This is a genomic window from Acetobacter oeni, from assembly GCF_011516825.1.
Taxonomy (GTDB): Bacteria; Pseudomonadota; Alphaproteobacteria; order Acetobacterales; family Acetobacteraceae; genus Acetobacter; species Acetobacter oeni.
Map to the genome: position 1 here is coordinate 1 of NZ_WOTA01000015.1, position 57671 is coordinate 57671.

The following is a 57671-nucleotide window of genomic DNA, read 5'->3' on the forward strand; positions in this document are numbered from 1 at the left end:
GGTCTCGGAGCGAAGCTCGTCCGCGACCTGCTTCAGCTGGTCGGTCGACAGATTCCGTAAATCAGACGGGTAGTCTACCCGGTCCAGTAACGGAAAACGTCCCCGAGAGGGGCACGAGCCTGACGCTTCGCCCATGAATTCTAGCTCCTGCGCTCGACGACATAACGCGCAAGATCACGCAGCCGTTCAGCCTTATCCCCAAAAATCCGCAACGAATCAGCCGCACGGCGCACCAGTGCTTCGGCTTCACGTTGCGCTCCCTCGATACCAAGCAGAGCGACAAAGGTCGATTTCGCCGCAGCCAGATCTTTGCCGGCTGTCTTACCCAGTTCCTCAGCACTTGCGGTTGCATCCAGTACATCATCAGCAATCTGGAAAGCCGCCCCGATATCCCGCCCGTAGCTTACAATCAGTTCACGCTGCTCAGCGTTTGCTTTCCCCAGAATAGCGCCTGCTTCAGCGGAATAACGGATAAGACAACCAGTCTTAAGCGCATGCAGATGACGCACTTCATCCAACGAAAGAGCGCGCCCCTCACCTTCCATATCGATCATCTGACCACCCACCATGCCCGCTGCGCCGGACGCCTTAGCGAGAGTGAGGACAAGATCCAGTCGCACGGCAGTTTCAGGGTGCGTTCCGACCTCAGCGAGAACTTCAAAAGCTTTCGTCTGTAACGCGTCGCCTACGAGAATGGCTGTGGCCTCATCAAATTTACGATGGGTCGACGGCTGGCCGCGACGCAGATCGTCGTCGTCCATTGCTGGCAGATCATCATGCACGAGCGAATATGCATGTAGCATTTCCACCGATGCAGCCGCCCGGTATGCACCATCGTCACCGGCCCTGTCGTCGAAAAGCGCAGCTACCTCTGCCACCAGATAACCGCGCAAACGTTTTCCACCACCCAGCGCGGCGTAACGCATGGCCTCCACCAGTCTGGCATCCGGCCCGCTCACCTGAGGAATCAACCGATCGAGCATAGCTTCGATCACGCCGGCACGCTTTTTCAGAGAATTTCGGAGCGCTTCGGAATCGTAATCAGACGACACGGAACGATGGCTTGCGCCGGAGTTAGTCATGACTAAATTCAATCCAAATTTTTTGCATCCAGCGAACCATCAGCCTTCTGAACGATCGCCTGGACACGAGCCTCTGCTTCACGCAGCTTATTCTCACAATGCGCACGCAGGGCCGCCCCGCGTTCATAGGACGTAATGGCTTCTTCAAGCCGGAACTGGCCGCCCTCAAGGCTCTTCACGATACGCTCAAGCTCGGTAAGAGCGTCCTCGAAAGACAGAGAAGCGATGTCATCCGTCATATTAAATGGCGTCCTCATCGTTCATAAGCGGAAGGCCTTAGCCTGCACGACCGTCATTTGCCAAGTCCGAACGCATACCAAACGCGAGATGCGACTTAAAAAATGACAGAATTTTTAACCTGGATCTTTATAGACAGAAATCGTCAGTAGTATCTTTGGATCTGCTGTCAGATTTCTTTCGGATAACGAATGACAGCACTCCGGCTTCTTCACCAAATGCCAGGAGGTCATGCCCTGTTTCCTGGCAGAATGACCGGAAATCAGATGCTGCAGCCCGATCTGTTGCCAGCACCCGAAGATGTTCACCCCCAGTCAGACCACGCAACGCTCTGTTGGCTTTAAGCACGGGAAGAGGGCAACTGAGCCCCCTCACATCCAGAACAGTCTCACTCACCTGTTTCAATCCACCTTAAAAAGCTAAGCTCATTATAGACATATTCTTCCACATAGGTGATTCGTTCAGTCACACAAACCTTCAATCCCGGTCCGGGCCACGTCCGGAAGCCGACACGCAGGGGCTAGAGCGAGCACGATGAATAAATTGCGTCTGGGAATCGATGTCGGTGGTACCAAGGTCGAACTGGCCGCCATTGACCCTTCAGGAAAAATTTTGTTCAGGCGCAGGGTTCCTAACCCAGGCGAGTACAATGGCCTGCTGGCCACCATCCGTGATCTCGCCGATCTCGCCGTTGCGGAAGTCGGAATCGAAGAAAACGGGCGTAAAATTCCTCTCGGCGTTGGCATTCCGGGTTCGACAAACAAAAAAGATGGTCTGGTTAAAAATGCGAATGCCACATGGCTGAATGGCAAACCCTTCGAACATGACCTGCCGGAGGTTACCGGCAGACCTGTCCGTGTTGAAAACGACGCCAACTGTTTTGCGCTCTCCGAAGCAATAGATGGCGCTGCTGCGGGAAAGAGCATCGTCTTCGGTGTCATTATTGGCTCCGGCATGGGCGGCGGACTGGTCATTAACGGGCACCTCGTAACCGGACTGCACCATGTGGCGGGCGAATGGGGACATACTCCCCTGCCGTGGCCACGTATCGACGAGTTTCCTATGCCAAAATGCTTCTGCGGCAATGAAGGCTGCCTGGAGCGTTTCCTCTGCGGGCCGGCTCTGGCGGCGGACTGGAAAGGTGCCGGAAATCGCAGCGCTGAAGGAATTGAAAATGCGGCAGCCGATGGAGACAAGGCTGCCCAGGCCGCTCTCGACCGCTATGTTGACCGGCTGGCCCGTGCATGCTCGCTAATTATCAATCTGCTTGATCCGGATGCCATTGTACTCGGGGGAGGCGTTTCCAATCTTCGCAAAACATTGGCACGTATCCCTTCCCTCCTGCCGAGGCACGTGATCACTCCCGAATGTGAAACACTGATTCTCCCCAATCTGCATGGTGACAGTTCCGGCGTGCGTGGTGCCGCATGGTTGTGGGATGCAGCGGAGAGCATCAGCTAAACAAAGAAACATCTGCATTTCTGTGCCGGACTTGACCCCGATTTTTTGACTTTTCCGGCAAGCAGACTTTAAACGCGGTCCCGTTTATTGCGGTCATGCCCGGCAACTTCCCCGCGATTTTGCCTGAGGTGGTGATCGTTCCAGGGATATGGGACAAATAAATTCGCGAGACTTGAGGCGCCGGGCACTTTCAGACGGTCGGCATAATTGTATATTACGCAGTCATGAAGATTGGGAGGCATTGTCTCGTCTGATCATTGAGTGACATAATGAAAACGGCTGGTAGCCGCGTCTCCTGCATGATCGTGATAATTCGCTACACCGCAGTTTTTATCCTGTGGGAACGTCGAATGCTGCTGAAAACGCACTAAGGTAATACGTAAAGCCTGAGATTTATCATACATATGATCCGGCTTACAGCCATGCTGTAATACTCCCGGATACATACCCACTGGATGAACTGCCCCTTAATCAAACAATACTGAAGTTTCTGCCATCAGACATGGAAACTCATTCCACATCCACAGCGGCCTTTTTCATTTGGATTGCTGAATACAAAACCCGATTCAAGTTCGCTACTCTGATAATCCATCTCAGAACCGATGAGAAACAGGACTGCCTTTCTGTCGATCAGCACCGTCACGCCCTTATCAGTGACACGCTCATCTCCCGGCTCTCCGGCTTCAGCGACAAAATTCATGTCATAAGCCTTTCCCGAACAACCTTTTGTCGTCACGGAAATCCGCAATAACTGACCTACATGCGCATTTGCATACAGCCCCTGTAATCTGGCCGCGGCTGCTTCCGATAATGTTATTACAGGCGGCAGTGCACGTGACGCACGGACATTTACCTGTATTGCGGCCGACGTTTTATTTTCAGAATCGGGCGTCACCTGCGTGTTCATTGTCGTCTTCTCCTGCGTCAGAACATGTTGAGTGCGAGGCGCGCTTCATCGCTCATCCGCGACATATCCCACGGTGGATCCCAAACAACATTAACCTCGGCCGAGGTAACATCATTTACTTTTTCAATCGCTTCACGAACCTGAATCGGCAGTTCCTGGGCACTTGGACAGTTGGGAGCTGTCAGTGTCATTTCAACCTTCACCCGCCCGTCATCATGAAGATCGATCGCATAAATCAGTCCAAGCTCGTAAATATTCACCGGAATTTCAGGATCGTGGACCGTAGCAATTGCCTCGATCACAGCCTCTTCAGATGGGACACCCGAATGTGGCATCACTTCTCCATCGGGAGTCCAGTGCGCAACTGATGATTTATGCGGATCAGAAGCCGCGTCAGTCTGCCCCTGAGGTGCTGCCGTCGACGTCTCTGCCGGCACAGAATCCGGTTTATTTTCATTGATCGTCACAGGATCAGTCATGATCAAGCGCCTCCTCAAGCGCGGTCCAGGGTAATGTTGCACAACGGAGACGTGAACGGTGTGTTCTCAGCGGCAGGAACGCTCGCAAAGCATCTGGCATAGCAGCATCAGCGGTTTCGACCATTGATGACCCGTTCTCCAGCATATCGGTAAACTGCCGGGCCAGATCAAGGGCATCGGCAACTGTTCGCCCGGTTACCGCTTCTGCCATCAGGTCTGTCGAGGCAATACAGATCGCACAGCCTCGTGTCTCATGAAGGAGGTTTTCAATTTCCTCCTTCTCCGTGCGCACAGAGAGGCGAACTCTGTCACCGCAAAGCGGGTTCGTCCCCTGCCCAAGCCTCGTCGCCCTCTCAACAACACCCGCATGCAGCGGCGCGCGAGAACGATTAACAATTATCGTATTATAGAGAGAGTTTTCGTCCATCTCCCTGCCCTACACAAAAAACTGGCGAATACGCCGAAGGGTTGAAGCGAGAACGTCAATTTCGTGTTCTGTCGTATAAACTGCGAAACTTGCGCGGGCCGTCGCCGTAAGACCAAGCCTTCTCATAAGTGGTTCCGCGCAATGATGACCAGCCCGTACCGCGATGCCGTTACGGTCCAGAAGAGTGGCGATATCATGCGGATGGACATCATCCATTGTAAACGAAATCACTCCGCCTCGATGGCGAGGTTGACCGACGACAGAAAGTCCAGGCACTTCCGAAAGAACATTCAATGCATGTTTCGTGAGCGCCGCCTCATGAGCCGCAATGGCATCAAAGCCAATTGCCTCCACCCAGTCTATGGCTATTCCAAGTCCGACAGCTTCAACAATAGCCGGCGTGCCTGCCTCGAACTTTGCCGGTATTGGCGCCCAGGTCGATTTTTCAAATGTCACCGACGAGATCATATCGCCGCCACCCATGAACGGTGGCATGGCATCAAGCAGCTCCCTGCGTGCCCACAGAATGCCGATTCCGGTGGGGCCATAAAGTTTATGGCCTGTGAAAGTATAAAAATCCGCGTCAAGCTCGCGAACATTTACGCGGCGGTGAACAACGGCCTGACTTCCGTCGAGCAGAATTTTCGCACCAACGGCATGTGCCATTTCAATCAGGCGATGTGCAGGGGTGATTGTCCCCAGAACATTCGACATATGGGTAATTGCAACGAGGGCGACCTTCCCGTCTGCGAGCAATTCACCGTACGCATCAAGATCAAGATCGCCGCTGTCCGTAATGGGTGCAACGCGCAACTCAATGCCAGCCCGGTCACGCAGCATCTGCCAGGGCACGAGATTGGCATGATGTTCCATTTCCGAAATCAGAACGGCCTGACCCGGGTTAATCAGCGAACCGTAAGAGTAGGCAACGAGATTGATAGCTTCGGTGCTGTTATGCGTGAACACAATTTCTTCGCGAAATTCCGCACCAAGAAATTCTGCGATACGCGTACGGGCGGCCTCGTAAGCCTCAGTGCTGCGTTCGCTCATCCAGTGCAGCCCACGATGAATATTCGCGTATTGTGAACGCATCATCCGGGCCATTCCGTCGATCACAACGTCCGGCTTCTGGGCCGATGCCGCGCTGTCGAGAAAAACCAGCGGTTTTCCGTGCACTTTTTGCGACAGGATCGGAAACTGAGCACGCAGACCCGACAGGTCGGCGCTGATGATCTCACTCCCGGAAACGCTCATGACGCATTCTCCCAGGCTGCAATCCGGCTCACCAGAGCCTCTGTCAATGCAGTGCCGAGTGCTGCATGGGCAACTTCATCCTGAACAAGATCAGCAGCTTCCGTCAGGAATGCCTCGACCAGCATTTGCCGCGCGCCCGCATCCGGAATGCCGCGGCTGCGGAGATAAAATAACTGTTCTTCGTCCAGAGCACCGACTGTCGCGCCATGGCTGCACTTTACGTCGTCAGCGTAAATCTCCAGTTCCGGCTTTGCGTCAATTCCAGCAGTCGGCGACAATAACAGCGCCTGGTTCATCTGATAGCCATCTGTCTTCTGGGCGACGCGTTCCACAAGGACCTTTCCCTGAAACACAGCCCGCGCACGATCAGTCAGAACATTCCTTACAGTCTGGCGAGAAATGCAGTCTGGTGCACCATGGGTGATAACACTGGTAATATCACCGACCTGCCCGCTTCCAAGCAGTTGTGCCCCATTCACATGCACGCCGGCATGTGAGCCGCGCAGCGTTGCATGAACTTCATGCCGAGCCAGCACAGCTCCTAAACCGAGCGTGAAGCTCTCATAAGTCGCATGGCTGGCAATATCAGCGTAAACCGTCGCCAGATGGATAGCGTCAGCCGCTTCGCGCTGAAGTTTAATATGTTCAAGGTGCGCCCCTTCGGCGACCGAACACGACAGAACCGGGTTATGAAAATACGCGCCCGGTCCTTCGCTGCCGGCCGCAATTTCGATAAGCGTCAGAGAGGCGCCCTCACCCAACGTAACACTGTGACGCGGATGAAAGGATATGGCTCCGGAGGAAGACATCGCCAGCGATATCAGCAAAATCCGGCCCGCTTTCACACGCGGTTCGACAACTAACTTTATACCATCAACAGCCAGCGCCGTATTTAGCGCCACCAGCGGATCCCGTTGCGGAGATGCCTGCATTCCGAAATCAGGAGATCCAGAAAAGGCAGAAAACGTAACGCCCTCTGGCAATGACGCCGCCGGAGAGGACAAGGCCGGAACCACGCGACCGTTTACCAGCACCAGACGTGGCAAAGGCTCCAGGCAACCGCTCTGCGGGATAAGCGACCGAAGAATAACCTGGACAGCACTTTCGTTAAAGCACGTGTCCGGTTCATTAAAGATGTAGGAATTCAGAGCCCGCAGACTGGTGTAATGCCAGGCCTCGACACGAGGACCGGGCAGTCCCGTCAGCGCGAGATCACCGGCAGCGGCTTTTCGTGTAGCATCCTGAAAACTGCTGAGCCTGGCCTCAAATGGAGCGAGACCACGATCTGATGGTGTAATGGCGTTCATGCCGCCTCCGCGAGGAAAGAGGCATAACCTTCCGCATCAATCTGCTTCGCCAGTTCCGGGCCGCCGCTCCGGACGATCCGGCCTCGTGCCATGACATGAATGCGGTCCGGTCCGAGATAATCCAGAAGCCGCTGATGGTGAGTAATGACAAGCGCGGAAAATTTCGGAGAACGAAGATTTTTTACACCTTCAGCCACGATACGAAGTGCGTCGACATCAAGGCCACTATCCGTCTCATCAAGGATAGCCAGGGTCGGCTGCAGCATGGTCATCTGCAGCACTTCATTGCGTTTTTTTTCACCACCCGAAAAGCCAACATTCACGCTACGTTTCAGCATATCATCGGACATAGACAGATTTTTCGTCGCTGCACGCACGGCCTTCAAAAAGCCAACAGCATCAAGTTCTGCTTCGCCGCGTGCCCGACGCACCGCGTTGACTGCCGTCCGCAGGAAATTTGCATTATTGACGCCAGGCAGTTCGACCGGAGACTGAAACGCCAGAAACAGACCGGCGGCAGCACGCTCTTCCGGTTCCATATCCAGAAGATCTCTGCCCATGAATGTGACCGATCCTGACGTCACATCATATTCTTCACGTCCGGCCAGAACATAGGACAGCGTCGACTTACCGCATCCGTTCGGCCCCATGATGGCATGCACTTCGCCCGGGGGAATGACCAGGTCTACGCCGCGAAGAATTTCTTTAGGCTTACCGTCGGCATCAATACTGGCATGGAGACCGGAAATTTTCAGTAAATCTGTCATGTTTTTACTCCCGGCTCCCTGCCCGCATCACGGCAACGGCCATTCCTGTTCGTAAATCCCTGTTACGCACGCGCAAACGCCAGATCAGTTAACCAACGCTGCCTTCAAGGCTGATCTGAAGAAGCTTTTGCGCCTCAACAGCAAACTCCATGGGAAGTTCTTTCAGCACATCCTTGCAGAAACCGTTGACAATAAGTCCAACGGCGTCTTCTTGCGACAATCCGCGCTGACGACAGTAGAACATCTGGTCTTCAGAGATCTTCGACGTTGTCGCTTCGTGCTCGATACGTGCCGACATATTGCGATTCTCAATATAGGGGACCGTATGAGCGCCGCACTGGTCACCGATCAGCAGACTGTCGCACTGAGTGAAGTTTCTGGCGTTGGATGCCTTTGGCAGCATCCTTACAAGCCCGCGATATGTGCTGTCGGATTTGCCGGCGCTGATTGTCTTGGCAATAATCGTCGACCGCGTATTCCTGCCAATGTGAATCATCTTTGTGCCTGTATCGGCCTGCTGATGATTATTTGTCACGGCGACAGAATAAAATTCTCCGACTGATCCTTCACCCTGAAGAATGCAGGACGGATATTTCCATGTGATTGCCGACCCCGTCTCAACCTGCGTCCATGAGATTTTGGATCGCGCCCCGCGACAGGCTCCCCGTTTCGTAACGAAGTTATAGATGCCGCCAAGGCCGTTCTCGTCGCCAGGATACCAGTTCTGCACAGTGCTGTATTTAATGGTGGCATCTTCCATGGCCACCAGTTCGACGACAGCCGCATGAAGCTGATTCTCGTCACGCATCGGCGCGGTACAGCCTTCAAGATATGAGACGGAAGCACCATCCTCGACAATGATCAGTGTTCGCTCAAACTGGCCGGTATTACGTGCATTGATGCGAAAATACGTCGACAGTTCCATCGGGCAACGCACACCCTTCGGGACAAATACGAATGATCCGTCGGTAAATACAGCAGAGTTCAGAGCCGCGTAAAAATTATCACCAGCCGGAACAACACTGCCAAGATATTTTCTGACCAGATCAGGATGATCCCTTACGGCCTCAGAAATCGGACTGAAAATTACACCGGCTTCGGAAAGTGTCTTACGGAAGGTTGTCGCAACAGAGACACTGTCGAACACAGCATCAACCGCAACCGGCAGACGGGCCTCCTCGCCTTCAGGAACCTCAACACCGGCGAGCAGCGCCTGCTCGTGCAGCGGAATACCAAGCTTCTCATAAGTACGGAGAAGTTCAGGATCGACTTCATCAAGCGATTTCGGACCAGGCTTTTTTCTGGGCGCCGCGTAGTAATGCGCATCCTGGTAGTCGATTGGCGGATAGACAACTTTAGCCCAGGAAGGCTCCGTCATCGTCAGCCAGGCCTTGTAAGCCGCGAGACGCCATTCAAGAAGCCATTCAGGTTCCTCTTTACGGGCAGAAATCAGGCGAATAGTTTCTTCGTTCAACCCTTTCGGGGCGACATCCATCTCGATATCGGTCTCGAATCCCCATTTATAAGAGGACTGACCAAGCTTTTCGACCTGCTCGCGGGTTTCCGTAATGGCTGGCATGATCCCTTATCCTCCGAACGTACTAACCGGACCCGTCGTCCTGCTGTCGTGCCGCGCGTTATCGTGAGACACACAACTGTCCTCACGGATACGCCGTGCCGGCACACTCATTTCCGCCATTCTGGCGATCGATATTCCCGCGAGCGCGTCGCGAATAGCCTCGTTCACGACGTCCCAGCTTCCGTAAAGTGCACAATCGGAACCATTATCGCAGCCTCCGCCGCTGACGCAGGCTGTCAGCGAAATTGGTCCGTCAACCGCAGAAATCACCCGCGCGATCGATATGTCTTCCAGCCTTTCCGCCAGTCGGTATCCACCCCGGGCACCACGTTGCGACACCAGCAGCCCGTCTGCTGAAAGCGTTTTCAGAACCTTTGCAACAGTTGGCTCCGGCACGCCTGTTTCCGCGGCAAGTGCGGATGAGGTCACGACCTCATCATGGCGCCCAAGCCCGACGAGGGTCAGAACGGCGTAATCGGCCAGTTTCGACAGCCTGAGCATATAATCCGTCCGTTGTAGCGGGGCAGGTTACTATTACGGACTAAATCAGTCCGGTTTCCCCACACAAATGCGACCCCCGGGCCTCAACGTCAAGGCCAAAGCATCTCAGGAGGGGTGCAGCCCCTGCATAAACACAAATGCGTAAGCCTCATTCCTTAGCCAAACGCACCGAGATTATGACTGATCGCAATGCTGATCTCGCGCATCGTCCGGAACATCACCTCCATGGGCTGAAAAATTTCTTCGTGCTCTTCACTGTAGGAATTTTCGTTCTGTGGTCCGGCAGGTTCATGGAAATCAAGCTCCGGCGCATCGCCTCCATGTGGGAAAACAGCATCCAGTTCCCGCAGGACCGACGGGATTTCGAGACAAAGAATACGCTGCATCATGACGTCCCGCGTAAAATTTCCACGCGGCATGAAAAACGGTACTTTTGTCGCCAGAACCCAGATACGCTCGATGAAAGCAATCCGGATCGCGTGCAGCAGACGCTCCTGTACGCCCATGACCGGAGCGTCCGGCCATGCAGCACGCAGCGCGAGATGATCAGCCTGAATGCGTCGGAACATGGACTGAGTATCAGCCCAGAAATCGAGGCGTTCGAGGTCGTGCATGACAGCGAGATAGCGTTCGCGCTGGCCGGGCCTTGTTTCCGCAGTCGCCCGGTCCAGCCAGTAGCCTGGATCAAGCAGCCAGATCACGCTGCGCAGGACCTGATCATCAGAATGCGCCAGCGCATGGGCGGCAAAATCCAGAGCCCTGTGAAAACGTGGACTCCGCTCCAGAAATATATCGAACGTTTCGGGATGACGACGCGCGGCTGAACCGAGCCCCTGAATCGTGTTGGCGCACCAGCCAAGCTGCTGAAGAATGGCGTTATTCGGAATTGCACGAAGCTGGCCGGGATGCGTGATCCGTGGTGAGGCTCCCCTGCCCTCACTCTGACGCGCCGCTGGTCGTGAGCCTGTTTTATCAATCAGAGCCGGGCCGAATGCGCCGAGAAGGTCAGCGTATCCGCGGTCGGCCACCAGACCGGTCATGCCTTCCGCAATGGTCGAGAAGAAATCCGATGAAAAATCGGGCTCATCATACACCGGATCTTTCAGAGTCCGGGCCGGTTCGAAAATATGCTCGGTGATGGTCGCTATGCTTGCCCTCGCAAGTTCCGGAGTCCCAAACAGCAGATAGCCATCTCCTCCCTGAAACGCTGTTTCCTCACGGTATTTAACGCCCTGCTCAGTGAACTTTGCACGCACATCGGGGGGAGAAAGATAATCGAGCCTGTCAGCCAGACGGAACGGATGTCCCCCGCGACCGATGCTTTCGCCATGTGTATCGAACAGAATGACCTCAATATCGCTCAGGTCCCATTTTTTCAGAAGATCGACAATCTTGAGCCGCAGACGTTCCACGAGATAGGTCGCGGCGAGCTGACCGACATACCGGCCCGAGTCGGAATACCCGAACTGCAGACTGATGCGACCTGTGGCACGAAGATAGGCGCGCCAGTGAGGTGACCGGAGCGCTTCGTCAATAATCTGGGCGCCACCAAGCAGCGCTTCCCGCGTCTCAAAGAGTGGTGAGATCTCTATTTTTTCCGCGATCCCGAAATGTCGCGCCAGCCACAAAGCCGCCAGCAATGTGTACCCGCTTTCTGTCTCGGCAATCAGAAAACGCACGGGCGTCGCGGTATCGATATATTTGACGATCTGCGCGATGGTCATCATCAGCCGGGCCGCTGAGGCCTGTTCGGCCAGCAATGCACCGAAATCGACAGGAACCGGCGCCACGGCATCAAGTGCCTCGTTAATACGGGAAAGCAATGCACGCCGATGGGCTGGATCGGCGGGATCGTCAGTCAGGCGCAGGCGCTGCCGGACGACATTGTGGATCTGGGTAGCATTCAGTCGGGTATGACTATGAGCGGCGGACATACCATGCGCAAAAAATCCCGCCCGCGCGACAGAGAGATCAAGCGCCGCCTTGCCCGTGGCCTCACCGATCACGTCCTGCAGGGCGTCGGCGAGCACGTAGGGGTCAGAAATGGCATCGGCGGCGCGATCAATAATCAGACTGGCGAATTCGACTGTCGCCTCCGCATCATTTTCTTTCGGACATGCTGCAATCTGCGCTTCCACCGTGTAGCAGGCACGCGACAGGCGGCTGCTTAAAGCATGAGCCTCCACGCCCGATGCCGCAATCTGCGCCCGAAGACGCTGAAGCTGAAACAGCTTCATCCGGAGGCGGAGGCGGATCGTGTCCCACCAGCCGATATCGGTGCGACCATCGGTGTCGTACCCCACCCAGGTCGTGAGAATCACCGGACGCGGCACGATGCTGCACCAGGCCCGGGGCCACTGATTGCGTGCAGCTATAAGAAGCTCACGGATAAAATCGTCGATTGCGTCACGACCTCGCAAAATAGCTTCAGACGCAAGTGTAAATTCTTCTTCCAGAGTGGGTGGGGCACTGCGGCGATGCGTCTCGAACTCCGGTGCTGCATCATGAGGCTCCGGAGCAGAAGCATATTCCGCCAGTGCCTTGTAAACATTATTCGCAAGCGCGAATGTCGGGTGGGCCGTAAACACGGCGGCAAAGTGTACACGCTCCACCTGTGAGCGAAATCGGCTCAGATCCTCCGCCTGCCCGGAAACGGTTACCAGAGCCTCATCCTTCTCTGTCCCGGTCTCCATGGATGCTGCTGCCATAATCAGTTTGACGATCGCAGAAAAACGCTCCGTCGCAGCTGACGGCTTCGTTCCGCCCGGATAGCGATGCAGACGCGTGGCTCTGCGAAGGAACGCGTCATCACGCAGATAGCGCACAACATCCTGCAGATCGCACAGGGTCAATTCGCCATGATCGAGCATGGTGTCGATTCGCCGTGTCATCGTAAGCACATCGTTACCGGTATCTTCAGGAAGACCCGCAACTGCGTCTCCTCGCTGCGCGAGGCGTGTCTCTGGAATACCTGCCATGGCTAAAACGGCTCTCGCTCCCGGAGAGAGTGCTTCCGAGCCACGAAAATGGAGTGAACCGGCGTACGACGGCGTTTCAGCCATGGGCTTTTTCCCGATCTGAATGAGACAGCAAAGCAATTCACAGGCGCTTGCAGGACGACAAACTTACTCCCGCATGACGGCACCGGTTTGGGAAGGTGGTCAAGGCAATGCTATCCACCAGTTGATGAGCATGCAGCCTTACTCTGATGATGATGCCCGTCGTGCACTCACACGACAGAAACGTGCGGCAACAGGCCTTCTCGCGGTCATGGGAGGGCTGACGGCTGCGGGTTATCTTGCTCCGCTCTACAATCTGATCACCCCGGGCTTATGGCTGGAAACTCTGCGGGCCGGAGCCAGAGCCGGCGTGGTCGGCGGGCTGGCCGACTGGTTTGCGGTCACAGCCCTGTTCCGTCATCCGCTGGGCTTACCCATTCCGCATACAGCCATTATTCCGGCTCAGAAGGAGCGACTGGGACGTGCTCTGGGCCGGTTTGTTTCCACTCAGGTTTTTACCGAAGAAGAAATCGACCAGGTTCTCGCGAGAATCGATATTCCAACCGTTATCGCTGACATCATTGCCGACCCGGCAACAGCAAACATGCTTACGACCAGTGTGATTAACGTCGTGCCGCAGATGCTGGAGCGAATGGAAGACGGTCGCGCAGGTGCCGCAGTCGGGCGAAGCTTGCCGCTGCTGCTGGGAGGCAGCCATCTGACGCCGGTTATTGCCCGCGGCCTGCGGGCCCTTGTGGATGGAAACCAGCATCAGGAAGTCCTCTCTTTTCTCGTCCGGCAACTCAAATCGGGCCTGAAGGCGAAGGAACCAGCACTTCGGACGATGATCGAAGAGCGGGTTCGTGAGCAGGGCGGACGTATTCTTGGCTGGGCTATCGGCGGTTCCATTGCGACTAAAGTGCTGGTGGCCGCAACCGAAGAGCTTGACCGTATCAATCCGGAAGATTCAGCCTTGCGGGAAGGCTTCACAGAGTGGGTAAGATCCGAAATTGATCGCATCGAACAGGATCCCAAACGGGCTGAAGACCTGTCGCAAACCCTTAAATCCGTGTTTGCCCACGATTCAATGCAGGCCTGGGGTGCGGATATCTGGTCCCGCCTGAAACGGATGATACAGGAAGACATTCGCAAAGAGGACAGCTGGATCGCCACGCTCGTTCGTGAAGCGCTGACAAAACTGGCAGCTCAGGCGAGACATGATCCAGCCATGCGCGCGCGCATTACGGAAAGCGCCAGGAAAGCCATCCGCAGATCGCTGCCCTATCTGCGTGAGCATCTTTCCGCCTTCATTGCGACCGTTGTCAGTAACTGGAACGCCGTTGCCATTGCCGACAAACTGGAACTGAGGGTTGGACGGGATCTTCAGTACGTCAGAGTGAACGGCACTCTGGTGGGTTTCGCTGTCGGGGCGATGCTGTCGTTACTCCTGCGCTTCTTTTTCGGCGTAACCGGGCAATAGGCGTTATCCCGACAAGGTTCGGCTGATGTTTTGTATATTTGATATAAAATTTAGCAATCAGAGAAAATTTTCTGTCCGCCATCTGTCTGAAATGATGAGAGCAAGACAAGAACAAACTGAACAACATAAAAAACAGCAATAAAAACAAAATCGGAATGTTGAAAAAATCTGCGGCCTTCTGGTCTCGTTTGCGACATGTTACGTTATAAGCAACTCAGGCAGCCTGTTTTCCTGCCTTGATATCGGCTCTGCTCTCAGAGCTCAGATAACGAAAGGAATCCTTTCATGCGGTCATTAGCTTCAAAGATACTCCTCGGCGCCACGATCCTTGCCGGCACGCCCGCCGCGATCCTCGCAGTTGCGTCGCCGGCATCAGCTGCGCATCACTCTCACAAGCATAACAACGACGAATCAGCGACAGCAAACGGGGATGCTGCAACCGCTGATCTGAATGCAAAAAGCCTGTCTGCCGCCCAGCAGGACAAAGTTCCGTCGATCGGCACCAGTGCCGGGGACAGCACTATGCCTTCCATGCCAGGAATGCACACGGTCGGCATGCCAACAGTCAAGACTCCGACTCTGACAACTCCGACAGGTTCCGTACCGGCTGCTGGTACAGGCGTGGTGGCCCCCGGAGCACCGGCGACGCCAGGTATCTCAACACCGAACTGATTATCCGATACGAATTATGTGCCGGACGTGCGATTTTGCCGTGCGTCCGGCCCTTTCTGTTTCCGAAGATCAAACCCGCACGCCAGACTCCGTAGTGAGCCGGATTAAAAAGGTCTCCGTCCTTTAGTTCTGGCCGTTATTCCTGTATTCCGGTCATCAGAGCCATATATCCGCCGCACCTCACAGGCACAGAAGCCATGTCCCGCCCGAACGGGATAAATCACGGATAGTCGCTATCCGTAATCAGGCGGCCTTATCTATCACAGCCTGACCCGATGCAGGTATCGGCACTTCCGCCAGAAGCACCCGAAGCGCATTCACCATCTCATCCATCATGTCATCCGTATGAAACGGACCAGGAGTAAGACGCAGTCGTTCGGTTCCGTGCGCAACCGTCGGATAGTTGATCGGAGTAGCATACAGGCCATAGTCATTCAGGAGGCGGCGGCTGATTGTTTTGCAACGGTCTGCGTCACCGACAGGAACAGGCACGATATGGCTCGGCGTCAGTGTAAACGGAACGCCGGCTGCCCGCAGTTTTTCCCGGAATGTATCAACGCGCTCAAACATCTTTGCGCGGCGCCAGTTCTGAGCACGGACCAGTTTCACACTGGCCAGAGCGGCGGCAACGACAGAAGGGGGCAGAGAGGTCGTAAAGATGAACCCCGAAGCCGCTGACCGAAGATAATCAACAACCTGCGCGGATGCGGTGATGTAACCACCATGTACGCCGAAGCCCTTGGCAAGAGTTCCTTCGATAATGTCAACCTGATCGGCAACACCGTCCCGCTGCGTAACTCCTCCGCCCTCCTGTCCGTAGAGCCCGACGGCGTGGACTTCATCAATATATGTCATGGCGCCATATTTGCGGGCGAGTGCGCAGGTTCCGGCGATGTCAGATATATCGCCATCCATGGAGTACACGCTTTCAAAAGCGATCAGCTTAGGCGCGTCTGCCGGTGCCGCTGCCAGTTTCGCCTCCAGATCCGCCAGATCATTGTGCTCGTAAATAACCGTTGCAGATCCGCGGGCGCCCTTTATACCGGCGATCATGGATGCATGATTCTGACGATCAGAAAAACAGATCCAGCCAGGCATGGATGTCAGAATAGTCTGCAAACTTGCCTGATTTGACACATAGCCGGAGACAAACAGCAGGCCGGCTTCTTTACCATGCAGAGACGCCAGCTCCGCTTCCAGCGCCTTATGCAATGGGCTCGTACCCGCGATATTGCGCGTCCCGCCAGCGCCTGCGCCATGTTCACGAACAGCTCTGATAGCCGCCTCGCAGACTTCAGTTTCGACACCCATGCCGAGATAATCGTTAGATGACCAGACGACGACTTCCCGCCCCTCAGGCACTGATGGAAGTTCTTCTTCGTATACCGGATATCTGTCCGCCTGCCGGGCAAGAGGCGTAAAAGTCCGGTAACGTCCCTGCTTCCGGATATCCTCAAGAGCCTCGTCACAAAATTCGTAAAAAGGGTGTCTCGCGTTACGAATGGTCACCCAGCTCTACTCCTGTTTCATTCGCGCCCGCACGGTGCGACTCTGCTTAGCCCACATGACAAACCTGCATGCGGCTGCCGGACCCGAAATTCTGATCCTGGCCGAGCCCCTCTTTGCTTGCAAAAGAGGCGACCCTGTCCGGCAACTGATTCCCTGAACGGAACTGATCAGAACTTCATTTCCAGAATTTACTTCACATACACCCGGATTCGCGGCCCTGCTACCGCAGAATCAGGCATAGCCGTCATCTCCACCTGCTCTGGAGCTGCGCCTGCCCTGATAATCGCACCTGCCACGGCCTCACCGTCGGCACCGACGAGACGAATCAGGGCCTGCTGATCAGCTGCTGCATCCGGTCCGGGCGGAACGAGCGCACGGACCTGGAACAGGATATTCGGCTTACGCACCAGCGCCTGCCTGACCACGACCTCAAGCGGCTTTTCCCATCTGGCCGGCGGCGTCCCGGCCACAACTTCTATAAGCGGAGGAACGGGCGGCGGCCCGGGCGGAGGGGGCGGTATATAAACCTTCGGCGGCCGGCTGGCGCGCGGGTTAAAAGTACGCTGATCAATCAGAGCGCATCCGGCAAGGGCGACAGAAAGTCCGGCCAGCCCGGATCGAAGAAAAATCCTCCGACGGGCCGCATCCCGTACAGCGGTTCCTGTGCGGCTTACAGATGACGATAACAACGGTTCACTATGGCGGGAGCGTGACATGGGACAGACGGTCGCAGGAAGTTAGCATCGCGGCAAGCCATCCATATCTGGCAGACTATGCCGCTCCGCCGAAAGCAGAGCCTTGCTACGATAAAACCCACCGTCTATAGCCATAAGCAACAAAAACACCGGGCAGAATGTCCGGGCGCCAGACAGGCTCATTTTCCGAACAGGTGTGCCGTGACTGCATCAGCGGCCATATTAAAGCAGCCCCCCGTCTCTGATTCGATTCGTTCATTTGCATTCGCAGCGCGCAAACTCGCTCGTGAACTTGCGCCTGCCGGGGCCGGAATCGAGACAATTCCTCCGGCACTCTGGCTTATTATTTCCCTTCTCTGGGAGCGCGCTCTTCGTTTCGATCCCGATCACGGTTTCTGGCCTGATCGTGACCGTTTTGTCGTTTCTTCCCCGCGACTCCTGCCTCTCCGGCTGGCTTTCATGCGGCTGGCAGGATGGAAAGATGACGAACGCGCGGCCTCATCCGACATGCCGGACGTGACCGACGAGCTTTACGGGCTTGCAGGGGGGCTTGCCGGGCAGGCGGTCGCATCTGCTGCAGGCATGGCTCTCGCGGAAAAAATACTGGCCAGACGTTTCGGCCATTCACTCGTTGATCACAGGACATGGCTGGTAGCGCTGCCTGATGACCTGCACACGGGTGTCGCTCTTGAGGCGGCTACACTCGCCGGACGATTCGATCTCAGCCGGCTCACAGTAATAGTCGCGGCTTCATCATTGCAGAACACGGGTCGTCATGCTTCCGACGAAGAAGAGACTGGTCAGATACTCGGAGCATTCGAGGCATCCGGCTGGACAACACGCTGCGTCAAAGCAGATGACACAGCAGGGATGAGTGCGGCCATAATGGCTGCACAGCGCAGCCGGCGACCTTCCCTTATTTTCTGCGAACCCGGCCCGAATCACACACAAAAAACTGAAAGCCTTCCTCCCGCGACGGTATGGGACCCGACAAAAAGAAGAGGGCGGGCTGCACGACGCGCCTGGTTGCGTCGCCTCAGCCATCATGCACAACGGGCGGAGTTCGAACGGGTCGTTGCCGGTCGGCAGCCAGCCAGACTGAATGATGATTTTCAGCGCGGATGGACACTAAATCCGGCAACAACGATGCCGAAAACCGATGCCGACCTGTCTCTTATCGGACAGGGTCTGAATGGCCGGGATATTCTCTCCGGCCTGCTGCCTGAACTGGTTACCCTGACAACCGGCGATTTCGGTCAGACGTCACCGCGACGCAGGAATGATGTCAGGCCGGAAAAGGCAGGTCATCATACGGCTGACAGATCATATTTCTGCGGCCACCGGGAACCGGCCATGGTGGGGCTGATGAATGGGCTGGCGCTGCACGGAGGTCTCATCCCCTGTGGTCTTGCTCCGCTCCATTCAGTGGATCGTATGCGCCCCGCCCTGCGCTTTGCCGCGCTTGCAGGACAGCGGCTGGTCTGCTCACTGATCGAAAGCGATCCCGACCTCGGAGCCTGTCTGTGGCAGCAGGTTGAGCAACTGGCCAGCCTGCGTGCCATGCCAAATCTTGCCTTGTTTCGTCCGGCCGGCGCCCGCGAAGTGGCGGCGGCCTGGATCAGTGCTCTCGCATGGAGAACAGGCCCCAGTGTGATTGTGTTTGGCCGCCAGTCCACACTGACAACACAGCCCGACACATCAGACTATCGGGAAAGTGATCCGATTGATGACGCAGAGACGCGAAACGGTCCGGGCTGTGGTGGTTACGTCCTGGAGAAACCGTCTGCGGGCGATGGAATCCGGGATGTCACACTGATCGCATCCGGAGCAGAAGTTGAAATCGTCCGACAGGCAAAAGCATTGCTTGAGCAGGATGGCTTACAGGTGGCGCTGGTGTCACTGCCCTGCTGGGAACTGTTCACCCGACAGGATCGGGCTTATCGTGATCTTGTCCTTGGAGACGCGCCGCGCGTTGCCATCGAAGCGGCTTCCGGTTTCGGGTGGGAGCGCTGGCTCGGAAATAAAGGAGTTTTTATCGGTCGGGACGAGTTCGGTGCAACATCCGTAGTGGATGCGCTTTTCCGCAATTCCGGCATTTCACCGGAATTGATTCGGGAGCGTGTCATCGTATTGCTCGACACTGCCTTAAGGACGACAGACCCGGTCGGCGGGTTTCATCACTGAGAATGCTGAGAGGGGCGCACTTGCCCCTGTCGCACAGGTCAAACGCAGGACCCCGAAGCCGGGGTCTGAACAACAAGACGGAGACAAATCAGATGACAGTCAAAATCGCGATCAACGGATTTGGCCGTATTGGCCGCCTGGTACTTCGCGGCATTATTGAAAGCGGCCGCACGGACGTCGTCCCGGTGGTCATCAATGACCTGGGCAGTGTCGAAGCAAATGCTCATCTCCTGAGCTATGACAGCATTCACGGGCGCTTTCCCGCAGATGTAAAGGTTGATGGCAACAAGCTGCTTATCAGTGCTCATGGCCGGACATGGGATCCGATCATCGTTACAGCCGAGCGCGACCCTGCAAAGGTGCCGCTCCAGGGTATCGATGTCGCCATGGAATGCACGGGCCTGTTTACCTCAAAGGAAAAAGCATCCCCGCTGCTCACCGCCGGCGCCCGGAAGGTGATCGTCTCGGCGCCTGGCGAAAATGTGGATGCGACGATTGTCTACGGTGTGAACCAGGACACTCTGACTTCAGACATGACTGTTATTTCCAACGCATCCTGCACAACCAACTGCCTTGCTCCCGTTGCGAAGGTTCTTGATGACGCGTTCGGCATCGTGCGCGGCTACATGGTGACGATCCATTCCTATACTGGCGATCAGCGCACCGTGGACACTCTCCATAAAGATCTGCGCCGTGCCCGCGCTGCTGGTCTGAATATGATCCCGACATCCACCGGAGCGGCCCGCGCTGTTGGACTTGTCCTTCCGCATCTGAAAGGCAAACTGGACGGCACGGCGATTCGCGTTCCCACAGCTAACGTGTCTCTGGTATCGCTTGATTTCGTGCCCAAAAATATTCCCGGATCAGTCGAAGCCGTGAACGAAGCTGTTAAAAAAGCCTCTGAAGCCGGTCCGCTCAAAGGCATTCTGGCTTACAATACAGCGCCTCTCGTTAGTTCCGATTTCAATCATGCCCTGGCGTCATCCACTTTCGACGCAACGCAGACGTCGCTGGTCGACGGTGGTCAGCTCATCCGTATCTGCGCCTGGTACGACAATGAATGGGGGTTCTCCAACCGCATGTCGGATACTGCCGCCGTGTTTGGGGCGCTCTGAAACCGATCTCCGGAAGTATCTCATCACGATGAGGCTTCCGGGTTCTATGTTTGCCATGTCACCCGGGACAAGCCGTTCACCACTCATCGAATCAGGCTGAACCGTGCTGCGACAAAAAGGATTAAGTCGATGACAACCCGGTCTTTCAGAACTCTCGACACACTGGACCCACGCGGCAAAAAAATTCTTCTGCGCGCGGACCTGAATGTACCTGTTCGCGATGGCACAATTTCAGACCTGACCCGCATCGAACGGCTTACTCCCACCATCAGGGAACTGGCCGACAAAGGCGGACGCGTAATTGTTGTCAGCCATTTCGACCGGCCAAAGGGGAAACCAGTGCCTGAGATGTCTCTTGCGCCGATCTCCGAAGCGTTGGCCCGTGTCCTTGGCAAAAAAATTACATTTGTTCCCGACTGCGTGGGCGCTGTCGCACAGAATGCTGTCGCTGCAATGACAGACGGTGATGTGATCGTCCTTGAAAACACGCGGTTCTATCCCGGCGAGGAGCAAAATGATCCGGAAATGGCGAAATCACTCGCCTCTCTCGCAGATATTTATGTCAACGATGCCTTTTCCGCAGCTCACCGGGCTCATGCTTCTACAGAAGGTGTCGCCCACCACCTCCCCTCCTTCGCAGGCAGACTTATGGAAATAGAACTGGGTGCGCTGGAGGCCGCGCTGGAAAACCCGCAACGTCCCGTCGGTGCGATTGTGGGCGGTGCAAAAGTTTCGACCAAGCTCGATCTGCTGAATAATATGATCGAAAAAGTCGACATGCTTGCCGTCGGCGGGGCAATGGCCAACACCTTCCTTGCCGCACAGGGCCTTTCCGTGGGCAAGTCGCTGAAAGAGGCCGACATGCTCGATACGGCAAAATCGATCATGACCAAGGCGAAGCAGCGCGGTTGTGATCTGATACTGCCTACAGATGTCGTTGTTGCGTCAGATTTCATGGCAGGGGCGCCGTCTGAAATCGTCCCGGTTACAGATATTCCCGATGGCTGGATGGCTCTGGACATCGGCCCAGAAACTGTGGCGCTCCTCAACAAAAAACTCGGCAAGCTGAAAACTCTCGTCTGGAACGGTCCTTTAGGCGTGTTTGAAATGCCACCTTTTGACACAGGCACGAATGCGGTGGCGCAGGAAGCGGCCCGTCTGACAAAGGCTGGTCAGCTGAAAACCGTTGCCGGCGGCGGCGACACCGTATCAGCACTTCGTCATGCGCATGTCCTCCATGATATGTCTTACGTTTCAACTGCCGGCGGGGCTTTCCTGGAATGGCTCGAGGGCAAGCTGCTGCCTGGTGTCGTGATGCTTGGGGAAGCCGGGCATGATGTCGCGCCCCTTTAACGCTTCATTAAACCGGCATCGGCTAGCACCGATGCCGGTATCGGGGCACAGGATATTCATTTTATGATCTCGTCTGACCTTCTGAGTATTTTTTCACTGCCAGGCGGGACACAGACGACTTCACAGGCAACCCGTAAAGCTGCTTCGACATCTTCAGCGCTGACCACACAATCGGCATCAGGTTCAGTTTCGTCCCGTGCGAGGTCGGGGACAGTAGCGATACCTTCTTCCGGAGAGGGAGTGCCCGCGTTTCGCCGCCGCGGGTATTATCTGGATCTTGTCATCTGAATCCGTTTTATCCGGCAGCGCCGGAATAGCCTGGTCTGCAATCCTGACAAGTTCTTCCTTTAGTTTGCCTGCATTCCCGCTTGTTCCTGCGGGAGAGCTCGGCTAGACAGAGCCCGTGTTGTCCGCGTAGCTCAGCAGGATAGAGCACAGGATTCCTATTGAATTGGGCGCCGTGAGGGGAAACCGCACGGTGGAACTGCTCAAATTCGGGGAACGCTTGACCCTCTGCCGGTCATGCCAATCCCGAGCCAAGTCCGGATATACCGGAAAGGTGTAGAGACTGGACGGGCAGCGCCTGTTGGCCCTTGATCGGGTCTATGGCGAAGGGACAGTCCAGACCACGAACGTAGCGCCGGATGGCCTGCGGCGGCGAAAGTCGAAGTGGTACGAATCCTGGGGCCGTGGGTTCGAATCCCGCCGCGGACACCATGCAGCACATCCCTCGGAACAGTTTCATGAGGATATTTCGCTCTCTGACAGAGGCTGTTGTCCACGTCCGAAGATTTCACATCATCTGCAACCAGCCTGACCAGTATCCGTTATCAACGTATCCCTGTCAGGACATTTAAGATGCGACACATAACAAGCGGTGTCCCCTCCAGCCCTGAAATGCCACCGGGTTCATCCGTCCCGCCTCCGCCACCGTGCGATCCGGAAACACCACCCCCGCGGCAAGAGCCGGAACGGCCATTTCCTGCCAAAGATCCTCCCTTAGAAAAACGTCATTGACGCCCCTGTGCCAGAGCAATTCGCAAAAATGAAAAATGGCGGCATATGGCTCACATATTGAACGACGCCGGGATTTAATAAGGAGCAGTGTGAGCAGAACTTAATTTTCCATCTGTTTACGCCCCATTTCATTTACCATCTGTCAACCGCGGAGACGGTAACTGCGAAGGGGATGCGTCAGTATCTGACGCGCCACTTCTGGCTTCAGGCGCACTCAGGCGAGGAACGCGGCCATGATGACCAAAATTAACAATTCTTGCCTCTGCAAGATGGACGTAACCGACAAGACCTGACCTGAGAATAGCCACAGCAAAAGCTGAACCCAGCAACGGGCCAATCAGGTAAATCCAGATCGATGACAGATTGCCATTGAATATCGCCGGACCAAGTGAACGGGCAAAATTCGTGCTGTCACCAGATATCCATGCAAAAATTGGATTCATAACAAAAAAATACCAGCCGCCGATCCAGGGTGCAAACAGTTGCAGGCGCGGATGTGCTGCCGCCCAGTACAATGCAAAAATCAGTCCTGTTGTGACAATGATCTCAGTGGCAATGACCCAGAAAGGACCCAGAGCGGGCGCTGGAATCGTTGCCGCATAATGTGCGGCGGAAGCAATATGCCCCCATGGATGAAACAGCATCCCGCTGAGCGAAACCAGCCATGTTCCAAAAAGGGCGCCGGCTGTCTGTGCACAGACATAACCTAACGTGTCGAGCCACGACAGACGCCCGGCAGGCGCAAAAGCAAGAGAGACCGAAGGACTGAGATGGGCGCCGCTCACTTTTCCGAAACGTGTCATTGCAGCCCATGTCCCGGCGAAACCAAAGAACAGACCGCAAAGAGCCGTTTGCAGATAGGGATGGTCTGTCAGAAGCAAGGCAACAGGCGAACCGTTCCCCGACAAAATAACAACAGCAACCACGCCAATTATCATCATAATTGCTGTCGCAACGGCCTCACACCCATACAGCTTCCAGTGAAACGGGTGCTTCGGATGTGGCGCGCCAGCCAGCGGCCGATCCTCAAGTTCCATCTTCGTAAAATGGATGTGCGGGAATTTCAGGCGCAGATGACCATCATTATGAGACTGGCGCGGCGTATCTTTCCACATAACAGGCGCGTTCTTTCTCCGATTATCGGCGCACCGTAAGCGCGCCATCTCTTTTTAGATAATGCCTTACACATCGCCGCGCTTCATCTCAGAATGTAGATGAGCGATACCAGCTCATCATAACAAACACGGTTCATCCGGAGAGCTGATCAGCATCCATGCCATCAAATAGTCAGAGCCCTCGACCAGATTTTTACCATTCTTTACCCACAGAATAACTGTCACTGTGACTTCTGTGCGGGTAGCAAAACACTTTCGGGACATACCGCACAACAGTCGCATTACGTCCCGGGAACTGAACCGGATACAGGAACTGTTCATGAAGCACACTATTGGGACTTGCAGCTTATTATTACTGATGATGATGCTAAATGGCTGCTATGCACAGTACAATTACCGGCCAGCCGGATGGAATCAGGGATGGTATACCGGATACTACGGCGGCCACAGAGGCTGGTATGACAGTCGGGGATATTGGCGCGGCTGGCAGCAAGGCGGTGTCTGGCATGACGAACAAATATCGAAACGACGTGATCCGCGATGGCACACCGCCGGCAGCCGCTAAGACAGGACGGAATGGATTTTACGCATGATGAAACGTTTTCTTATCGTTACACTTATGGTCGGGCTGGTTTCGATCTCTGCGCCAGGCAAGGCAGCGACCGACTGCACCGGCGCATCCTGCACACAAAGTCCAGGAATTGGGCAGGACATTGCAGCAGGAACAAAAAACGCTGCTCATAATACGGCGCGCTGGAGTACGCGCACTGGAAAGAACATCGGTCAATGGAGCAGCCGGAAAGGGAAAAGCGTCAGGAGCTGGACTAAAGAAAAAGCCGGTGACGTTGGAAAATGGGGCAGCAACACAGGCAAAAACGTCGGTAACTGGGGTAAAAAGACCGGACAGAACGCAGGAAATTTCTTTACCGGAAAGCCTGCACAGTCAGGTCAGACATCAAACTGAAACCATCAGTAAGGCTGGCATCTGGCAGGAAAATATTCTCGGGATCATATGCTCCGTCTCCCGCAATGATCTGACGACCAGCTGACCGTCGATCTTTCATCTGGCTGACTATACTGTACCGGTTTCCGACGCGGCAGTGCGTCAGCTTACAGGAGAACCCCGCCAATGCCTGATGCCGTCTCCGGCGCAGCCGAGCGCCTTACTTCGTTTCGCGTTCTTTTTCACAGCGAAGGGCTTGATGGGGTCATCGTGCCGCGAAGCGATGAATACCTTGGCGAATATGTGCCGGCCTGCGCGGAACGGCTGGCCTGGATCTCTGAATTCACCGGCAGCGCCGGGCTCGCCATCATCCTCGACACAAGAGCTGCCGTTTTTTCCGACGGGCGGTACATCACACAGATGGATGAACAGATTGACGGCGCGTTGTGGGACCGCCTGCACATTACAGAAACGCCGCCGGGTAACTGGCTCGCCGCCCATGCGCCTCAGGATGCGAAGATCGGATATGATCCGAAAGTTATCAGTCAGGCAGTTCTGGACACGCTCGCAGCACCGGATATCAGCCTCGTCCCGACAACACGAAATCTGATCGATGTCATATGGAGTGATCGTCCGTCGGCCCCGATGGCACCGGCAATTGTTCACTCCCTTGAATTTGCCGGAGAGAACAGCAAAGCGAAGCGTGCAGCACTGGCTGAGAGGTTGATTCGGGAGGATCAGGATGCTGTCGTCATCAACGATACGACTTCGGTCGCATGGCTTCTGAATATCCGGGGAACTGACGTCCCATGCACACCGGTCGTCCTCAGTTCCGCTCTTCTCTACCGTGACGCACGGGTCGATCTGTTTATCGCGTCCGGTAAAATCACTGACGAGGTCCGTTCCTGGCTGGGCGCGGATGTTACGGTCAGACTTCCGGACTCTTTACCCGAAACTCTTGCCAACCTTTCCGGCAAGACAGTTGTCGTTGATCGCGCCAATACACCGGTCTGGTTTACCCAGATGCTTAAAACCAGTGGCGCAACCGTTGTGGAAGCCAGCGATCCATGCGCCCTGCCCCGTGCGACAAAAAATCTCGTTGAGCAGGAAGGCGCCAGAAAAGCGCATCTTCGTGATGCAGTCGCAGTCTGTAAATTTCTACACTGGCTCGAAACACACGCCATCGGCTCAACAGAACTGGATGCGGCCGCGCAACTGAAAGCGTTTCGGTCTGAAGCACCCGGGTTTCGCGAAGAGTCATTTGAAACAATCTCCGCAGCCGGCCCCAACGGTGCGATCATGCATTATCGCGTAACCCCAAAATCAAACCGGAGCATCGGCGCAGATACAGTTTATCTGGTCGACAGTGGCGGCCAGTACGTCGACGGCACGACAGACATTACCAGAACAATCTGGACAGGCCCGGGCCTGCCATCGAAAGAGCTCCAGGCCGCATTCACCCGCGTGCTTAAAGGTAATCTCCGGCTCGGACGCGCAGTTTTCCCGGTCGGCATTGCCGGACACGCACTTGATTCACTGGCCCGTTTTTCACTCTGGCAGGCACGGCTTGATTTCGATCACGGAACAGGACACGGCGTTGGAAGCTATCTTTCCGTTCATGAAGGCCCGCAACGCATATCAAAAGCTTTTAGCCCTGTTGCTCTTGCGCCAGGCATGATTCTCTCAAACGAACCCGGCTATTACCGCCCCGGCTCTTTCGGCATTCGCCTCGAAACATTGCTGCTGATATCGGAACCGGAAACAGGGCCTGACGGAAAGCAGTTTCTGTCTTTCGAAATACTGACATTCGCGCCGTTCGATAAGCGGCTGGTTGATCCCGATATTCTCGGTGATGAAGACGCAGCACTTCTGAATTCCTACCACGCTGACGTTCTTGCAGCCGTCGGACCGCACCTGCCGCACGATGTGTCTTCATGGCTGGCGCATGCCTGCTCTCCCATCAACAGGAAGTGAAAACACGCGATTGCGCGTCGCGTTCTGAGCCGATGCAAGGCAGAACAGGCGGCGGATGCTTAGGGAGAGTATGATGACAGACAGCAAATCCATCCCCACCACGCTGATTCCTGGCGACGGAATTGGTCCTGAAATCACAGAATCGGTTGTTGAAATCCTGGATGCGGTCAATGCGCCGTTCGCCTGGGAACGCCATATCGCCGGCATGGCAGCGGTAGATGCCGTAAATAATCCTTTGCCTAAGGACACGATTGACAGCATCCGCAAGACAGGGCTTGCCCTGAAGGGACCGCTCACCACACCGGTTGGCGGCGGCTTCAAGTCCATCAACGTCACACTGCGTCAGGAGTTCGGACTTTACGCAAATCTTCGTCCTACAAGGACGATCATTCCTGGTGGCCGCTACGAGGATATCAATCTCGTCATCGTCCGTGAGAACCTTGAGGGTTATTACGCGGCGATGGAAAATACGATCCCGGCAGACGGCGACCCGAAAGGCATCGCCCTCAGTGGTGGTTACGTATCCCGCAAGGAATGCAATCGCATTGTTCGCTTCGCATTTGACTATGCCGTGAAGAACAATCGCAAAAAGGTGACGCTTGTCCACAAGGCGAACATCATCAAGCAAATGTGCGGCATGTTCCTTGAAGAGGGTCGCAAAGTTGCCGAGGAATATAAGGGCCGCGTCGCTGTCGATGAGCGTATTGTTGACGCTTGTTCGATGCAGCTTGTCACCAATCCGTGGCAGTTCGATGTAATCGTCACCACTAACCTGTTCGGTGACATTCTCTCGGACCAGGCTGCTGGTCTCGTTGGCGGTCTCGGTCTGGCTCCAGGGGCGAATATCAGTGACAAAGCCGCTGTATTTGAAGCCGTGCATGGTTCCGCGCCGGATATCGCGGGCAAAGGCATCGCTAACCCTCTGGCTCTGCTGCTCGCCGCGGTGATGATGCTTCGCCACGTTGGACGCCAGGATCTTGCCGACCGTATCGACAGCGCCATCTCCTCCGTCATCACAAGCGGTGAAGTCCGCACGGGTGACATGGGCGGCAAGGCCAGCACGAAAGATCTGACAGCCGCACTGAAGCAGAAGCTCGTCTGATCGTTTTCATGCGGCTTTATGCCGCGTGAAAAATAGCAGAACTGAAAAATGGCCACCTCCGCTTATCCCGGAAGTGGCCATTTTCAGTTTGAGCGCCGGCTATTCGCCCGGACTACACTGATATTTACCGGGATATTTACCAGACAGTTACCGATGCAGGGCATTCTCCGTGGCTAATTCGCAGCACGGAGATTCTTTTGCCTGTGACAACCGCCCCGGTGTCAGCAGACCCGCCAAAACGCAGAGCACCCCGTGCTGCTCCGCTACGCACTGAAGACCGCGGCAGCGCTGCTGCCAGCCTTGCCCCCCGTTTTGTCCTGTCAACGCTAACGCTTGCAGGCGCGGATTTTCTGTCCGAGCCAACGATGGCTCCAGGACGAAATATACGTCGCCGTCCCCGCGAACCCGCATGGGCGGTCACGCTCGCTCAGGGCTGCGCTGTTGCAGCGACATTACCGAAACATTGTCGGCTTTCGCTCCCGATTGATTATCCGGAAGCCATTCCGGACGATCTCATCCTCCGGTTAACCCAGGTGCTTTCACAGACAGATGTCAGCATCGAGCGTCTTGATCTGGAGTTCGGCGAATCGTCCCTGGCGGCAGACACAAACACCCTGTGTTATTCTCTCGCTGCTCTGCGCGATGCCGGAGTTGGTTTAATCCTGTCGGGACTGGGCACTGGCACGACGAGTCTGACTTTGTTGCGTGATCGCGTCCTTGCAGGATTACTGACCGGAATCAAGCTGGACCGTCATCTGCTGCTGCGAGATCCCGCCCATATTGAAGCCGGACACGTTCTCACACGCACGATTGTGCAACTCGGCAGCGATTTTGGTCTGGTTACCCGGGCAGAAGGTATCGACAGTCAGGAAACACTCGCGTTTCTACGGGAGATCGGATGTCAGGAAGGTCGCGGCTCCCTGCTTGGAAAGCCGCAGCCTGCCCCGCAATTTATATCTTCTCACTTTCAGTCCGGTTCTTCGCGGGCCAGATCCTGACCTTAAGAAGGTCGCTTCGTAGACAGCCGCTGGCAGAGGCTTTATGCGCGCGCCATGACAGCAGCGAAGAAAGCCGGGAAGACCCGGATCGGTATCGATTTCGGAACCACGAACAGCGTCATCGTTATCCGTAAACCCGACGGCACAACGCAGACCGTCAGCTTTCGTACAGCTGACGGGAACGTAACTGATACCTGCCGGACATTACTCAGCATCTGGCTCGAAAACGCAAGGAATCGTCGGTCGATACGACGCGCTGTGGGCTCTGAGGCAATCGAGGCTTATCTGGACGATCCGACAGAGACTCGTCTCATTATGTCTATGAAGTCCTATCTTGCGCAGGAGAGTTTTCGTGAGACGCAGATTTTTGGACAGAGCGTGCCTCTCGAGATTCTTGTTGCCACCTTTCTTCGTGAGATCATGACGCTTGCCGGCCTCTCAGCCGAAGACTGCACTGTCACAGTCGGGCGTCCGGTCCGGTTTGTCGGAGATAATGCTGACGACGCTCTCGGCGAACAGCGTCTGTGCACCGGCTTTGCCGAGGCCGGGTTCAGCGATGTTTCCGTCATGCTCGAACCGGAAGCAGCCGGCTGGCGATTCGCACAGCGTCTGGATCGCCCCGCGACTGTACTTATCGGGGATTTTGGCGGCGGCACGAGCGATTTCTCGGTGATGCAATTTGATCCCCGCGCGCGGAACGCGACACGGGCACTTGGCTATGCGGGTGTAGGCCTAGCTGGCGACCAGTTCGATTTCCGCATTATCGATCAGGTTGTTTCGCCCGAACTCGGACGCGACAGTACTTTCCGTATTATGGGTGGAACACCGCTGCCCGTACCTATCGAATGGTTTGCATCTCTCGGGCGATGGCACCGCCTGTCTCTTATGCGAACGCCGCGAATCCTGAATGAAATTGCCGAAGTTGCCCGAACGGCCTCGGAACCCGACAAGCTTAAAAACCTGATCGAGCTTATCCGGGAACAGAATGGTCAGCTGCTTTATACAGCTGTCTCCGAAACCAAACGGGCCCTCTCATCCGCCGATCATGCCACTCTGCGATTCGCCCAGCGCGGCATGACAATCGAGCGGACCGTGTCGCGAGAGGCATTTGAACGCTGGATTGCGCCGGATATCACCCGCCTCGGTGAAGGAATCGACCTTGCCATCAGCCGCGCCGGCCTCACGCCAGGACAGATAGACAGGGTCTTTCTCACCGGCGGAACCTCATTCGTACCCGCCGTGCGAAATCTGTTCATCAGCAGATTCGGTCAGGAGCGCGTCGAACTCGGAGGGGAGTTTGTCTCCGTCGCTGAAGGACTGGCGCTGGCAGAGCCTTTTCCACCAGCCTGACTCAGCTATAACACGAGCAACTTCGTGCTGACCGGGTGTTGTCTGAACATCCTTGCCCATATGATACAGGACAACATGAAACGTCAGCTGATCCTTTTGCTGTTCCTTGTATCGATGGCTGCTGCGGCCGTGCTTCCCGGCCTTGCTGTTCACATGCCGCATAAGCCTGAGGCCTCTGCCGCCGACCTTACCCCGGTTCTCACATCAACCTCACAGATCATAGATGCAGTCATCGCCCTGCCGGATGGCCGTTTGGTGCTTGAGGCCCCGTCATGGGTCGGAAATCCCTCCCCTCAGCTCAGCGTCGGCAAGCCGGGAGCATCATCACCTCCGACGCCGTATCCGGATGCAGAGTGGAATGACAATAATGGAGATATCTCACACCATTTCGTCTCCATCACAGGCATAACACTGACGAAAGACGGGAAACTCTGGGTCGCGGACAGTGGCGTGCCGGATCGGGAAAAGCCGCCGACAGCGCCGGCTCGTCTGATCTGTATTGACACGGCAACCAGCCAAGTAACCAGAATCATTCCTGTTCCTCCCGCCGAACTCCACCCTGGCAGTATTCTCGGCGGCATTGCCGTGCATGACCAGACAGCTTACGTAACGGATTCAGGCGTAGCCGGCTTACTGGCTGTCGATCTGCAAACGGGTGAGACGCGCCGCGCTCTTGACCGTGTCAGTGCATTGACTGCCGGGCGCCCGATCAATGCCGCGGCCGGCATCGTCAGAGCACCGAATGGCCATCCGCTGGCCATTGATGCCAGCCTCATAGCCGTGAGCCCTGACGGAAAGTGGCTCTATGTTCAACCCTATTGCGGACCACTGTTTCACGTCGCGACATCGCTCTTCAGCGATCCCGGCACGACGAATGCGGCCCTGCAGGAAAGCGCCACGCGATGGTATAAAACCAATGCGCTGGGCGGCCTTACAGTTGGCCCGGACGGAACATTATACTGGGCGGACGTCACGACCGGAAGCATCGACAGCTACACGGAAGGGCGCATTCCTCATCATCTGATCACCGATACGCGGCTGCACTGGCCCGGCGGTCTGTCACTATCCGGGCAGACGCTCTACATACCGGCATCGCAACTTGATCAGGCAGCACGCTTCCATAACGGACATTCAGCCGTCCGGTGGCCTGTCACCATCTACAGGCTCAAAGTGCCCGAAGACGCAACCTCCAACGTTCTCCACAAATAGTCCCCTCCCCGGAGGAGACCAGACGGGTTATATAACGCGCATGCAATACGTCTCCACGCGCGGCCAGGCGCCGGCTCGCTCTTTCTCCGATATTCTGCTTGCCGGTCTCGCCGAAGACGGTGGCCTGTTCATGCCTGAATCGTGGCCACATTTTACCGCCAGCGAATGGAGAGAGATGCGCGCTCTCCCATATGCGGAACTGGCTGCGCGAGTCATGGCGCCTTTCACCGCTGGATCGATTGATCACAAAACGCTGCTGGATCTGTGCCGGAGCGCCTACGCAAATTTTGACCATGCAGCCATCGTTCCTCTCGTACAAATCGAGGACGGACTGTTTGTGCAGGAACTGTTCCACGGGCCAACTCTGGCGTTCAAAGACATGGCGATGCAACTGCTGGGCAGATTGTTCGATCATGTTCTGACGGAGCGTGATGAGCGTGTAACGATCGTCGGCGCGACCTCCGGAGACACCGGATCGGCGGCAATCGAGGCATGCAAGGGTCGTGAACGTCTTTCCGTCGTCATTTTACATCCTGAGGGACGCACCTCTGACGTTCAGCGCAGGCAAATGACGACTGTACCTGACGCTAATATAACCAATCTGGCGGTTCAGGGAACATTCGACGATTGTCAGGATCTGGTAAAGGCGATGTTCGCTGATGCCCCTTTCCGTAACGACATGCGGCTGTCCGCCGTTAATTCAATTAACTGGGCGCGCATCGCAGCGCAGATCCCCTATTATGTGGCGGCGGCCCTGTCTCTGGGGGCACCCGACCGGGAGGTTTCGTTCGCGGTCCCGACCGGGAATTTCGGCAATATTCTTGCCGCATGGGTCGCCCGCAAAATGGGCCTGCCCGTAAAACGCCTGTGCGTCGGCTCCAACAGGAATGACATTCTCACACGTTTCCTGAATGCCAACGATATGACCACTCACGCCGTTGTGCCCAGTCTCTCGCCATCCATGGATATTCAGGTATCGTCAAACTTCGAGCGTCTGCTGTTTGAATTTCTGGATCGCGATTCAGATGCCTGCGCAACCCTGATGACTGATTTTCGAAAAACCGGAAAAATGGCTGTCCCGGAACGGGTCTGGTCCTCGATTCACGAGCTTTTTTCAGGTGTAGCCCTTGATGACGAGGCAACGACGACCGAAATCCGCAGAGTGCATAACGAGAGCCAGTATCTTGCTGACCCGCATACGATTATTGGCGTGACGGCCGGACGAAAATTTCGTCAGCCCGGCATTCCGATGGTCGCCATGGCGACAGCCCATCCGGCAAAGTTTCCGGACGCGATGCGGGCGGCAACAGGTATCCTGCCAGCCCTGCCACCCTCGCTCGCAGATCTCTTCGACCGCGAAGAACGCTTCCGGGTCGTGCCGAACTCACTTGACGTTGTTGAGGATGCCGTCCGCTCCGGCGTTCTTAATAACACCCGCTAATCTCCATCGGCGCTTTTCCGCCCGACTTCAGGACCAATATGACCGATCCTATCCAGCAGACCCGTCTTCCTTCCGGCCTGACCGTTGTGACCGAGCGTATGGACCGGGTCGAAACGGTATCATTCGGTGCCTATGTCGCAACCGGCACACGTAATGAGCTTCCGGAAGAAAATGGTGTATCGCATTTTCTCGAGCATATGGCGTTCAAAGGTACAGCCACGCGCTCCGCTGCCAGAATTGCCGAAGAGATTGAAAATGTTGGTGGACATATCAACGCCTACACGGCGCGGGAGCAGACCGCCTACTACGTTAAACTGCTAAAAGACGACCTGCCGCTCGGCATCGACATTATCGGTGACATTCTGACGCATTCCGCGTTTGCGCCCGAAGAAGTCGAGCGTGAACGTGGCGTGATACTTCAGGAAATCGGACAGGCAAACGATACTCCCGACGATATTATCTTCGATCATTTCCAAGAAACAGCGTTCAGCGGTCAGCCAATGGGGCTTCCGACTCTTGGAACAGAAAGTCTGATCCGTGACATGAGTCGTGACACACTGATGTCATATATGAAGACCCATTACACGCCTCAGAACATGGTTGTCGCCGCAGCCGGCAATCTGCATCACAACGCTGTTGTCGACATGGTTGCTCGTCATTTCGAAGATCTGCCTTCCGTTCCGATGCCACACAGAACCCCAGGACGTTATACTGGCGGCGAGTTCCGTCGTGAAAAAGATCTCGATCAGGCTCATATCCTGCTCGGCTTTCCATCTGTCGGTTTCGGTGACCCGGATTATTACGCGGTTCTGCTGCTTTCCACGGTCCTTGGTGGTGGCATGTCTTCGCGGCTGTTTCAGGAAATCAGAGAAAAACGTGGGCTGGTTTATTCCGTCTATTCATTTGCCTCACCGTTTCTCGATACCGGCCTGTTCGGCATCTACGCTGGCACAGGCGAAAAAGAAGCAGAAGAACTGCTACCAGTGACGCTGGCCGAGCTACAGAAAATTCAGGAGCGTGTCGGTGACGAGGAACTTTCCCGGGCCCGGGCACAGCTTAAGTCCTCGCTGCTGATGTCGCTCGAAAGCACGGGCAGCCGTTGTGAACAGATCGCTCGTCAGCTTCAGATTTTTGGTCGTCTCATTCCGATCGAGGAAACGGTTCAGAAAATCAACGCCGTCACACCTCAGGATATCTGCCGCGCTGCAACGCGTGTCTTCCGCTCTCAGCCAACACTGGCCACGCTGGGGCCGATCGGTGGCGTCATGTCACTTCATTCACTTCAGCAGCAGCTTGCCGCATGAGCACATCTCCTCTTGATCTCGCCAGCGACCTTGTTAATCGGGCGCGCAAAAAAGGTGCAGACGCCGCGGACGCTGTCTATATCGGCAGCACCTCGCTGGGGGTTGGCGTCCGGAATGGCACAACCGAAGAACTGGAGCGTTCTGAGACCACAGATCTCGGACTGCGGGTCTTTCGCGGCAAACGTTCGGCGATCGTTTCGACATCCACACTCGACCACAACGGATTCGATGCTCTTGTGGATCAGGCGCTCGCCATGGCTCAGGTTTTGCCAGAGGACAGTCATGTCGGTTTACCGGACGGTGTTCCTCTGATCGGGCACTCTGAAACAAATAGTCTTGATCTTGTCGATGCGGCGGAACCGGATGCCGCCACATTGCTGGAGCGCGCGCGCACGGCAGAAAACATGGCAAAGTCGGTCGAGGGTATTACGAATTCAGGCGGCGCACACGCTACATGGGGTCGCAGTACGGTTGCGCTGGCAAGTTCTTCGGACGTAGCCGGATGTTACTCCCGCACGAATCACTCTGTCTCAATGAGCGCTCTTGCCGGGCATGGCACCGGCATGCAGCGCGATTATGATTATCATTCGACCGTCTGGCTGTCCGATCTTGATGCCCCTGAAACAATCGGAGCAAGCGCGGCACGCAAAGCTGTCGCACGACTTAACCCGGTTCGTCCCAGGACCGGGACTTTTCCGGTTATCTTCGATCCCAGGATTGCCAGCAGCTTTCTCGGATATTTATCCTCCGCCATCAGTGGCGCCTCGGTTGCCCGCGGTACATCCTTTCTGAAAGCCCGTATGGGAGAATCGGTGTTCCCGACGGGAGTGACGGTGACGGACGACCCTTCCCGTTTACGTGGGCTTCGATCCAGACCATTCGATGCAGAAGGTGTTGCAGGGCAGAAGCTTGATCTGATTCAGAACGGAATATTACAAAGCTGGCTTCTTGACAGCCGCAGCGCCCGACAACTCGGGATGCAGACAAACGGCCGTGCTACACGGGGACCATCCTCCCCCCCCACTCCGGCCATTACCAATCTCTTTTTCCAAGCCGGAACCGCTTCGCCAGCAGAACTGATGTCAGACATCAGCGAAGGTCTCTACATCACGGAAATGATGGGATCAGCAGTCAATATGTTGACGGGAGACTACAGTCGCGGCGCATCCGGATTTATGATCCGTAACGGACAGATTGCTGAACCGATTGCAGAATTCACAGTTGCCGGCAATCTTTCTGACATGTTCGGCCGGTTACAGTTAGCAAATGATCTGGTGTTCCGCTTCGGGGTCAATGCTCCGACAGTCCGGATTGATGCGCTGAGTATTGCAGGAAACTGATGCTTATAATTACTCTTATCCGTTAATGGATATTGAATTCCTCTGACAGGCTGGCAACCGAACCAGCCGGCCACTTCTCCAGGAGATTTCCTCTGCCCGCCATGAAACGTAAAGTCTCGTTTTCTGTTGCAGTTCTTACTCTACTGCTCGTTGTTTTTCCGCAACAGGCCGATGCCAGACCAGGAGAAGGAAGTTCAACAGGCAGCCGGGGCAGCAGGACCTGGTCCGCGCCCGCGCCAACAAGGACTACGCCGTATGGGGCGTCACCAATGGAACGCTCCATCACGCCGCGCCCGGCCCCTGACTACAATCGCAGCTATAATGCACCTTATGCCAGTAGCGGGATGGGCCGGTCCCGTCATCCGTTTCTGACAGGGTTTGCTGGCGGCTTACTCGGTGCTGGTCTTTTTGGTCTGCTTTCAGGACATGGCCTCTTCGGCGGGATCCATGGTCTGTTTGGTTTCATTGGTCTTCTGATCCAGATTGCCCTTGCTATCCTGCTTATTCGCTGGCTGATCAGCATATTCGTGCGTAACAGAAATAGTTCGTCCGCTCCGGCACGCGGCAGTTCAGGCTTTCCGGCAGGCAATGCTCCCGCTCTCCAGATCGGGTCACAGGACTATCAGGCTTTTCAGCAACTGCTGCTAAATGTTCAGGCAGCTTGGAGCCAGCAAAATATTCCGGCATTGCAGGGCATGGCAACGCCGGAAATGGTCAGTTATTTCAATCAGCAACTCAGTGCTCTCACAAGTCGGGGCGAGCGCAATATAGTGTCTGATGTCCGGTTTCTTCAGGGCGATCTGTCGGAAGCATGGACTGAAAATGGCTATGATTATGCGACTGTCTCCATGCGTTACAGCCTGATAGATCTGACCACGGATATGACTGGGCGCGTCGTTACGGGCAGTTCCACCGAACCTGTAACCGTAACCGAACTCTGGACATTTATTCGTCCTTCGCGTGGCGGAAGCTGGCTGCTGTCTGCAATTCAGCAAAGTCGATAACTGAAGATTATAAATGCCTGTCTGGTATTCTGTGAATATTGGACAGGAAATTTCGCTTATCCGCTACGCAGATGGCTGAATTTCCGATGATGAAGTATCTTCAGCCCATTCTTCATGAAGTTCTTTCAGACGAGTGGCTATCTCGGCCTTTTTACTTCGCGCCTTATATTGTCGAATGAGTTTTGCTGAGATCAGAGCCATCTCCAGGACCAGCCATCCGGCTCCGGCAGCGCACCACCCGATCATAACCGTTTCCGGCATAAGAAGAAGAGATATGGCTGCTTCAAGCGACCCGTCCTCATTCCACAGAATATGTAATGGATGCATCAGGGCTGCGAATTCATAGGGCAGCATCATCCGGACCAGATCCTGATCCCGGGATCTGTCAGTCAGATATACAACGATCAGGGGTAGCATCAGCACGCCAGCCAGCAGAGAATATCCAGGCAACCATGCCAGCGCAGCCCCGCAGGCCAGACCATGGCTCCATTTCATGGGCAACCCGCGCCTGACGACTGATGTCATAACACGACCTCCAGACATAGTGATACGATCGCCGCGACAGTTCCGACCGCACTTGCAACCCTGAACATTTCATTCCGAAGGCGAGGCGAAATTTTCGCTGTCTGCCGAACAAGGTTACTTTGCTGCATTTCCAGCGCTTTTGCTTCACGTTTTGCTGCGAGCCACGCGTCACGATCACCAGCCATCGCTCTGACATCGTTGAGCAGATCAAACATCTGAACGAGATCGCCGCTGTCCGCCGCTACCGCCAGCGCCTCGCTCAGACGCACTCTCGTTGTCCGACTGCGCCACTGCTTCAGCGCCGGGCCCAGATGCGGGAGAAGTTTTCTGGCAATCCCGGGCAAAGGCCCGGTAGCATAAAGCCGCTGCAATTTAGCAAGAAGGCGCAGATCAGATGCCCATGCAGAAGAGTTCTTACCTGCGATATCGTCAAAATACTCTATAAGTCCGTTTCGATGAGCACAGGCAAACAGGAACGTCGTCATATATGGATCGAGTAATCCGGGAATCCCCGTCTGATCGACATTTTTTCCCGCGTTGAGCCATTGAAGAAGAGCCCAGGCCACGGAGAAACGCTGATCTATGCATCGTGATGACAGGCAGGGCTGAAAGGGATTGAGAACATAAGCCAGCCGCACGACATCGGACGGGGCATCAATCGTGGCCTCCCGCGCTGCAAGCTGCACCTGCTGACATGATGTTGTCTGTCCGGTGATTCCGGTTAACTGCCCAAAACGGGAGAGCCTCCCACCCTGCACGACCGCAACTATCGCGGCTCCCAGATCAACCGGAAATGTGCTGGCGCCTGAAGCAACGGCAGCCGAAAGCGTCCCGATGGCATCAGGCCAGAACCAGAGACCATCCCAGAACATCGGTAATGACGGATCCAGGATCGCGATAATTTCCATCATGGTCGCAGGTGATAGAGAGGCATCTCCGGAAGCAGTGCTATCTTTCGCCATCACACCCAGCCGGCCAGCCGCCTGAGTCAGGCCCAGTTCATGCGATAGCCATCGCTCAAGGACCCCGCGGCGAAAAAGGTCTGTGAATTCAGCCTGATATCGCGCTGCATACCAGGCCAGTTGCCGTGTCGTACGAACCCGGACAGGCCCAACCTGCACCGGCATCGCGGCAACAGCCTGGCGCCGGGCGACAAACCCCTTACGATCAGCCGCATTCAGCAAATCACGTGGTGCCGGACGGGCCGAAGGGTCATCCGAAAGCATAGCGGCCAGAAGCGACATTACGTCCGGAGAGAGCGTGAGATGTCCGGCAAGCACGGCAAAACTGCCTTTTGTAATCCGCTCTTCTGTCAATGCTCCTGTCTGATCGCCGCTATACGGCATGCTGCCACCGAGGAGCCACGCGGCAAGAGCTCCCAGCGAAAAAACATCATCTGCAATCGTACCGTTGCCCCGAGCAGCCGGGGCACAGATAACCGACGAAATCGACTCGAATCTGTCAGGTTGAAATATTGCCGGAGGCGTCGCCAGGCCAGGCCCCAGACGGACAGGAAAACGACTGCCGGGATCAAAGACATTGTCAGGACGAATGGCCCGGTGCGTAAAACCAGCTTCTTTATAATGATGGAGAACCGTAGCAATCGGTTCGATGACTCTTTCGAGGACCGCACTCTCCGACCAGTTCTGCGCCTCTGCCAGTGTCGATCCCGGTGGCGCATCACAAATCAGCCAGACGGCACCGGTTGTTTCATCCAGTGCGTGGACGGTCAGAAGGTGCGGCGACCGAAGCCGGGCCATCTTCTGTGCATTCGCCCGTGCCGGATAAAGCGCTCCCGGTGCCAGAGCAATGGTGCCGGAATGCGATGAAAGTGTATCATGAGCGACGTAAGCCGGACACCGGGCCAGTTCGGGCAATGGCTGCGTCGTCTCTACGACATAGCGTCCTTCGATCGTAATACGATCATCAGTGCCTTCCCCGAGATGCTCATCCATATCTTCAGCAAAATCCGACCCGGCCATAGCCACCCTTCACGCATTCATGAACGGGGGCACAATAATGGCCAGGCATTAAAGGATTGCTTACAGACTCTTCCTGAGAGCGGTCTGCGGTAACTGCCCGGCTTCAGGCGTCGAACGGATCACGCACCAGAATTGTATCATCACGCTCCGGACTCGTTGAAAGCAGTGTAACCGGCGTTTCAACCAGTTCTTCGATCCGTCGGATATACTTAACCGCCTGAGCCGGCAGATCCGCCCAGCTTCTCGCGCCCTGCGTCGAACTCTGCCATCCCTCAAGTTTTTCAAAAATCGGTTTGATGCGTGCCTGCGCTGCCGGACCCGCGGGAAAACGATGAATTATCTGGCCATCAAGTTCATACCCTACGCAAACCTGAATTTCATCCAGCCCGTCCAGAACATCCAGCTTGGTCAGCGCCAGACCGCCGATACCCCCTACCCGCGCGGCATGACGTACCAGGACCGCATCAAACCAGCCGCAGCGACGCGGACGCCCGGTTACCGTGCCAAATTCATGCCCTCGCTCACCCAGTTTACGGCCCGTATCATCGTGCAGTTCGCTTGGGAAAGGCCCTTCGCCAACACGCGTCGTGTAAGCCTTGGCAATGCCAAGCACAAAACCTGCAGCCGAAGGCGCCATCCCCGACCCGGTGCCTGCGTTGGAAGCGACAGTATTTGAGCTTGTCACAAACGGATAAGTTCCATGGTCGACGTCCAGCATGACAGCCTGCGCTCCTTCAAAAAGGATACGTTTTCCGGCCTTCCGCTGCTCTTCCAGCAAATCCGCCACAGGTGCCATATAGGGGAGCACCTTTGGGGAAATCTCTTCCAGAAAGCGAAGAAGATCTGCTTTTGCAAACGTTGGCGCTCCCAGGCCAGCGAGAAGCGTGTTGTGATGCAGAAGGAGTTCGTCGAGTTTCCAGTCGAGGGTCTCCGGCTCAGCCAGGTCACAGAGACGGATTGCGCGACGGGCAACCTTATCTTCATAAGCAGGCCCGATACCGCGCCCCGTTGTGCCGATTTTACGATCCCCGCGCGCGGCTTCACGGGCCCGGTCCAGCGCACCGTGCAGCGGCAGAATCAACGGAACATTTTCCGCAATTTTCAACGTGTCAGGTGTGACTGAAAGTCCTTTTTCAGTCACACGGCCGATTTCCGCCAGAAGCGCTTCCGGATCGACAACCACACCGTTCCCGATCACGCCCAGCTTGCCACGGACAAGCCCTGAAGGGAGCAGGGAAAGTTTGTAGACCTGATTACCGACAACCAGAGTGTGACCCGCATTATGTCCGCCCTGGAACCGGACCACCACGTCTGCCCGGCTGGCAAGCCAGTCGACGATTTTACCTTTGCCCTCATCGCCCCACTGGGCACCGATAACAGTGACATTAGACATGACGCGGGTTCTCCGGCGACGAGTTTAAAACAATGCCCGACCTCGGGACATGATGACGAATAATCAGATAATGATGGTAACCATTATCAGTCGAGTGACTGAAGCTTACCGTCCCGCACGATGGAGGGACAGGACAGACGGCGGGCCTCGACCTCTGGCAGTGACTGAAGTTCAAGCGCGGCGACTGTTACATATCCGTCTTCCCGCAACGCTTCAGCTATGCCCGGAGCTGTCCCGAACGGAACATAAACTCTTCTCGCATGAGTACCACGGGGCGCTGCACGAAACACGGCGTCAGGCCGGAAGGTAAATCCGCATGCGGGCTCGTTATTATTACAGAGATAACGGCCACCACGCCCCAGTTCTTCACCACTTTCAAGAGAATATGCAGTTACGCAAACGCCCGTGTGATATTTCCATCCGCGAAATTCAACAGGGTCAACCGTAAGTTGCAAATTCGGGAGCCTGCCACGAATCGCCTGAGCCGATGCCATCAGTCGCTCGCTGAACCGGAGCGTCTCTACGGGAAGATCAGCACATTTCAGCGCTTCAAGAGCTTCATCCGCAGAGCCGGCCGCGTTGAGAAGTGCGATCAGAATCTCTGCGATGGTCCCTCCATGTTCCGCAACCGCTGCCGCATCTTTCCGATCAAGAGCATGCATCAGAGCTGTCCGGGTTTTATCGGACAGACCAGCGTGTTTAATCAGAGAGGGAGCCAGAGGCGGCATCGTCACATCGAAAGAAACGGCCGTGACGCCAAGACGGCCCAGTGCTTCGGCCGCAACACTGACAACTTCCGCATCCGCTTCAACACCGTCGGGACCTATAAGCTCGATACCGGCCTGACCGATCTGCCGTTCATTCTGCCCGGCACCACCATTGCCTGCGATAACGGACTGACCCGCATAGGACAGGCGCAGCGGTCGCGCTGCCGCATGGAGTCTTGTTGCAGCAATACGGGCAATTTGTGGCGTGATATCCGGACGCAGTGCCATCATTCTGCGCGTATCCGGATCCATCAGACGAAACGCCTGATCGGCAAGCACGGCTCCGGCACCGCCCAGCAACGTATCTTCAAATTCAAGCAACGGGGGCGCTACACGCTCATAACCATGGCTGGCGAAGACTGCCAGCATGGCCTCTGTTCCATTGGCTTCGGCCTGAGCGTCAAGTGGCAGAAGATCCACAAAGCCGGAAGGCAGAAGCGCCGGAGAAGAAAGCTGATCGCCTGTCATAACGCGCTCACATCATTCGGACCACCTGCCATGCCCGCTGTCTGACCGGATTTCATGACCTCAGGGTTCCGTTCGTTGCCTTCATTACGGCAGCAACAATTTTATCTGAAATCTTTTCGATTTCAGCATCCGTCAGACTGGTATCCTGCGGCTGAAGCGTAACTTCAATTCCAACAGATTTCTGCCCCTCAGGCAGTTTGCTGCCTTCATAAATATCAAACAGGGAGACACCTGTTACCAGCTTGCGCTCGGCCCCGCGTGCGGCCCGGAGGATTGTTTCGACCGGAACGTCATTGGCGACGAGAAATGCGAAATCACGTCGCAGCGGCTGAAGAACGGAAAGATTTGGCGCGGCTTTACGACGCCGCTTCGGGTCACCAATCCGATCCGGAAACACTTCAAAGGCCACAACGGGAGCATCAAACCCGGCATTCTGCACCAGGGACGGATGCAGTTCACCAAAAGTAGCCAGAACGGTTTTCGGCCCGAGGCGAAATACACCCGAACGACCAGGATGATAGTAACCTGGCGCATCCGACGTAACCGTCAGCGCATCAGCAGAAACCCCGAGAGACTGCAATATATCCACCACATCAGCCTTCGCCGCCATGAATGTCATCGGTTCACCACCGCCTCCCGGCTGACGCGGTGTATGCCCGGACCGCAAACCGGCCGCGATAGTCGCCTGTCCGTTTTCAGTAAACCCGGCGCCAATTTCAAACAAACCGAGATCCGGCCAGCCCCGTGCATCATTACGCCGGGCTGCCATCAGAAGCCCGGGCAGCGGAGTCGGACGCATCTGATCAAGGTCAGCCGCGATAGGGTTCAGCAGCCGGAGAGATTCAGGAGCATCTCCGAATTTCGCGGCTTCGTCATGAGCGACAAAAGAAAACCCGATCGTTTCCATCAGGCCGCGAGTCGCAAGCACACGACGCAGCCGGGCAATACGTGCGCGTGCCGGAGACACGGAAGCACCTGGCACAACCGAAACCGGAGGCAATGCCTGCGGCGGTACCTTATCCAGACCGGTGATACGGAGCACTTCTTCGATCAGATCACATTCCGGCTCGATTCGCGCCACGGCATTCTCAAGTTCCATGCACTGATCCGGAGTAAGCGTCGGTGCCGGATCAAGCACAACAGGCTGTGCCACATCGTTGCGCCATGACGGAACTGACACGGTTACCGCGTCTTCGTTACTGGACCTGACTTCGAAACCCAGATGACCGAGAATTTTCACAGCTTCATCGGGCTCGACAGCGAGGCCGCCCAGGGAAACAATTCTTTCAAACCGTAACCGTGCGTCTCTCTGCCAGTGCGGCTGAGCGCCGGCAGAGACCACCTCACTGGCTTCTCCGCCGCAAAGATCCATAATCAAACGTGTTGCAGCCTCCAGAGCCGCAACGGGCATTGCCTGATCGACGCCACGTTCGAAGCGATAACGGGCATCAGAACTAATGCCCAGCCGACGGCCTGTCAGAGCGATATGCACAGGATCGAACAACGCGCACTCAATAAACACGTCGGTCGTCTCGTCCCTTACCTCGGTCGCAGCGCCGCCCATAATTCCGGCAATGGACTGCACGCCGGCTCCATCCGCGATCACACAATCTTCGGAAGTAACAATATAATCCTTACCGTCCAGCGCACGAATCGACTCTCCGGCACCGCGACAGATCGTAAGGACGTCACCTTTGATCCGGTTCGTGTCGAAAACGTGCAACGGTCGTCCGAGATCGATAGTGAACAGATTAGTAATATCGACAAGCGTAGAGATGGAACGCAGCCCTACAGATTCCAGCTTATCACGCAGCCATTTCGGGCTCGGCCCGTTCCGCACGCTACGAATGGTCCGGCCCAGCACCCACGGACACGCTTCGGGACAGGTAATGTTCCAGCTGACAGCGGACGGGAATGTTCCTTCCACTGTATCTGCCAGAAAAGGCCTGAGTTCACCCAGACCGGCTGCGGCAAGATCGCGCGCAATGCCATAGACGGCGAGCGCATCGCCACGATTGGGCGTCACTCCGATTTCAATGACAGTATCATCCAGCCCGGCAAAATCAGCGTAGGACTGCCCAGGGAGCGTATCTTCCGGCAACTCGGCGATCCCGTCTGTTTCCTCTCCCAGACCAAGCTCACGCAGCGAGCAGAGCATCCCTCCACTGGCCTCGCCACGAATTTTGCCGGGCTTGATGGTGATGCCGGAACCCGGAATAAAAGTGTCCGGCGGCGCAAAAATGACAGCAATACCCGGACGGGCATTTGGTGCGCCGCACACGACCTGGACTTCGCCATGTTCCGGCCCGGCATCCACCTTGCACACCCGCAGCCTGTCCGCGTTCGGATGCTGAACGGCCTCAAGGATACGAGCCGTGCAAAACGGTTCGAGCTGAGCCCCCTGTTGCTCAACATGCTCAACTTCGAGGCCGATCCGGTTTAGTGCGTTACAGATTTCCTCGACAGTAGCACTGGTTTCGAGATGGTCGTGCAGCCAGGAGAGCGAAAATTTCATGGATCAGAATCCCTCGTGCAGCAAAGCAGGTGCAAGCGGGTCAGTCCCATAATGCCGCAGCCAGCGCACATCGCTTTCATAAAACGAACGGAGGTCGGGAATGCCATTCTTCAGCATCGACAGTCGCTCGACACCCATACCGAATGCAAATCCCTGCCATTCTTCGGGATTAAGACCACAGTTCGCCAGAACACGCGGATGAACCATGCCCGACCCGAGCACCTCCAGCCAGTCATCTCCGCCACCAATCTCTCCGGTTTTACGCGACCACCCGATGTCGACTTCCATGGAGGGTTCCGTGAATGGAAAATATGATGCGCGAAAGCGAACGGGCAGATCTGGCTTACTGAAAAAGACGCGCAGAAATTCAATCAGGCAGCCCTTGAGGTGCCCAAGCGTGATTCCCTGATCAATGACCAGACCTTCGCACTGATGAAACATCGGCGAATGAGTGGCGTCATGATCCGCGCGATATGTCCGTCCAGGTGCAATAATCCGGATCGGAGGCTTATTTTCAAGCATCGTCCGGATCTGAACGCCTGAAGTCTGGGTCCTGAGCACCCGGCTGCGTCCGTCCTCCCCGGCAGGAAGATAAAACGTATCGTGATCCGTGCGCGCTGAATGATATTCTGGTGTATTGAGCGCCGAAAAATTATGCCAGTCTGTTTCGATGTCCGGCCCTTCGGCAATTGAAAACCCCATGGCACCGAAGATGGCGGTAATTTCCTCGACAGCCTGCGTGACCGGGTGAATGCCACCACGCGCTCTGTCAGTGACAGGAACAGAGACATCCACCCGTTCAGAGACAAGACGGGCATCAAGAGCCGCCGCCCTGATCTCAAGCCCGCGTGCCTCAATAGCCCGGGTCAGTTCGTCACGCAGACGGTTAAGCTGCGCACCGCGCGTTTTACGCTCTTCGGCATCCATACGACCAAGCTGCTTTAGCAACTCCGTAAGACGACCGGTCTTTCCGAGAACGCTGACACGGATTGCGTCCCAGGCACGATGCTCAGATGCGTCAGCCAGCGCGCTGAGACACTCTTCCCGAAGAATATTGACATCATCGCTCATGTGACCTCGTCCGCATATTGCCTGCCGCCCGCAAAGACGGGCGCCCGTTCTTTCATGCGCGGATAGCCGCTTCAGAAGCATGAGAAAACCCCTCACCCGGCGATTGCTTCATATCCCGCCCGTGTCGGCCCGGTGGGAACCGCACCCGGCCAGGAAGTAGGGACGGGGTAATATCCGCAACACTCTCCGCAGCTTCTGCGACAGATATTGAACAATATTTCCCCAATTTTATTTCCCTGATCCAGCAGGATATGATGACACGGAATTTTATACAGACCTCCGGCACAACCGTTTCCCGAAAACTTAAATATCGTAATCTGAAGACATCCGGACGATATATCGCGGCAAGCCTTGCGATCGCGTGCCTTGTTTCATTTTCACCGGCAGCCGGCACGACTTCCATATTTACAGTGCCTGAAATCGCAGGCTCGGTTGTCGTTTCGGGGACAGGTGAATCGCTTACCGATATGGCCAGCGCCATACAGCAGAATACGAACACTCTGACCTCCGAGTCTTCGACCTTAAGTCAGATTTACTCCATGGCCTTAACCGCACTCCAGACATCGGAGCTTGGCCTGCCGGACGGTCCGGCCGAACTTGATGATTCCGGAAATCTTACGGATCCGGTCGCCACTACTGTGGCGACTGTCAGTGATTACGCGACCATCGGATGGAATGCCGCACAGACATTCACAACAGACCAGGGGACAAAAACTCAACTCGCCAGTCCGCCAATCGCTTTCAATGACCGGTGGCTGATGGATAACAGCGAACCTGATGATTATATGCCCCCGACGCATCTGCGTCTCGGCGGCTCACAGCAGTTCGATAACGTCCCTCTTTTCGTACATAATATTCCTTACGGCGAAGGCAATATGGGTATTGTGGAAGGCGTCTATATGCAGTCCGAGAACATGCGCGGCTCAATCGCCGGGGTGGGCGTAGGCGACGCAAATGGTATCGCGACTTATGACAATTTCGATGCTGTGGCACGCTATACATATGCCGGCCCGAGTTCACCGATTTTTGTCACGACGGGAACGGCTGTCACCGCACCGGATGGCCTCGCTCACATTCCAACATTCACCACCTGGGGGGCGACCTTTTCAAATCCTTTGCCGCTGGCCTGGACGAACTGGATCATATCCCACAATCATACGCGAATGATGACCAACGAACTGGGACTCAGTTCAGGGTCGATCCGGACTTATGCCGGTGTCCTGACTGGCTACGACACCAACTCGGACGGTCTGATTACCGAAATTTACACCGATGGCTGGCGTCTCTTTCTGCAGTCTGCCGCCACGACCAATCAGATTCCCGGCACAACAACAGCGGATGACTCAACGCCGGGCATCGATACAGTCTGGTCGAATTTTACAGATCCGGCGATTATGTTCGGCGTTTACACGAAAGAATTCGGGAACAATGTTATCTGCGACCTGCCGGGGCCAACACCCAACGTGACGCCTGGTGACGTTAACGATCCCACAGCCAACGCCAACAACCAGAGCCGGAGTTGCGAAGGCATCGAATATGATCTGTGGGATGACGATCAGACAAACAATACGGCCTACATGCACGGCATAACCGTTGCTTATAGTGGAAGAAGCAATCCCACACTCGAAAGTTACGACATGCTTCTCGCCGGCGGCAATGCCAATATGCTGGAACTCGACGGAGAGTGGTACTCGATGAACATCGGCTCCCGCGCATTTTCGTCAGGCAGTTATGGTGGTCCTGCCTACGCGGCGGGTTCTCAGAAAATCGTGGCGGAGTTTGACCAGTCGAACACACCAGGCACGACAGCAGATGACCGCAGCGCGTCTCATGACATGCGGATGACCATATGGAACACGCGCAACTCCGACGACACGAGCAACACGACCGATTTCGCCGACTTCACGACCAGCCTGGGCGTACAGGTGGATGGCCACGAGGACATCACGGCTCTGACGATGGACGGCACAGTTCAGGAACATATTGAGTTCAATCCTGCGGCCTATCCGAACGGAATCGCCCTGTGTGGCCAGACTGGGTGTGGCCTCGCCGTTGATATTGCGGGCAATCCAAAACTTTACCGCGATACAAATATCCTCAGCGGTAAAGCGCTGTATTTTAATGACGCGAACGACGTTGTGCGCGGTTATCTCTGGGGCGGCTCAGATGGCAACATGCACATTGTGGCCATGCCGGGTGAAAGCACAGAAATCGAGGTTGATGCCAGCCTGCACGTAAACGGTGCCGTGAACGCAACGTCAGATAGCTACTCGGGACTGCCTGCCAGCGGCTCTTCAACCGGAGACCAGCTTTATTGCACCGATTGCTACTCATCCGCCGGCTCATCCAGCCACAAGGGAATTCCCGTCTGGTGGAACGGATCAGCATGGACCGATGCTCTCGGGGTTACAGCAGAACACTGACAGTCCTGTATTTTACGTAATGAGTATCGATGACCTGAACACGAGAGCGGAACAGCGTTCGTGAACAGGGTTGCACGACAACCGGTTTGCAGACCGGCAAAAAGAGATCATATTTCCGTCAGTTCAGCGGGATCATCCCTGAACCGGAGCAGGCCGGCTCATCCGCAGCAGGAGCCACACTCCGAAACTGATCATATGCTGACCGGGATCGGGCATGAACGACCTGATCCCGTGCTCCAGGAGCCGCTCATGACTGTCGGTAGCTTTCCGCTCACCCGCCTGCGTCGCAACCGTCACGACCGGTTTACGCGCAGGCTGGTCGCAGAGTCCTCTCTCTCCGTTGACGACCTGATCTGGCCCATCTTCGTGATGGAAGGAACAGGTTCCGTTACCGACGTCTCTTCGATGCCCGGCGTGCAGAGAGTGACCCTTGACCGTCTTGCCGCTCATGTCGAACGGGCGGCAAAACTCGACATTCCGGCTCTGGCACTTTTCCCGATTACGCCACCTGACCTGCGCGACGAAAAAGGCACGGATGCCGTAAATCCAGACAACCTCATGTGTCGGGCCGCGCGTCTCCTCAAAAAAGAATTTCCCGATATCGGGCTTATTGGCGATGTTGCGCTCGATCCTTATACGAGCCACGGCCACGACGGAATTATCCGCGACAACTATGTCGTCAACGATGAATCCGTGGACATTCTGAAGCGTCAGGCTACGTGTCAGGCCGCTGCCGGAATCGACATCATTGCTCCTTCCGACATGATGGACGGGCGGGTCGAAGCGATCCGACGCGATCTTGATGAAAGCGGGTTTGTTAACACCCGCATCATGTCCTACGCAGCCAAATATGCCAGTGCTTTTTATGGCCCCTTCAGAGATGCGCTGGGTTCAGGTGGCCTTCTGAAAGGCGACAAAAAAACCTATCAGATGGATCCTGCCAATTCAGAAGAAGCGCTGAGAGAGGTCGAGAGCGATTTGCTTGAAGGCGCTGACATGGTCATGATCAAGCCGGGCATGCCGTATCTTGATATCATCCGGCAGGTCCGGGACCGGTTTGCCGTTCCGACCTTCGCCTACCAGGTATCAGGCGAGTACGCGATGCTGATGGCCGCAATCCGGAATGGATGGCTCGACCATGAAAGGGCTGTGATGGAGAGCCTTCTGGCTTTCAAAAGAGCTGGCGCAAACGGAATCCTGACTTATTTTGCAGTTGAAGCGGCCGAGCATCTTCGTCGCGCATAAAGCGCGGAGCCGTTAATCCGGACTTTGCGTATCGGCATGCCTGCATCCCGATTGAAACGGCACTGCTCTTCCTCCACATTATCAGTCAAAGCTGTGCTGTGAGCGGGTGAGGGCATCTCCCCATCGCCCGCCCGGGACGGGGAAAACAGATACGGAGGCGTGAGATCGTGACCTGTTCATCGCGTCATCCTCAGTTCTTCTATACAACCGCTCCCCTCCCCTGCCCGTACCTTCCGGACAGGCTTGAGCGAAAAGTCGTCACCGATCTCGCTGGTGTCGACGCAGAGGCCCTGCACGAACGACTCTCACGTTCTGGTTTCCGCCGAAGCCATACAATCGCTTATGCGCCGGTATGCAATGGCTGCAATGCGTGCGTCCCGATCCGCATTCCCGTGAGCCGGTTTCAGCCTGGCCGCACACAACGCAGAATAATGAAGCTGAATTCAGACATCAAAGGTTGCGAGATGCCGGCCAGGGCAACTACGGACCAGTATGTTCTGTTCAGAAAGTATCAGGCCGCGCGTCATGCCGACGGCGACATGGCCGGAATGAGCTTCAGCGATTACCGGTCGATGGTCGAGGATACTCCCATCGATACATTTGTTGTCGAATTCCGGACACCCGATGATCACCTCACCGGAGTGAGTCTGGTAGACAGGCTGGGAGACGGGTTTTCAGCTGTCTACAGTTTCTATGATCCGGCTGCCGCAACGCGATCACCTGGCAGCTTTGCAATCATGTGGCTGATCGAACGCGCCCGAATGCAGCAATTGCCTTACGTCTATCTCGGCTACTGGATCGCCCGGAGCAACAAAATGTCTTACAAATCCAATTTCCGACCGGCAGAAATTCTATCGCGCGGAATGTGGCGTGTTCTTGATACCGCAGAACCATAGGCATGCATCATTCACGAAAACCGGCCCGCTGCGATAGCCGTTCGGGTTTGCGTGACAGGCGGCCCTCTGGTCTCTAAACTTGGCAAGCCCGATACACGGGTCGTGCAGTTTCGGAGGGCACATCATGCGTATACTTCTCGTTGAAGATGACCCGACCGTCCGGAGCTTCGTCGCAAAAGGCCTGACAGAGACAGGCCACCTGGTGGAACAGGCAGACAATGGCAAAGACGGGCTCTTCCTCGCAGTCAGTGAAAAATTCGATGTCATTATTCTCGATCGCATGCTGCCCGGTGGTATTGACGGACTTCGTATTCTCGAAACACTTCGCGCCCAGTCAAACGCAACGCCGGTTCTGATCCTGTCGGCACTGGCTGACGTCGATGACCGGGTGGCGGGCCTCAAATCCGGCAGTGACGATTACCTCACCAAGCCCTTTGCCTTCTCGGAGCTCCTTGCCCGGGTCGAAGCACTTGGACGCCGAGGTCGCAACGAAGCTGCTCCTCAGACCAAACTGGAAGTGGGCGGTCTGGAAATGGACCTTCTGTCGCGCAGCGTCCGTCGGGACGGACAAAAAATCGATCTGCAACCGAGAGAGTTTCGTCTTCTGGAATTTCTCATGCGCCATGCCGGACAGGTCGTAACCCGTACAATGCTTCTGGAGGGCGTGTGGGACTATCACTTCGACCCGCAAACCAATGTTATCGATGTGCATGTCTCCCGCCTGCGTCAGAAAGTTGACAAACCGTTTTCTCAGCCGCTGATTCAGACGGTCCGCAATTCCGGTTATATGTTGCGGGCGGATTAAATCGTGAGAGGAAGCCCCGCAATACGGCCTGTCAGTCCGGACCCACAGCACGAAGAAATACAGACTGTTCGAAAAAAGCGCGCCGGGAGCTCCGGCAATGGCAATGGGGGGTGATTCCATCCCGCCCCTCACAGGACCGGCAGACCGGACGCAGCGACACCAAAAAAATCCGGCGTTTTTCCTATGCGGCTCTTCGTCATCACATCGGCGGACTGCGGTCTGCCGGCGTCCGCTTTGCACTCGGTTACGCTGTTTTGTTCTGGGTTTCAGCGGTCCTGTTTCTTTCCGTCATCTGGTGGGGAACAGCCGGATTACTGGAGCGTCAGGTCGAAGCCTCGGTGTCGGCCGATGCCCGTGCCCTGTCCGAACGATGGACGGACGGCGGACTTTCCGCCCTGGCGCTGACAATTGAGGACCGTCTGGAAGACAATGTCGATGACGATGCTCTCTACCTTCTTGTTGATCCGAAGAATCAACGCGTAGCAGGAAATCTTTCAGTATGGCCGGCCGACGTCGCTATGAGCGGGGTCTGGTACCAGCTCACGATCCGTAGAGCCGGTTCACGCGGCGTCGCCGAAGTGCAGGCCTTCGATCTGCCCAGCGGTTACCGGTTGCTGGTTGGCCGCGACGTACGCGGGCGTACTAATCTGCGCAGATTACTGACAGACACTCTGCTTTGGGCATGGGTTGTCATCACGATTCTGACATTTGTCGGAGCGCTCCTCGTACGAAATATGTTCCGCCGGATGATCTCTTCGATCGCCCGGACGACTTCAGCTATCGCACACGGAGATATGAGCCGACGCATGGCTCTTTCCGGACGAGGTGATGAACTTGATGAAGTCGCGGAAGCAATCAATGAGATGCTGGACCGCATCGCGCGTCTGATGGACGGCGTGAAGCAGGTCTCCAATGCGATTGCCCACGATCTCCGCACTCCCATTACCCGTGCGCGCGCTCAACTCGAATACGCGGCCTTACATGCCCATGATGAAGCTGGCTTGCGGTCAGCAATCGAAAACGGTGTCAGTGATCTCGACAATATTACAGCAGTATTCGAAGCTCTTCTGCGGATCGCACAGATCGAGGCGGGATCGAGGCGGTCCGCTTTCGCGTCATTCGACCTCATTCCAGTCCTGCAGGACATCGTCGAACTCTATGAGCCCGTCGCAGATGAGCAGTCGATCCGCATTATTCCGCGAATGCCGGGCCACTTACCTTTTTACGGCGATCGCTCCATGATTCAGCAGGCTGCTTCTAATCTTCTCGATAATGCAATAAAATTTTCACCACATGGAGGAACGATAACCGTTTCCGCGGCAATCGGCCCCGAGTTGTCCTATGATGGAAAAGCAGACGGACAGACGGTGACCGTTGCCGTCACGGATGAAGGTGTCGGTATGAGCGAAGCCGACCTCGAACGCGCTTCCGAACGCTTTTTTCGTGCTGACTCAGCCCGAAATACACCTGGCTCAGGCCTTGGCCTCTCCCTTGTCCAGGCTATAGCACAGCTGCATGGCGGCACTCTTCAGTTTGTACGCCGCTCTCCCGGACTGGCAGTGGAAATGCAGCTTCCCCTGTGCGGCACATCCAGAATGCCCCCCGTTCCGGACATGACGCAGGATTCACAGTCTTCTCATCCTCCGGATATGCCGATGATGATAGAGAACCACATATGAAACATGCGATTCTCCTGATCGTTATGCCTGCTATGGTTCTCGAATTGTGTGGTGCTGCAGATGATCAGAGTACAGAGCGGGCGTCACCTGCTGTTTTCACAACCAGTCAGAACGTGTCTTCCCCGAACCAGGATGCAGCCACAGTCCGGATGGCTAGAGAGCATCAGGATAGTGACGGAGTGGATCAGGAGCACGGAATTGTGGTGACGTCTGACAGTCGTGACTTCTGCTCACGACTGATCCACGTCATTGATGAACGTGGAAATGAAGCCATCAACTCAGTTCGTACACTGCGGCATGAAGGTCAGCGCCTGTGCGACGAAGGTCACGTAAGGTTGGGCCTGGCACGTCTCAGAGAGGCGATTATCGCCCTTAAGGGCAAGGATCATCAATGAAATTTTTCAAACTTGCTGCTGTTATTGCGACTGCTGCCTGCCTGTATTTCAGCAAAAATGCCACCGCCAACGATATCTCCGGCGCTCCAGAAGCCGCCGGAACAAGGCTGCACGTCACAGGTTTCGCATCTCTGGAAGCCCCTCCGGATGTCGTCACAGCAACACTGACCGCACATGCAAACGGCGGCAGCGCAAGCAGTGTTCAGGCTGAAACAAATGAAATGTCTCACAAAGTTATGGCTCTGGTGCGGAATACAAGTGATGTAACCGCTTCCGCGAGTGCCTATTCTGTGTTTCAGAACGGATCGACTAATGACAACACCCGGAAAAACTGGGAGGCACGCCAGACAATCTTTATAAAATCAAAAAATGCAGAAACATTGCTGCCTCTTATCGGCCACCTTCAGTCAGCTGGTCTGCTTCTTGAAGGTATGAACTGGTCGTTATCCGATGATCATCGAAAGACTCTCACGCGCGAAGCCGAAAAACTGGCCATAAAAGATATGCTACTCCACGCCAATGATATCGCAGGCGAACTTTCGCTGAAAGTCGGAACGGTTGCCGACGTCACAGTTGACGAGATTATACCTTCCCATCCCGTCATGTTTATGGCCCGCTCAGCAGCAACTCCGGTTTCGACGCCTGAAATACAGAAAATAACAGCGACTGTAAGGGCTGTTCTGATGCTCAGGTAAACCTGTCGCTTCCCAGATAACCTTTTCATCACCCGCAGCAGATACAATTACCGAAACAATAATCAGATGGACACATTCGCACCGAGCACTTTAAGAAATTGTGCCAGCCATGCAGGATGTGCCGGCCACGCTGGCGCGGTAACAAGCTGATCGTCTGTTATGGCTTCCGTAACCGGAATATCCGCATAAACTCCTCCGGCTATTTCGACCTCGGGCCGGCACGCAGGATATGCAGAAACCCGCCGCCCTTTTACCAGGCCGGCCACCGTCAGAATCTGAATCCCGTGACAGATGCAGGCAATCGGACGATCAGAAAACGCCTTAACCATTGAAATAACTTTTGCATCCAGCCGCAGATATTCCGGCATACGGCCGCCGGGAACAATCAGACCAATATAATCATCAGTATTAATCGCATCAAAGTCGGCGGTCAGAGCAAAGTTATGCCCCGGCTTTTCACTGTAAGTCTGAGCACCTTCGAAATCATGAATAGCGGTGATAACCGTCTCGCCCCTTTTTTTACCCGGAGAAACGACATCGACGCTATATCCGACCATTTGAAGTGCCTGAAAAGGCACCATTATTTCGTAATCCTCCACATAATCACCGGCCAGCATAAGCAGTCTGATTTCATTTGCCATTCTGGCGATCCCTATCGTTCCTGGAGGCGAGGCATCAGCTCAACGAAATTACATGGCGTGTGACGGCTATCGAGCTGGAATACCAGAATATCGTCCCAGCCATCTTTCACGGCACCGCTCGAACCCGGAAGAGCGAACAGATATGTACCATGCGCAACACCTGCCAGCGCACGGGACTGAATCGTCGATGTGCCAATTTTTTTGTAAGACAACATCCGGAACAATTCACCAAATCCCTCAATGTGCTTTTCCAGAACGTGATCAAATGCTTCAGGAGTAACGTCGCGACCTGTCACGCCAGTTCCACCATTTGTGATGATGACGTCAATTTCCGGATCGGCTATCCATTTTTCAAGCTGTCTGACCAGCTTTCCAACATCATCTTTTTCGATACACCGATCAGCGATAACATGTCCGGCCGCTTCAACCCGCCCGGCAAGCACTTTACCGGATGTATCGGTTTCGAGAGTGCGCGTATCCGAGACCGTCATAATCGCAATGCGGACGGACAAAAACGGTTTTGAGTGATCGAGACGTGTCATAAATGCAAGGTATCGCCATAGCAGCGACCCGCGTCAACTTTCATGCAAAAATGTCACGCAATGATGTTTTTTGCCTGATCTCATCGCAAAAAGTCTTCGCAGCATGTTACAAGCTCAACGATCCGCAAGAGATCATCGCACTAACCGCGCAAAAATAACATGCAGCAGAGCTGAAACTTTATGTCTGTTCTCCCGTTGATTCCCTCTATGACCGGTCACTTCACCCGTTCGTCCAGGATAATATTCCGTTCACTGAAGCTTACTGCAGGCTCTGTTCTTCTTTCAGGCATATTATCCCTGTCTGCCCACGCGCAGATCCTGACCGGGGGCAACAGCGCCGTCGGTCTTGAGCCATCTCTTGCGGTCAATAATGAGCTTGGCAAAAACAACGAATACCCACAGCAGTTTTCAGCGCCCTACGGAGCGACCCATTTTCTGGGCGACTGGTGGGGAGCCCAACCTTGGTTGCAGAATCACGGAATCCATATTCTCGTGGATATTCACGAAGAACTGGCTGGGAATTTTCGCGGTGGCTGGCGTCAGGGCGTTACTGACGCCGGACAGGTCGGTGTTGAAACAGATATCGACTGGGGCCGGCTGACGAAAGCAAAGTTCATGGATGGGTTCTGGACCCATACAATGATCGTGAACGGTCACGGTCGAAACCTCAGTACTCAGTATATTGGCGATTCAATCGGCGGCGTTCAGCAGATCTATGGCGGACGCGGCAATGTGGTCGCGCATCTCGTGTATATGTGGGGTGAAAAGACTTTTCTTCACAATCGTATTGATGTGAGTGCCGGCTGGATTCCGGTTGGAAGTTTTTTTGCAGCTTCACCACTCTACTGTATGTTCATGAATGTTGCCATGTGCGGAAATCCCGCACCCAACAAATATACAGAAGGCAACCGCGACTGGCCTTCGGGAAATCTTGGTTTCGTCGTGAGAGTTAATCCGACTTCCGACACCTACATAATGGCCGGGCTGTTTGCCGTTTCCCCACACTCTTACAATGGCGGCATTTCTGGCTGGGCCTGGGCTCAGGATGGCCTCGGAAAATTCTCTTCGCCGGTAGAAATCGCGTGGATGCCTCATTTCGGGCGAAACAAGCTTGATGGTCATTATAAAGCGGGATTCAGCTATGATAATTCCCGCTATCCGGACCTTTATTCAGACATCAATGGAAATTCCTGGCAGGCAACCGGTCTGGCGAAGAGAATGCATGCAGGTCGGGCCAGCGCATGGGTGCAGCTTGATCAGATGCTGGTTCGCAATGGTGACGGGCCGACGAACGGTCTGCTCGCGCTCGCCGGATATATGTGGACTGATGGCAAGACGACCGCCATGGCCCACCATATCTGGGCCGGTATGGTGGAAACGGGCGCCCCCTGGGGACGCCCGATGGACAGTGTAGGTGTCATGTACCAGTGGCTTGGCATGAGTCGCACCCTGTTGCTTCAGCAGGAGAGTTCGCTGGCCCTGGGCCTGCCCTACCAGTCCAACCAGTGGGGTCCCAGCTGGGGGCTTCAGACTCATGAGAATATTTATGAATTATTTTATAATGCTCATGTGGCGCCTGGACTGACACTTCAGCCAGACTTTCAATACATCAACCGACCTGGCGGAACGACGACATTCCATGATGCAGCAGTCATGGCACTTCAGTTCAACGTCGTTCTGTAAATGCTTTCTGCCCTGTCGCCTGTGCGTCGACAGGGTCTGCTGATCAGATATAGTATTCCGTAAGAGGCAAAAATCCGTTGAATCTTGTCGAGCAATAAGTGGAAACATAAGCGCCGGTACCAAGAATCTCTATCCGATCACCGGCTTCCAGCGTAACAGGCAATACATACCCTGATTTTTCATAAAGAATATCAGCGCCGTCACAAGTAGGACCAGCAATCGCCACAGGTCCTGTCTCCGCTCCGTCCCGGGCAGTGCGCAACTCGTATCGGATGGACTCTCCCTCGGTTTCAGCAAGACCACCAAACCGACCTATATCAAGATAAACCCATCGCGGCCCTTCATCGTAACCGCGATGGCTGACAAGAATAACTTCAGACGACACCACTCCGGCTGAACCAGCGATAAAACGTCCAGGTTCGACCAGAATTTCAGGTAGTGTGTTCCCGAAGTAAGCAGTCAGGGCACGCGAAATGGTCTGCCCGAATTGCCTGATGCCGGGTATGTCCTCGCGGTAGTGGATTGGAAATCCTCCCCCAAGATTCAGCATCCGCAGGCGCACACCGTCCGCAGCCAGGTCGGCAAACAATGCGCCAGCACGTGAGATTGCCACTTCATATGCATCTGTAGAAATCTGCTGACTGCCGACATGAAAAGATACACCATACGGATCAAGACCAAGGTCACGAGCCCGAAGCAGCAACTTTCTCGCACTTTCGGGCGTCGTGCCGAACTTTCGTGACAAAGGCCATTCGGCCCCCTGGTTATTCACCAGCAAACGACAATAAACCCGTGATCCAGGCGCAAACCGGGCAATTTTCTCCAATTCTTCGATACAATCGAAAACAAAAAGCCTGATCCCAGCCTCATATGCCGCTTTTATTGCAGAAACTTTTTTTACCGTATTGCCGAATGAAATATTTTCCGGCCGCGCGCCGGCAGAAAGACAAAAATCTATTTCATCCCATGAAGCGGCATCAAAGCTTGCGCCAAGAAAAACAAGCCTGTCGAGAAGCGGGCGGGCCGGATTAGCTTTTACAGCATAATAAATGCGGGCCGGGGGTATAGCAGCCTGCATGTCACGATAACGGCGCTCCACCTCATCGACATCCATAACCAGACAAGGAGTCTGCGGTTTTTT

At 55.4% G+C, this 57671-nt stretch carries 49 protein-coding genes (1 of these 49 running past the window's edge); 25 read left to right on the forward strand and 24 right to left on the reverse strand.

The window, feature by feature from the left end; all coding sequences use genetic code 11:
• Window positions 1-140: 140 nt before the first annotated feature.
• From GOB90_RS10825 to GOB90_RS10835, 3 genes are all read right to left on the reverse strand, one after another.
• Window positions 141-1082: a polyprenyl synthetase family protein gene (locus GOB90_RS10825; RefSeq protein WP_146887457.1), complete on the reverse strand. Its 942-nt coding sequence runs from the start codon at window positions 1080-1082 to the stop codon at window positions 141-143.
• Between the two features lie 8 nt (window positions 1083-1090).
• Complete coding sequence (locus tag GOB90_RS10830) at window positions 1091-1321, reverse strand: exodeoxyribonuclease VII small subunit (RefSeq protein WP_146887454.1); 231 nt, start codon at window positions 1319-1321, stop codon at window positions 1091-1093.
• 127 nt (window positions 1322-1448) lie between these two features.
• Window positions 1449-1715 carry a sulfurtransferase TusA family protein gene (locus GOB90_RS10835; RefSeq protein WP_146887452.1) on the reverse strand — a complete coding sequence of 89 codons (267 nt, stop codon included), beginning with the start codon at window positions 1713-1715 and terminating at the stop codon, window positions 1449-1451.
• A gap of 138 nt (window positions 1716-1853) precedes the next feature.
• Between GOB90_RS10835 and GOB90_RS10840 the strand changes: the two genes are divergently transcribed.
• Window positions 1854-2780, forward strand: coding sequence for an ROK family protein (locus tag GOB90_RS10840; protein WP_146887450.1), 927 nt, complete (start codon window positions 1854-1856; stop codon window positions 2778-2780).
• A 496-nt stretch (window positions 2781-3276) separates the two neighbouring features.
• Here GOB90_RS10840 and GOB90_RS10845 read toward each other — a convergent pair whose 3' ends face one another.
• The 9 genes from GOB90_RS10845 to GOB90_RS10885 form a co-directional block, all read right to left on the reverse strand.
• The gene (locus GOB90_RS10845) at window positions 3277-3687 is read right to left on the reverse strand and encodes a HesB/IscA family protein (protein ID WP_146887448.1); all 411 of its coding nucleotides are present in this window, start codon (window positions 3685-3687) and stop codon (window positions 3277-3279) included.
• 17 nt (window positions 3688-3704) lie between these two features.
• Complete coding sequence (locus tag GOB90_RS10850; protein WP_242011964.1) at window positions 3705-4022, reverse strand: SUF system Fe-S cluster assembly protein; 318 nt, start codon at window positions 4020-4022, stop codon at window positions 3705-3707.
• 136 nt (window positions 4023-4158) lie between these two features.
• Window positions 4159-4593 (reverse strand): Fe-S cluster assembly sulfur transfer protein SufU, encoded by a 435-nt coding sequence (gene sufU / locus GOB90_RS10855; protein WP_146887444.1) that lies wholly within the window; start codon window positions 4591-4593, stop codon window positions 4159-4161.
• 9 nt (window positions 4594-4602) lie between these two features.
• Window positions 4603-5847 carry an aminotransferase class V-fold PLP-dependent enzyme gene (locus tag GOB90_RS10860; RefSeq protein WP_146887442.1) on the reverse strand — a complete coding sequence of 415 codons (1245 nt, stop codon included), beginning with the start codon at window positions 5845-5847 and terminating at the stop codon, window positions 4603-4605.
• Complete coding sequence (gene sufD, locus GOB90_RS10865) at window positions 5844-7154, reverse strand: Fe-S cluster assembly protein SufD (protein WP_146887440.1); 1311 nt, start codon at window positions 7152-7154, stop codon at window positions 5844-5846. Before sufD ends, GOB90_RS10860 begins: the two co-directional genes overlap by 4 nt.
• Window positions 7151-7921 carry a Fe-S cluster assembly ATPase SufC gene (gene sufC / locus GOB90_RS10870; RefSeq protein WP_146887438.1) on the reverse strand — a complete coding sequence of 257 codons (771 nt, stop codon included), beginning with the start codon at window positions 7919-7921 and terminating at the stop codon, window positions 7151-7153. The genes sufD and sufC overlap by 4 nt, the downstream gene beginning before the upstream one ends.
• A gap of 88 nt (window positions 7922-8009) precedes the next feature.
• Window positions 8010-9500: a Fe-S cluster assembly protein SufB gene (gene sufB, locus GOB90_RS10875; protein WP_146887436.1), complete on the reverse strand. Its 1491-nt coding sequence runs from the start codon at window positions 9498-9500 to the stop codon at window positions 8010-8012.
• A 6-nt stretch (window positions 9501-9506) separates the two neighbouring features.
• Window positions 9507-10001, reverse strand: a complete 495-nt coding sequence (locus GOB90_RS10880) for an SUF system Fe-S cluster assembly regulator (RefSeq protein ID WP_146887434.1) — start codon at window positions 9999-10001, stop codon at window positions 9507-9509.
• Window positions 10002-10156: 155 nt separating this feature from the next.
• Window positions 10157-12979, reverse strand: a complete 2823-nt coding sequence (locus tag GOB90_RS10885; RefSeq protein ID WP_373322028.1) for a phosphoenolpyruvate carboxylase — start codon at window positions 12977-12979, stop codon at window positions 10157-10159.
• Window positions 12980-13187: 208 nt separating this feature from the next.
• Between GOB90_RS10885 and GOB90_RS10890 the strand changes: the two genes are divergently transcribed.
• Entirely contained in the window at window positions 13188-14480 is a 1293-nt protein-coding gene (locus GOB90_RS10890; RefSeq protein WP_173572057.1) for a DUF445 domain-containing protein, read from the forward strand.
• Between the two features lie 285 nt (window positions 14481-14765).
• On the forward strand, window positions 14766-15152 hold the full coding sequence (locus tag GOB90_RS10895) for a hypothetical protein (protein WP_173572049.1): 387 nt from the start codon (window positions 14766-14768) through the stop codon (window positions 15150-15152).
• Between the two features lie 243 nt (window positions 15153-15395).
• On the opposite strand, the gene hemA is transcribed toward GOB90_RS10895, so the two are convergent.
• Both hemA and GOB90_RS10905 read right to left on the reverse strand, forming a co-directional pair.
• A complete protein-coding gene (gene hemA, locus GOB90_RS10900) occupies window positions 15396-16661 on the reverse strand; it encodes a 5-aminolevulinate synthase (protein WP_146887428.1) in 1266 nt (421 codons plus the stop codon).
• A gap of 188 nt (window positions 16662-16849) precedes the next feature.
• Window positions 16850-17131, reverse strand: coding sequence for a hypothetical protein (locus GOB90_RS10905; RefSeq protein WP_242011958.1), 282 nt, complete (start codon window positions 17129-17131; stop codon window positions 16850-16852).
• A 426-nt stretch (window positions 17132-17557) separates the two neighbouring features.
• On the opposite strand from GOB90_RS10905, the gene GOB90_RS10910 reads away from it, so the two are divergent.
• The 3 genes from GOB90_RS10910 to GOB90_RS10920 all read left to right on the forward strand — a co-directional run bounded on the left by GOB90_RS10910 (window position 17558) and on the right by GOB90_RS10920 (window position 22008).
• On the forward strand, window positions 17558-19540 hold the full coding sequence (locus tag GOB90_RS10910; RefSeq protein ID WP_173572050.1) for a transketolase-like TK C-terminal-containing protein: 1983 nt from the start codon (window positions 17558-17560) through the stop codon (window positions 19538-19540).
• A 92-nt stretch (window positions 19541-19632) separates the two neighbouring features.
• Window positions 19633-20655: a type I glyceraldehyde-3-phosphate dehydrogenase gene (gene gap, locus GOB90_RS10915; protein ID WP_146887424.1), complete on the forward strand. Its 1023-nt coding sequence runs from the start codon at window positions 19633-19635 to the stop codon at window positions 20653-20655.
• 129 nt (window positions 20656-20784) lie between these two features.
• On the forward strand, window positions 20785-22008 hold the full coding sequence (locus tag GOB90_RS10920) for a phosphoglycerate kinase (protein ID WP_146887422.1): 1224 nt from the start codon (window positions 20785-20787) through the stop codon (window positions 22006-22008).
• 1145 nt (window positions 22009-23153) lie between these two features.
• Here the strand turns inward: GOB90_RS10920 and GOB90_RS10925 are convergent.
• The gene (locus GOB90_RS10925) at window positions 23154-24140 is read right to left on the reverse strand and encodes an MIP/aquaporin family protein (protein ID WP_242011959.1); all 987 of its coding nucleotides are present in this window, start codon (window positions 24138-24140) and stop codon (window positions 23154-23156) included.
• Between the two features lie 371 nt (window positions 24141-24511).
• Between GOB90_RS10925 and GOB90_RS10930 the strand changes: the two genes are divergently transcribed.
• The 11 genes from GOB90_RS10930 (at window position 24512) to GOB90_RS10980 (ending at window position 36805) form a co-directional block, all read left to right on the forward strand.
• The gene (locus tag GOB90_RS10930) at window positions 24512-24733 is read left to right on the forward strand and encodes a hypothetical protein (RefSeq protein WP_173572051.1); all 222 of its coding nucleotides are present in this window, start codon (window positions 24512-24514) and stop codon (window positions 24731-24733) included.
• Between the two features lie 120 nt (window positions 24734-24853).
• On the forward strand, window positions 24854-25189 hold the full coding sequence (locus GOB90_RS10935; protein ID WP_146887416.1) for a hypothetical protein: 336 nt from the start codon (window positions 24854-24856) through the stop codon (window positions 25187-25189).
• An 80-nt stretch (window positions 25190-25269) separates the two neighbouring features.
• Window positions 25270-27057, forward strand: coding sequence for an aminopeptidase P family protein (locus tag GOB90_RS10940; RefSeq protein WP_146887413.1), 1788 nt, complete (start codon window positions 25270-25272; stop codon window positions 27055-27057).
• A gap of 70 nt (window positions 27058-27127) precedes the next feature.
• The gene (locus tag GOB90_RS10945) at window positions 27128-28159 is read left to right on the forward strand and encodes an isocitrate/isopropylmalate dehydrogenase family protein (protein ID WP_173572052.1); all 1032 of its coding nucleotides are present in this window, start codon (window positions 27128-27130) and stop codon (window positions 28157-28159) included.
• Window positions 28160-28362: 203 nt separating this feature from the next.
• A complete protein-coding gene (locus tag GOB90_RS10950; RefSeq protein ID WP_146887411.1) occupies window positions 28363-29157 on the forward strand; it encodes an EAL domain-containing protein in 795 nt (264 codons plus the stop codon).
• A gap of 54 nt (window positions 29158-29211) precedes the next feature.
• Window positions 29212-30507 carry an Hsp70 family protein gene (locus tag GOB90_RS10955; RefSeq protein ID WP_146887409.1) on the forward strand — a complete coding sequence of 432 codons (1296 nt, stop codon included), beginning with the start codon at window positions 29212-29214 and terminating at the stop codon, window positions 30505-30507.
• A 75-nt stretch (window positions 30508-30582) separates the two neighbouring features.
• Complete coding sequence (locus GOB90_RS10960) at window positions 30583-31716, forward strand: major royal jelly family protein (protein ID WP_242011960.1); 1134 nt, start codon at window positions 30583-30585, stop codon at window positions 31714-31716.
• 40 nt (window positions 31717-31756) lie between these two features.
• On the forward strand, window positions 31757-33157 hold the full coding sequence (gene thrC / locus GOB90_RS10965; protein WP_146887407.1) for a threonine synthase: 1401 nt from the start codon (window positions 31757-31759) through the stop codon (window positions 33155-33157).
• A gap of 38 nt (window positions 33158-33195) precedes the next feature.
• The gene (locus GOB90_RS10970) at window positions 33196-34461 is read left to right on the forward strand and encodes a M16 family metallopeptidase (RefSeq protein ID WP_146887405.1); all 1266 of its coding nucleotides are present in this window, start codon (window positions 33196-33198) and stop codon (window positions 34459-34461) included.
• On the forward strand, window positions 34458-35801 hold the full coding sequence (locus tag GOB90_RS10975; RefSeq protein WP_146887403.1) for a TldD/PmbA family protein: 1344 nt from the start codon (window positions 34458-34460) through the stop codon (window positions 35799-35801). Before GOB90_RS10970 ends, GOB90_RS10975 begins: the two co-directional genes overlap by 4 nt.
• 101 nt (window positions 35802-35902) lie before the next feature.
• Window positions 35903-36805: a Tim44 domain-containing protein gene (locus GOB90_RS10980; RefSeq protein WP_146887401.1), complete on the forward strand. Its 903-nt coding sequence runs from the start codon at window positions 35903-35905 to the stop codon at window positions 36803-36805.
• A 63-nt stretch (window positions 36806-36868) separates the two neighbouring features.
• On the opposite strand, the gene GOB90_RS10985 is transcribed toward GOB90_RS10980, so the two are convergent.
• The 6 genes from GOB90_RS10985 to pheS form a co-directional block, all read right to left on the reverse strand.
• On the reverse strand, window positions 36869-37330 hold the full coding sequence (locus GOB90_RS10985; RefSeq protein WP_146887399.1) for a hypothetical protein: 462 nt from the start codon (window positions 37328-37330) through the stop codon (window positions 36869-36871).
• Window positions 37327-39312: a serine/threonine-protein kinase gene (locus tag GOB90_RS10990; protein ID WP_146887397.1), complete on the reverse strand. Its 1986-nt coding sequence runs from the start codon at window positions 39310-39312 to the stop codon at window positions 37327-37329. The genes GOB90_RS10985 and GOB90_RS10990 overlap by 4 nt, the downstream gene beginning before the upstream one ends.
• 103 nt (window positions 39313-39415) lie before the next feature.
• The gene (locus GOB90_RS10995) at window positions 39416-40705 is read right to left on the reverse strand and encodes an adenylosuccinate synthase (protein ID WP_146887395.1); all 1290 of its coding nucleotides are present in this window, start codon (window positions 40703-40705) and stop codon (window positions 39416-39418) included.
• A gap of 86 nt (window positions 40706-40791) precedes the next feature.
• Entirely contained in the window at window positions 40792-41940 is a 1149-nt protein-coding gene (locus GOB90_RS11000; RefSeq protein WP_146887393.1) for an ATP phosphoribosyltransferase regulatory subunit, read from the reverse strand.
• Window positions 41941-41992: 52 nt separating this feature from the next.
• Window positions 41993-44455: a phenylalanine--tRNA ligase subunit beta gene (gene pheT, locus GOB90_RS11005; RefSeq protein WP_146887391.1), complete on the reverse strand. Its 2463-nt coding sequence runs from the start codon at window positions 44453-44455 to the stop codon at window positions 41993-41995.
• Between the two features lie 3 nt (window positions 44456-44458).
• Window positions 44459-45526, reverse strand: a complete 1068-nt coding sequence (gene pheS, locus GOB90_RS11010) for a phenylalanine--tRNA ligase subunit alpha (protein ID WP_146887389.1) — start codon at window positions 45524-45526, stop codon at window positions 44459-44461.
• Between the two features lie 254 nt (window positions 45527-45780).
• Between pheS and GOB90_RS11015 the strand changes: the two genes are divergently transcribed.
• The 7 genes from GOB90_RS11015 to GOB90_RS11045 all read left to right on the forward strand — a co-directional run bounded on the left by GOB90_RS11015 (window position 45781) and on the right by GOB90_RS11045 (window position 53664).
• The gene (locus GOB90_RS11015; protein ID WP_206752475.1) at window positions 45781-47949 is read left to right on the forward strand and encodes a hypothetical protein; all 2169 of its coding nucleotides are present in this window, start codon (window positions 45781-45783) and stop codon (window positions 47947-47949) included.
• Between the two features lie 249 nt (window positions 47950-48198).
• Window positions 48199-49194: a porphobilinogen synthase gene (gene hemB, locus GOB90_RS11020; RefSeq protein WP_146887385.1), complete on the forward strand. Its 996-nt coding sequence runs from the start codon at window positions 48199-48201 to the stop codon at window positions 49192-49194.
• Window positions 49195-49358: 164 nt separating this feature from the next.
• Entirely contained in the window at window positions 49359-50090 is a 732-nt protein-coding gene (locus GOB90_RS11025) for an arginyltransferase (RefSeq protein WP_146887383.1), read from the forward strand.
• 124 nt (window positions 50091-50214) lie between these two features.
• The gene (locus GOB90_RS11030; protein ID WP_146887381.1) at window positions 50215-50895 is read left to right on the forward strand and encodes a winged helix-turn-helix domain-containing protein; all 681 of its coding nucleotides are present in this window, start codon (window positions 50215-50217) and stop codon (window positions 50893-50895) included.
• Between the two features lie 167 nt (window positions 50896-51062).
• The gene (locus tag GOB90_RS11035; RefSeq protein ID WP_261765946.1) at window positions 51063-52574 is read left to right on the forward strand and encodes a sensor histidine kinase; all 1512 of its coding nucleotides are present in this window, start codon (window positions 51063-51065) and stop codon (window positions 52572-52574) included.
• Window positions 52571-52969, forward strand: coding sequence for a hypothetical protein (locus tag GOB90_RS11040; protein WP_146887377.1), 399 nt, complete (start codon window positions 52571-52573; stop codon window positions 52967-52969). Before GOB90_RS11035 ends, GOB90_RS11040 begins: the two co-directional genes overlap by 4 nt.
• On the forward strand, window positions 52966-53664 hold the full coding sequence (locus tag GOB90_RS11045) for an SIMPL domain-containing protein (RefSeq protein ID WP_146887375.1): 699 nt from the start codon (window positions 52966-52968) through the stop codon (window positions 53662-53664). Before GOB90_RS11040 ends, GOB90_RS11045 begins: the two co-directional genes overlap by 4 nt.
• Window positions 53665-53726: 62 nt before the next feature.
• On the opposite strand, the gene GOB90_RS11050 is transcribed toward GOB90_RS11045, so the two are convergent.
• Window positions 53727-54305 carry a DJ-1/PfpI family protein gene (locus GOB90_RS11050; protein WP_146887373.1) on the reverse strand — a complete coding sequence of 193 codons (579 nt, stop codon included), beginning with the start codon at window positions 54303-54305 and terminating at the stop codon, window positions 53727-53729.
• A gap of 11 nt (window positions 54306-54316) precedes the next feature.
• Window positions 54317-54847 carry a molybdenum cofactor biosynthesis protein B gene (gene moaB / locus GOB90_RS11055; protein ID WP_146887370.1) on the reverse strand — a complete coding sequence of 177 codons (531 nt, stop codon included), beginning with the start codon at window positions 54845-54847 and terminating at the stop codon, window positions 54317-54319.
• A gap of 207 nt (window positions 54848-55054) precedes the next feature.
• On the opposite strand from moaB, the gene GOB90_RS11065 reads away from it, so the two are divergent.
• The gene (locus GOB90_RS11065) at window positions 55055-56530 is read left to right on the forward strand and encodes a carbohydrate porin (protein WP_146887474.1); all 1476 of its coding nucleotides are present in this window, start codon (window positions 55055-55057) and stop codon (window positions 56528-56530) included.
• A 43-nt stretch (window positions 56531-56573) separates the two neighbouring features.
• Here the strand turns inward: GOB90_RS11065 and GOB90_RS11070 are convergent, their stop codons facing one another.
• Window positions 56574-57671 carry the 3' portion of a type III PLP-dependent enzyme gene (locus tag GOB90_RS11070; protein ID WP_146887368.1) on the reverse strand. Its footprint extends 33 nt past the window's final position, so the window shows 1098 of its 1131 coding nt (coding positions 34-1131); the start codon falls outside the window, past its right edge; the stop codon is at window positions 56574-56576.

What these genes read in the sequence shown, in the direction of transcription:
- GOB90_RS10880 (WP_146887434.1), bottom strand. Translation starts at nt 10,001, where the DNA reads ATGCTCAGGCTGTCGAAACTGGCCGATTACGCCGTTCTGACCCTCGTC.
- pheS (WP_146887389.1), bottom strand. Translation starts at nt 45,526, where the DNA reads ATGAGCGATGATGTCAATATTCTTCGGGAAGAGTGTCTCAGCGCGCTG.
- GOB90_RS10920 (WP_146887422.1), top strand. Translation starts at nt 20,785, where the DNA reads ATGACAACCCGGTCTTTCAGAACTCTCGACACACTGGACCCACGCGGC.
- GOB90_RS11015 (WP_206752475.1), top strand. Translation starts at nt 45,781, where the DNA reads ATGACACGGAATTTTATACAGACCTCCGGCACAACCGTTTCCCGAAAA.
- GOB90_RS11065 (WP_146887474.1), top strand. Translation starts at nt 55,055, where the DNA reads ATGACCGGTCACTTCACCCGTTCGTCCAGGATAATATTCCGTTCACTG.
- GOB90_RS10945 (WP_173572052.1), top strand. Translation starts at nt 27,128, where the DNA reads ATGATGACAGACAGCAAATCCATCCCCACCACGCTGATTCCTGGCGAC.
- sufC (WP_146887438.1), bottom strand. Translation starts at nt 7,921, where the DNA reads ATGACAGATTTACTGAAAATTTCCGGTCTCCATGCCAGTATTGATGCC.
- GOB90_RS10890 (WP_173572057.1), top strand. Translation starts at nt 13,188, where the DNA reads ATGAGCATGCAGCCTTACTCTGATGATGATGCCCGTCGTGCACTCACA.
- GOB90_RS11030 (WP_146887381.1), top strand. Translation starts at nt 50,215, where the DNA reads ATGCGTATACTTCTCGTTGAAGATGACCCGACCGTCCGGAGCTTCGTC.
- GOB90_RS10930 (WP_173572051.1), top strand. Translation starts at nt 24,512, where the DNA reads ATGGCTGCTATGCACAGTACAATTACCGGCCAGCCGGATGGAATCAGG.
- sufB (WP_146887436.1), bottom strand. Translation starts at nt 9,500, where the DNA reads ATGCCAGCCATTACGGAAACCCGCGAGCAGGTCGAAAAGCTTGGTCAG.
- thrC (WP_146887407.1), top strand. Translation starts at nt 31,757, where the DNA reads ATGCAATACGTCTCCACGCGCGGCCAGGCGCCGGCTCGCTCTTTCTCC.
- GOB90_RS11050 (WP_146887373.1), bottom strand. Translation starts at nt 54,305, where the DNA reads ATGGCAAATGAAATCAGACTGCTTATGCTGGCCGGTGATTATGTGGAG.
- GOB90_RS11045 (WP_146887375.1), top strand. Translation starts at nt 52,966, where the DNA reads ATGAAATTTTTCAAACTTGCTGCTGTTATTGCGACTGCTGCCTGCCTG.
- GOB90_RS10990 (WP_146887397.1), bottom strand. Translation starts at nt 39,312, where the DNA reads ATGGCCGGGTCGGATTTTGCTGAAGATATGGATGAGCATCTCGGGGAA.
- GOB90_RS10985 (WP_146887399.1), bottom strand. Translation starts at nt 37,330, where the DNA reads ATGACATCAGTCGTCAGGCGCGGGTTGCCCATGAAATGGAGCCATGGT.
- GOB90_RS10830 (WP_146887454.1), bottom strand. Translation starts at nt 1,321, where the DNA reads ATGACGGATGACATCGCTTCTCTGTCTTTCGAGGACGCTCTTACCGAG.
- GOB90_RS10825 (WP_146887457.1), bottom strand. Translation starts at nt 1,082, where the DNA reads ATGACTAACTCCGGCGCAAGCCATCGTTCCGTGTCGTCTGATTACGAT.
- GOB90_RS11040 (WP_146887377.1), top strand. Translation starts at nt 52,571, where the DNA reads ATGAAACATGCGATTCTCCTGATCGTTATGCCTGCTATGGTTCTCGAA.
- hemB (WP_146887385.1), top strand. Translation starts at nt 48,199, where the DNA reads ATGACTGTCGGTAGCTTTCCGCTCACCCGCCTGCGTCGCAACCGTCAC.
- GOB90_RS10970 (WP_146887405.1), top strand. Translation starts at nt 33,196, where the DNA reads ATGACCGATCCTATCCAGCAGACCCGTCTTCCTTCCGGCCTGACCGTT.
- GOB90_RS10845 (WP_146887448.1), bottom strand. Translation starts at nt 3,687, where the DNA reads ATGAACACGCAGGTGACGCCCGATTCTGAAAATAAAACGTCGGCCGCA.
- GOB90_RS10995 (WP_146887395.1), bottom strand. Translation starts at nt 40,705, where the DNA reads ATGTCTAATGTCACTGTTATCGGTGCCCAGTGGGGCGATGAGGGCAAA.
- moaB (WP_146887370.1), bottom strand. Translation starts at nt 54,847, where the DNA reads ATGACACGTCTCGATCACTCAAAACCGTTTTTGTCCGTCCGCATTGCG.
- gap (WP_146887424.1), top strand. Translation starts at nt 19,633, where the DNA reads ATGACAGTCAAAATCGCGATCAACGGATTTGGCCGTATTGGCCGCCTG.
- GOB90_RS10940 (WP_146887413.1), top strand. Translation starts at nt 25,270, where the DNA reads ATGCCTGATGCCGTCTCCGGCGCAGCCGAGCGCCTTACTTCGTTTCGC.
- GOB90_RS10885 (WP_373322028.1), bottom strand. Translation starts at nt 12,979, where the DNA reads ATGGCAGGTATTCCAGAGACACGCCTCGCGCAGCGAGGAGACGCAGTT.
- sufU (WP_146887444.1), bottom strand. Translation starts at nt 4,593, where the DNA reads ATGGACGAAAACTCTCTCTATAATACGATAATTGTTAATCGTTCTCGC.
- GOB90_RS11000 (WP_146887393.1), bottom strand. Translation starts at nt 41,940, where the DNA reads ATGACAGGCGATCAGCTTTCTTCTCCGGCGCTTCTGCCTTCCGGCTTT.
- GOB90_RS10980 (WP_146887401.1), top strand. Translation starts at nt 35,903, where the DNA reads ATGAAACGTAAAGTCTCGTTTTCTGTTGCAGTTCTTACTCTACTGCTC.
- GOB90_RS10925 (WP_242011959.1), bottom strand. Translation starts at nt 24,140, where the DNA reads ATGTGGAAAGATACGCCGCGCCAGTCTCATAATGATGGTCATCTGCGC.
- GOB90_RS10860 (WP_146887442.1), bottom strand. Translation starts at nt 5,847, where the DNA reads ATGAGCGTTTCCGGGAGTGAGATCATCAGCGCCGACCTGTCGGGTCTG.
- GOB90_RS10850 (WP_242011964.1), bottom strand. Translation starts at nt 4,022, where the DNA reads ATGCCACATTCGGGTGTCCCATCTGAAGAGGCTGTGATCGAGGCAATT.
- GOB90_RS10895 (WP_173572049.1), top strand. Translation starts at nt 14,766, where the DNA reads ATGCGGTCATTAGCTTCAAAGATACTCCTCGGCGCCACGATCCTTGCC.
- GOB90_RS10975 (WP_146887403.1), top strand. Translation starts at nt 34,458, where the DNA reads ATGAGCACATCTCCTCTTGATCTCGCCAGCGACCTTGTTAATCGGGCG.
- GOB90_RS10960 (WP_242011960.1), top strand. Translation starts at nt 30,583, where the DNA reads ATGAAACGTCAGCTGATCCTTTTGCTGTTCCTTGTATCGATGGCTGCT.
- GOB90_RS10955 (WP_146887409.1), top strand. Translation starts at nt 29,212, where the DNA reads ATGACAGCAGCGAAGAAAGCCGGGAAGACCCGGATCGGTATCGATTTC.
- GOB90_RS10840 (WP_146887450.1), top strand. Translation starts at nt 1,854, where the DNA reads ATGAATAAATTGCGTCTGGGAATCGATGTCGGTGGTACCAAGGTCGAA.
- pheT (WP_146887391.1), bottom strand. Translation starts at nt 44,455, where the DNA reads ATGAAATTTTCGCTCTCCTGGCTGCACGACCATCTCGAAACCAGTGCT.
- sufD (WP_146887440.1), bottom strand. Translation starts at nt 7,154, where the DNA reads ATGAACGCCATTACACCATCAGATCGTGGTCTCGCTCCATTTGAGGCC.